The following is a 57671-nucleotide window of genomic DNA, read 5'->3' as shown; positions in this document are numbered from 1 at the left end:
CGCGCTCCTTGCGGATGGATTCGACGATGAAGCGGCCGGAGAGGACGTCGAGGGCATTCGTGGGCTCGTCGAGGATGAGGACGGAGGGCTCGTGGAGGAAGGCGCGCGCGATGTTGGCGCGCTGCTTTTGCCCGGCGGAGAGGGTGGCCGAGGGACGGTCGGCGAACGAGGCCATTTCGAGGTCCCGCACGAGGTCGTCGATCCGCGCGGCGAGGCGCGTCTCGGAGAGGCCGTGGAGGCGGCCGAAATACTGCAAGGTCTCGCGCGGAGAGAGTCGCTGGTAGAGCTGCGTGTCGCCGGAGAGGAAGCCTATCAGGGCTTTGGCTTCGAGCGGGCGCTCGGCCATGTCGATGCCGCCGATCCGGACGCGCCCCTCGGTGGGCCGGAGGATGCCGGCGAGCATGCGCAGCGCGGTCGTTTTGCCCGCCCCGTTCGGGCCGAGGAGGCCAACGACCTCGCCCGGACGAACGACGAGATCGAGGCCGGCGACGGCGATCGTGGGGCCGTAATGCTTGACGAGGCCCTCGGCGGCGAGGGCGGCGCCTTGGGCGGAGGCTTCCGGGGACATCGGGAGGACTCTGGCAGCGACCGCGCGTCGGTTCAACGGGGTCGAGGCTCGGGCCCCCTTGGAGCCAGAACGGATCTCGTGTACCAGGGCGCGATGCGTTGCCTTCCTGCCCTGGGCGCCCTCGTTCTATTCTCCCATGCGGCCTGTAGCGAGCCTGCCGCGCCGCCCGATTCCTCGGGCACGGCCGGCGGTGGCCCCGGGCCGAGCGAGCCCGTGCCCGGCGCCGATACGGTCGTCACCCCTCACGACAAGACGCACGTTTATTTCACCGGCGAGGACAACAAGCGCATCGTCGATGCGCCGGCCACGTTCCCAGCCGAGGGAGAGTATTCGCAGATCGTCCTCCACCTGTCGCTCGCGTGCCCGGACGGCGGCTGCGACGCCTGGGATCGATTCGCCTCCCTCGGCCTCGTGACGGCGAAGGGCAATACGCCCGAGGAGGATACGGTCCTTGAAATCGCCCGCTACATCACCCCGTACGCGGTGGAGGGCGCGTGGGACATCGACGTGACCGATCTGCGCCCGCTGCTCGCCGGCGAGGTGACCGTGCGCGCCTTCATCGATACGTGGGTGGGCCCCGGGAGCCCGTACGGCGCTGGATGGCTCGTCACCGCGAGCTTCGAGATGAAAGGCGGGATCCCGGCGAAATTGCCCGTCGCGGTCCTCCCCGTCTGGGATCGGCGCTCTGTCGCTTATGGCGACCCCGCGAAGCCGGTCTCCGGGAGCGCGCCGGCGCAGGAGATCACGCTACCCGAGGGCTCGACGTCCTATGCGCTGCGCACGTTCATCACCGGCCACGGTCAGGGGAATGCGGACAACTGCGCCGAGTTCTGCACGCGCAAGCATACCTTCACCGTCGGCGCGACGCCGCACGAGCTGGACATCTGGCGGAGCGATTGCGCGACCACCGCCGTGCCCGGCCAGCAGGGCACGTGGAAGTATCCCCGCGCAGGCTGGTGCCCGGGCGCCGACGTCCGCCCGTGGACGGTGGACATCACGGCCGACGTCGCGGGCGCGTCCACCGTGAAGATCGCCTATGGCGTGGAAGAATACGAGAATACGTGTCGCCCCGATGCGGCCGTTTGCGAGGGGTGCTCGCTCGGGACGGGCTGCGATTACGATGGCGGGGCTCATACGGAGCCGAATTATCAGCTCTCGACGGTGCTCATCGCGTACAGGTGAGGTGCCCGCTCACGTACGTTTGTCCGCTCCGTCCGCGGCGCATCGATTCTTGCCTCCGAGGCTCCCCGACCGGTGCGTGGGACGACAGTTCCGGGACGCACGATTTTGTCGCGGGGGACCGATGAGTTTTCCCTCGGCCCGGGGTCCAAGTACGTGAAGCACCTCCGCGGGGGGTTGCCGTACGCTCACGACGAACCCGGCCGCTCCCGTGGTTCTTCCGTCACGTTGGCGAGAACAGCGAGAAAAAGACCATGCAAAACAGGTTTCAGCGCATCACGCCGTTCCTCTGGTTCGACACGCAGGCCGAGGAGGCCGTGAAGTTCTACACGTCGGTCTTCCCGAACTCCCGGATCGTGACGACCACGCGCTACAGCAAGGAATCCGCGCAGATGTCCGGCCGGGCGGAGGGGTCCGTCATGACCATGGGCTTCCAGCTCGACGGGCAGGACTTCACCGCCATCAACGGCGGCCCCCAGTTCACGTTCAGCGGAGCGATCTCGTTCGTCGTGCATTGCGAGAGCCAGGACGAGGTGGACCACTACTGGAACCGCCTCACCGAGGGCGGCGACGAGAAAGCCCAGCAGTGTGGCTGGCTCCGCGACCGCTTCGGGGTGTCCTGGCAGGTGGTGCCCAAGCAGCTCGTCGAGCTGCTCTCCGATCCCGACCCGAACCGAGCGCGAAGGGCCACGATGGCCATGCTCGGGATGAAGAAGCTCGACATCGCGGCCCTGCAAAAAGCCGCGGCGGGCTGAAGCCCATCGACGCATCACCCCAGGGCGCACGCGGGCTCGACGAGCCGTAACGACGGCCCCGCCGGGTCGAGCTCTGCGAGCACGCCGAGAGGCATGACGAGCTGCGGGTCCGTGTGGCCGAAATCGACGTTCGTGACGATCGGGATGTCGGTTCGGCCAAACTCGCCCGCGACGATCGAGACGATTCGCTCCTCGAGCTCGCGCTTCTGCTCGGGCGTGTAGCCCCGGGCCCGCCCGAAGACGATCCCCGCCACCCGATCGAAGATGCCCTGCATTCCGTAGTTTCGCAGGAAATACCCCACGCGCGCCGGAGGCGGCACCTCCTCGGAGGTCTCGAACAGGAGGATACGCCCCGTCCAGAAGGCAGGCTCGGGCCAGAAGGACGTGCCTTTCATGAGTTCGAGGACCTCGATGCAGCCGCCGAAGAGCCGCCCCATGGCCGGGCTCGTGCCCTGGAGCCGGCGAAAGCCGCCCGGATCGTCACGGAGGGGCTCGACGAGGCCGGTATTCGCGGGGTCGTTCCAAGCGAGATAACCTTCGATGTAAGCGCCATAAGGCCGGTAGGTGTAGGTCGGGGCAGCCGAGAAGAGCATTTCACGCAAGTGCGCGGCGCAAGCGGGCGGCAGGGCGCGGAGCTGGGCAAAGCCGGCCATGACCGACGGGCCGTGGAAGGTGACGAGGCCAAGCTGGTTGGCGAATGTGAGCAGTGTGGTGGTATCGGAAAAACCCATCAGGATCTTGGGGTTCGTCCGGATGAGCTCGCGGTCGAGGTAGGGCAGGACGCGGACCGAATCCTCGCCGCCAATGGAAGCGATGATCGCGGCGATTTCCGGGTCGGCGAAGGCATGATGGAGGTCGGCCGCGCGGGCCCGAGGGTCGGCCTGGAGGGCCGCCGGGGTCATGCGGGCCGTCGGCATTTCCCGCACGCGGAGCCCGAAGTCCTCGCGCAAAACGGCGAGGCCTCGCTCGAAGACGTGGGGAAACAGAGCCGGCCCGCCCCAGGAGGGCGAAACGACGGCGACGGTATCACCGGGGCGCAGATGTCGGGGGCGAATGGGCTCCATCGGTAGGTCCTCTCCTTCGTCGATGCTTCGATGCTGACCGAGCTCCATCCTTTCCCGCAAGCCCGGGATGCTCGCGGAACGCGTCGGCCTCACCCGCGTCATCGTTTTGTCTTTCAATCTGGACACACGCGTGCGACATGGACGCCGGGTAGAAGGATCATGATCCGTTCCGAAGAACTGCTCGACGGGTCCACGGAGGACCACGCGCTGGTGCGCACGCTCGAAGAGAAGGTGCGGGCGCTCGAGGACGAGCTGCGGTTCTTCCGCGCGCTCGCCGACGAGCTGCCGCTGAGCCTTTATCACAAGGACCGCGAAGGGCGCTGCGTCTGGGCCAACGCGGCGCTGCTCGAAAGCGTCGGCTCCGGGCTCGAAGGTGCCCTCGGCAAGACGGTGTTCGATTATTATCCGCGCGAGCTCGCGGAGAAATACGACGCCGACGACCGGCACGTGGTCGAGACGGGCGAGACATGGCAAGGCGTCGAGGAGCATCAGGCGCCCACCTCCTCCGAGGGCGCGCGTTACGTGGAGGTCAAGAAGGTGCCCGTGCGGGACGCGGACGGCGCGATCTCCGGCTCGATGGGCATCTACTGGGACGTCACCGGCGTGCGCCGCGCCGAGCGCCTCGAGGAGGAACGACGCGCGCAAGCCATCACATTGCGCGAGCTCGGGGCGCCTCTCCTACCGCTCGCCGACCGGGTCCTCGCGATGCCCCTCATTGGCCGCATCGACGGCGCGCGCGCCGCCCAGGCGCTCGATTCACTCCTTCACGGCGTCTCGGAGCGCCAGGCCGCCGTGGTGCTGCTCGACGTGACGGGTGTGACCACGATCGATGATGAGGTGGTGCGCCTGCTCGTCGACGCCGCCGGGGCCGTGCGGCTGCTCGGCGCGCGGGTGGTGCTCACCGGCGTCAAGGCCGCCATGGCGCAGGCCATGATTGAAATGGATGCCCGCCTGGATGGGATCGTCACGCTGTCGACGATGCAGGCAGGCGTCGCGTGGGCGCTCGGGCGGCGGAAATAGCCCTCACCGCCCCGCGATCCACCCGTCGAACGTCCCCTCGCCGCCCGCGCTCCCGGCGTCGACCTTGATCCACAAATTGAGGAATGCCGTCCCGGCCGTCCGCTCGGGGTATTTCCGGTACGTCGCCGGCACCCGCGCCCCGAGCCCGTGGAACGTCACGATCCGCGTGCCCACGGGGGCCGCGTCGAGCGCCGCCTCCACCCGCGCCGTGTCCTCGCGAAAGCGATCCTCGGTCAGCGGAATGGCGTCGTCGAGCCGCCTGGCCTCGGGGAAGATGTTTTCCTCGAAAGGATTGCAGAAGTAATAGGCGCGATACGCATCCCAATCGATGTCGTCGAGCGTGCCTTGACGCACCTCGGCGCGGTCCACGAGCCCGAGCGCGTCGATCACCTCGTTCGCGGTCTCGACGAGGGCCACGCGGTGCTCGATGCCATGGAACACCGCGTCGGTCGTGAGGGCGCCCGTGATACAGAGCTTGCCCACGCCGGCGCCCACGTCGAGCACGGGGCCGCCTTCCTCGGCGAGGAGGTGGCTCACCTTGCGGGCGACGACGAGGGGGGTCCAGAAGCGCGACGAGACGCGCCGGATGGGCTCGGGGAAGAGCTTATCGAACGTACGATCGGAGACGGGTCGCCCCGCGCGGAGGTCGCCTATCGCCTTGTGGAGATCGGCGTCGAGTTGGGGGCGCGTCATGCGGGGATCAGTAGCCGGTGTAACGCAGGAACGTGTCCGGCTTCTTGCCGCCGTACGAGCCGTTCCAGTAGCCCTTCTTGTAGTTCGCCTCGGCCACACCCGTCGAGGTCTGCGAGCCGATGAACGTGCCCTGATCCGGATCGAGGACGATTCCGATGTGCCCGGGCCAGTGGACGAGGTCGCCGGCCTGGGGCTCGCTCACCTTTTGGAAGTAGGGTGAGCTCGAGAAGTCATTTGCCAGCATGTTCGGGAACTTCGGGTTCACCGCGGCCCGCAGCACGGCGACGACGAACTGGTTGCACTTCATCTCGGCGTAGGAAATCTCCCGGCCTTGCATCCGCTCGTAGTTCCGGGCCACCTGTGCGATTTCGTATCCCATGGAAGAGGCCTCCCGCTTTGCGAAGAATGACGAGAGTTTACACGCACATGGCGCCGATGAAAACCCCCTTTTGGTACGTCCTCAGGGCAAACGGGCGCGGAGCGCTGCGGCAAGCGCCGGCGCCGCGTCGGGCAAAGGGCCGCAACAATCTCGACGCGCAGCGTCGAACAGGGCTTCGGGTCGCGATAACGCGACGCGCGCTTCCGTCTCGTCAGTGAGCCGGACACCGAGGCCAAGCGTCTCGACGTCGTGGGCAAGGCGCACCGACTCGGGGCTCCCGAGCAGCGGGAAGACGGCGAGCGGCACGCCGGCAATGGCGGCCTCGGCGAGCGTCGAATAACCGGCCTTGGCGAGGACGAGGTCGCAAGCGCCGAAATAACTCTGCGGGTCGGGCGTGATGGAGGGGAAATGGACGAGCGGGCCGCTGCGCTGCGAATCCGGGGCGTGGGAGGGCGCGAGGAGCCGGACGCCGGAGGCAGGCGCGGAGGCGGAGAGGACGTCGTACAGGACGGCGTCGAGGCTGCCGCCGAGGCCAAGGCCGAGGAGAAGGTCGCCCTCGGAAACGCCGAGCTCACGGCGGATGTCCGCACGATCGCGGCGCGGGCGACGGGCAAGGACACCGCCCGTGTCTTCAATGGCGGAGAGGCCCGCGAGGGGCATGGCTCCGAGGCGGAGGCGATACCCGAGGCGCGCACGGGCATACGCATCGGCGAGGGTTTCGTCGACGTCGCTGCCGAATCGGCCGGCGTACATGTCGAGCCACGTGAAGTTCGAGCAAACGACGGCGGGAATGCCCGCGCGGTCGGCGGCGAGGATCGCAGCGGCGGGGGCGTCGGCGACGACGAGCGCGGCGCCGAGGGACACGAGGCGTTCGGCCTCGGTCGCGACGAGGCGAGGGAGATCGGCGCGCCACGCGGCGAGGGCCTCGCGGGAGCGGTCGAGGTCGAAGTCGAGGGCACCCGCGCGCGGGGCAAGGCCGGGATCCAGCGAGGCCGCGGCGACGTCGACATGCGCCGCGAGGAAGGGCACTGCGGCGCGGATCATGGGCGCGGCAGCGCCGGCGCAGAGCGTAACGGGGACGCCGTCGTCAGCGAGGCGCGCCGCGAGCGCGAGCATGCGGGCGGCGTGGCCGAAGCCGTGATCGGAGGCGTAGACGACGATACGCGCAGGGTGCGCCGCGGGCATGGCCCCTCTGGTAGCGCAAAAGGGTCGGGCGTGGGCGGGCTTTGTGATAAGAGCAGAGCTCATGCGCCTCTCCGACGTGCTCCCCGTGCTGGAATCGATCGCCCCCCTCCGGCTCGCCGAGGGCTGGGACAACGTGGGCCTGCTCGTGGGCGATCCGGCAGCCGAGATTCGCGCGGCGCTGCTCTGCATCGATTACACGCCCGGCGTGGCCGCCGAGGCGCGCGAGAAGGGCGTGGACCTCGTGTATTCGTACCACCCGCCGATCTTCGAGGCGATGAAGCGGGTCGTTTCGCCGGGGCCGATCTTCGAGGCGATCCGGGACGGGATCGCCATTTATTCACCGCACACGGCGCTCGACGTGGCCGAGGGCGGGACGAACGATTTCCTGGCCGACATCCTCGGCCTCGGCCGCGGCCTGCCCGCGCGCCGTCCGATGCGCGCGCCAGGCGCAAAATTCGGTCCGGCGCCAGAGGGAGAATCACTCGGGCTCGGGCGCATCGGCGCGCTGGAAGCGGAGGCGCCGCGGGAGGAGCTGCTCGAGCGAATCAAGCGAGGCCTCGGAATCGAGGCGCTGCTCGTGGCAGGTCCGACGACGGGAATGGTGCGGACGGTGGCAGCGAGCGCGGGGGCCGCGGGTGCGATGGTGGAGGACGCGCTCGGTCAGGGGGCAGAGCTCTACCTGACGGGCGAGATGAGGCACCACGACGCGCTGCGGGCAGCGAAGCTCGGCATGACGGTGGTGTGCGCGCTGCATTCGAACAGCGAGCGGGCAGTGCTGCCGCGCATCCGGGAGCGAATCGCCGGGGCGCTGCCAGGTCTCTCGGTGTTCGTGAGCGGGGCGGACCGGGATCCGTTCGTGGTGAGGTGACCCTGAGAAACGCAGCGCTCGGGTTCTCGTACTGAAGGCGGAAAGCGCCTTCCCCTCGTCGCCGAGGTGTGTTGTCCATAAGCGGAACCACTCCTCTCCGCCCAGGCTTGCCCGTGCCTCCTACCTCGTCGCCGAACTTCGCCTTCCTCGCGCATCACGATCCGCTGCTGGCCATCCTCGGCACCCAGGCCGAGCGGTACTTCGCCGACGATCCCAACACCTGCCTTCTCAAGCTCCGGCAGTTCGGCGAGCGCCTCGCGAAGCACGCGGCCGCGCGCCTCGGGCTCTACACGTCGCCGCTCGAGGACAACCAGGCCGTCCTCATCAACCGGCTCCACGATCGCGGCGCGCTCGACGTCCGCACGAAGCAGATCTTCCACGACCTCCGCCTCACGGGGAACAAGGCCGCGCACGACGCGCACGGCACGCATCACGAGGCCCTGCACCAGCTCAAGATGGCACGCGAGCTCGGCATCTGGTTCCAGCGCTCGTTCGGCAACCATCGCAAGTTCGATCCTGGCCCGTTCGTCCCCCCACCCGGGCCGAAGGACGACGAGGAGCTCGCGAAGGAGCTCGCGGCGCTGCGCGCGGAGCTCGCGAAGAGCAAGGTCGACGTCGAGGCCATGCGCGCCGCGGCCGAGGAGGAAGCCAAGAAGCGGCTCACGGCGGAGCAGCTCGCGCAGAAGGAGGCCGACGAGCGGGCCCTCTGGGAGGCGCTCGCCACCGAGGAGGCCGAGCGGCGCGCGAAGGACATCGAGGCCGTCGCGAAGCAGAAGGCCGCGATCGAGGCCGAGCTCGCCGTGCTCCAGGCCAAGGCCGCCGCCGCTCCCGCCGAGACCCAGCAGTTCGTTGCTCGTGCCGCCGAGGCGTCACGCGACGTCTACCTCGACGAGGCCGCGACGCGCCGGCTCATCGACGAGCAGCTCCGCGCGGCGGGGTGGGAGGTCGATTCCGAGCGGCTCTCCTACAAGCGCGGCGCGCGCCCCGAGAAGGGGAAGAATCGCGCCATCGCCGAGTGGCCCACGAAGAATGGCCGGGCCGATTACGTGCTGTTCGTCGGCACCGTGGCCCTCGGCGTCGTCGAGGCCAAGCGGTTCCACAAGGACGTCGCCGGCAAGCTGGATCAATCGGCGCGGTACAGCGCCGGCCTCCTCGCGAAGGACGGCGTGGAGCTCGCCGGGGGGCCGTGGGGGAAGGTGAAGCACCGGGTGCCGTTCCTCTTCGCCACGAACGGCCGGCCCTACCTCGAACAGCTCCGGGAAAAGAGCGGCATCTGGTTCCGCGATGCGCGCCGGGACGAAAACGCGGGCAAGCCGCTCCAGGGCTGGTATTCGCCGGAGGGCCTCGAAGCCCTGATGAAGCAGGACATCGGCGCGGCGCACGACAAGCTCCGCAGCGAGCCGACGGGCTACCTCGGCCTGCGCGAGTATCAGATCCGCGCCATCCAGGCCGTCGAGGCCGCGATCGAGACAGGAAAACCGAGCTGCCTCGTCGCCATGGCGACGGGGACGGGCAAGACGCGGACGGCGATCGGGCTCGTGTACCGGCTCCTCAAGGCGAAGCGCTTCCGCCGCGTGCTTTTCCTCGTCGATCGCAGCGCGCTCGGCGAGCAGGCCGGCAACGCGTTCAAGGAGACGCGGCTCGAGAACCTGCAGACGTTCGCGCAGATCTTCGACATGAAGGAGCTCGGGGACATCAAGCCCGAGGGCGATACGAAGCTCCACATCGCCACGGTGCAGAGCCTCGTGAAGCGGGTCCTCAACGCCGCGGATCCCGCGGACGTCCCGCCGGTCGATCAATACGATTGCCTCGTCGTCGACGAATGCCACCGCGGCTACACGCTCGATCGGGAGCTCTCCGAGACGGAGCTCGGCTTCCGCGATTTCGACGACTACATTTCCAAGTATCGTCGCGTCCTCGACCACTTCGACGCGGTGAAGATCGGCCTCACGGCTACGCCCGCGCTGCATACGACCCAGATCTTCGGCGCTCCCGCGTTCCGCTACTCGTACCGCGATGCCGTGATCGACGGCATGCTCATCGATCACGAGCCGCCCATTCGTATCGTGACGGAGCTCGCGCAGAAGGGGATCCAGTGGGCCAAGGGCGAGGGCGTCAAGGTCTACGATCCGGGCAAGGCGCAGCTCGATCTGATCCACCTCGAAGACGAGGTCACGATCGAGATCGACGGCTTCAACCGCGCCGTCATCACGGAGAACTTCAACCGCGCCGTTTGCGAGGCGCTCGCGAACCACATCGACCCGATGGGCGACGCGAAGACGCTGATCTTCGCGGTGAACGACGACCACGCCCAGCTCGTCGAGCGTCTGCTTCGGGAGGTCTTCACCGCGAAGTACGGCGCGATCGACAACGACGCGGTCAAGAAGATCACGGGCAGCAGCGACAAGCCTCTCCAGCGGATCCGCGAGTTCAAGAACGAGCGCCTGCCGAACGTGGCGATCACGGTCGATCTGCTCACAACGGGGATCGACGTACCGCGCATCGCGAACCTCGTCTTTCTCCGCCGCGTCAAGAGCCGCATTCTCTACGAGCAGATGCTCGGCCGCGCGACGCGGCTCTGCCCCGAGATCGGCAAGACGGTCTTCCGCATCTTCGACGCCGTGGAGCTTTACGACGCGCTCGAGCAATACACGGACATGAAGCCCGTCGCGCCCTCGCCGGCGATCACGTTCGCGCAGCTCGTCGCGGAGCTCGGGCACGGGGATCCCGAGGCGCGCAAGCTCGCGCTCGATCAGCTCGTCGCCAAGCTCCGGCGCAAGGCGCCGTCTTTGAAGGGCGACGACCTCGTGCGCTTCGAGGGCATCGCCTCGATGCCCCCGCCGTCCCTCGCGGCGATGCTTCGCCGGCAGAGCCCCGAGGAGGCTGTCGCGTGGTTCGGGCAGCACGAATATCTCGTGCCGCTGCTCGACGGGCGGTTCGGCGAATCGCGGCCACTGCTCGTCTCCGACCACGTCGATCGGGTCGTGGCCGTCGAGGTCGGTTATGGCAAGGGGACGCGCCCCGAGGACTACCTCGACAGTTTTTCCGCGTTCCTGCGGGAGAACATGAACAAGATCCCGGCGCTCGTGGTCGTCACGCAGCGCCCGCGGGACCTCACGCGCGCGGCGCTGCGCGAGCTGCTCCTCGCGCTCGACGCGAAGGGGTACACGGAGGCGGCTTTGCAGACGGCGTGGCGCCAGGCCTCGAACGCCGATTTCGCGGCGTCGATCATCGGCTACATCCGCAAGGCCGCGCTCGGGGATCCGCTCGTCCCGTACGAGGAGCGCGTCGCGCGGGCGACGGCGAAGATCCTCGCGCGGCCGGGCTGGACGTCGATCCAGCGGCAATGGCTCCAGCGCATCGGCAAGCAGCTCGAACGCGAGCGGGTCGTGGATCGCGCCACCATCGACGAGAGCGAGGCCTTCAAGTCGAACGGCGGGTTCAAGCACCTCGACAAGGTGTTTTCCGGCAAGCTCGACGAGATCCTCGGGGATCTGCGCGAGGAGGTCTGGAAGGACGCGGGGTGAGGCTTTACCTCGGCGTCGGACTCGCGTAGTTCTTCCGCCGGAACCTCCCGCCCATGTCCACGACCGACATCGTCCAGAAGCTCTGGAACCTCTGCCACGTTCTCCGGGACGACGGCATCACCTACCACCAGTACGTCACCGAGCTGACCTACCTTCTCTTTCTCAAGATGATGAAAGAGACGGACCAGGAGAAGCACCTGCCGAAGGGGTATCGGTGGGGCGATCTCGAAGCGAAGGACGGGGTCGAGCAGCTCAACTTTTATCGCGCGCTCCTTTTGCACCTCGGCACCGAGGGCTCGGGGCGCGTGCAGGCGATCTTCGCGAATGCGACGACGTCGCTCAAGGTGCCGCGGAACCTGAAGAAGCTCGTGGATGCGATCGACGGGCTCGACTGGTATTCGGCGCGGACCGAGGGGCTCGGGGATCTGTACGAAGGGCTGCTCGAAAAGAACGCGTCGGAGAAGAAGTCGGGGGCGGGGCAATACTTCACGCCGCGGCCGCTGATCGATTCGATGGTGCACCTCGTGCAGCCGCAGCCGGGGGAGAAGGTGCAGGACCCGGCGGCGGGGACGGCGGGGTTTTTGATCGCGGCCGACCGGTACATCAAGGGCAAGACGGACCAGCTCTTCACGCTCGACGCGAAGGCGCAGGCGTTCCAGAAGAAGAAGGCGTTTTACGGCGTGGAGCTCGTGCCGGACGCGCATCGGCTCGCGCTGATGAACCTGATGCTCCACGACATCGAGGGCGAGCTTTTGCTCGGGGATACGCTCTCGTCGCAGGGAACCGAGCTCGACAAGGCGGACGTGATCCTGACGAACCCGCCGTTCGGCACGAAGAAGGGCGGCGGGCTGCCGACGCGGGACGACTTTACCTTCCCGACGTCGAACAAGCAGCTCGCGTTTTTGCAGCACATTTATCGGGGCCTGCGGCCGGGCGGTCGGGCGGCGGTGGTGCTGCCGGACAACGTGCTGTTCGAGGAGAACACGGGGACGGAGATTCGGCGCGATCTGATGGAGAAGTGCGACCTGCACACGATCCTGCGGTTGCCGACGGGGATCTTCTACGCGCAGGGGGTGAAGACGAACGTCCTGTTTTTCTCGCGCGGGACGACGGACAAGGGCCACACGAAGGCGGTGTGGGTGTTCGACATGCGCGCGAACATGCCTTCGTTCGGGAAGCGGACGCCGCTCACGCGAGACCATTTTGCGGAGTTCGAGGCGGCGTTCGGGAAGGATCCGCTCGGGAAGAGCAAGCGGAAGGATCAGGGAGAGGCGGGGCGGTTCAGGAAATTTTCGCGGGAGGAGATCCGGGCGCGGGGGGATAACCTCGATATCGCTTGGCTCAAGGATGAGAATGTCCGCGGGGCGGATGATTTGCCGGAGCCGGAGGAGATTGCGGACGAGATTTTGGAGAGGTTGCGGATCGCCGTGATGGAGATTGAGGGGCTGCGGGCGGAGCTTGGGGGTGGGGCGTGAGTGACGTTCCTACTGGATGGACGACGGTACGCGTCGGCGATGCCTGTCATCTCATCAACGGCCGCGCTTTCAAGCCCACAGACTGGACGAGCGACGGCTTGCCAATCGTCCGGATACAAAACCTCAACAGCACCCAAGCCAAGTTCAATTTATTTAATGGTCATGTGGAGCATAAGCACCTGATCGATTCGGGCGAGCTGTTGTTCGCCTGGTCAGGTACGCCGGGCACATCGTTCGGCGCCCATATCTGGGATCGCGGCAAGGCGGTGTTGAATCAGCACATCTTCCGCGTGCTCTTCGATGAGCGAGAGTTCGACAAGAGGTTCCTCCGACACGCCATCAACGACCGCTTGGAACACCTAATCGGCGTTGCACACGGCGGAGCTGGTCTCGCCCACGTGACGAAGCCCGTCTTCGAGGCCACAGAGATCTTGAAGCCACCTCTGGCCGAACAACGCCGCATCGTCTCCAAAATCGAATCCCTCACCGCCCGGAGCCGCCGTGCCAAGGAAGCCCTCGACGCCGTCCCCGATCTCCTCGAACAGTTCCGCCAGTCCGTGCTCGCCGCCGCGTTCCGCGGGGATCTGACCGCCGCGTGGCGCGAGAAGAACCCCGACGTGGAGCCGGCCGAGGTGCTCCTCCAGCGCATCCGCGCCGAGCGGCGGCGGCGGTGGGAGGAGGCGGAGCTCGCGAAGATGCGGACGAAGGGGAAGATGCCGGGGGATGATCGGTGGAAGGCGAAGTACGAGGAGCCGGAGCCGGTCGATGCGAGTGAGTTGCCGGAGTTGCCGGAGGGGTGGGCGTGGGCATCCGTGGGTGAAGTTGTAGAGTCACTCAAGAACGGCATCGCCACCAAGCCCGATCAGGACGGGGGACTGGCAATTCTTCGTATCAGTGCTGTCCGCCCCATGCGAGTGAACACCAGTGACGTTCGATATCTCGCTCCATCGGACGAATTCGGAGAATACGAGCTCGTCCCGGGGGACGTCTTATTCACCCGGTACAACGGCAACGAGGAGCTCGTGGGGGTCGCCGGCATGGTTCGAGACGTTGCAAGCGCTCTCGTGTACCCTGACAAATTGATTCGGGCACGTGTTCTGCGAAGTGTCATCGCGCCAGAATTCTTCGAGGCAGCAACTAACGCGTTCGCCACGAAAGCCTTTATTGAGACTAAGCGAAAGTCGGCTGCGGGCCAGGTCGGTATATCGGGAAGCGACTTGCGCATCGCGCCGATCCCGGTTGCGCCACTTGCGGAGCAACTTGTGATGGCTCGTGCGATCACAAGAATGATCGCACTGGCGGATGCAATCGAACGAAACGTCGAGGATGTGGAAAGCCAGCGGACAGCGCTCGATCGAGCCATCCTCTCCAAAGCCTTCCGTGGCGAGCTCGTCCCCCAAGATCCCACCGACGAACCCGCCTCCCTCCTCCTCGACCGCCTCCGCGCCGAAGCCACCGATCCAACCGGCAAGAAGCCCAAACGCGGCAAGCGGCACGCCGCCGCTGCAGCGGGCACTTCCGATTGACGCCCGCACGTCCCTGGACAAACCAGCGGACGTAGGACCTCCTCGCGCCCCGTCGATCCCTCCCCTCCCCGCGGTGACCGCGTGGCTGCGCGCGCAGGGTCCTACGGACATCGAGGCGTCCGTGCACACCGAGTGGAAGACGCTGGACGGGCTCCTGAACGTGCTAGCGGAAGAAGAGGCGAGGGCCCAGCGCGCGCGGGATCCGAGGCACGACCCGTTCTTGCGTGCCTGGGGGCTGGTGAGGGACGAGGACGAGGGGTAGCGAGCGCGGCGGACCTATTCGTCGACGACCTGGATCGGGATCCAGTCGAATCCGGTGACGCCTGCGTCGCGGAAGATGCGCCAGACCTTGGGGGTGACGAGGAACAAGGGGGACGGGAAGAGGGCGTCGCTCACGTCGCCTTCAAAGTGGAAATCGCCGAACCATTCCCAGGTCACGTTGACGTCGCGAATGTCCACCAGGTCCGAGGCGCGGTAGACGAGGCGGAGAGGAACTTCCGCCTGTCCGAGGAAACCGCTCCGTCCGCAGGAGCAGAGTTCGTCACCCTCGATTCCTGTCGAACGTGGTGATAGCGGCGGCATCGTGTGCGTAGCGCAGATCTGCCGCCATGGGAGCTGAATGTGGCCTCTCTTTTCGAAGGCTGCGAAGACACCTCGGAACGAGATCCCGATCAGGCCGCTTTCCGCGAGCGTGCCGGCCAGCTTCTCGTCGACGAGCATGTCGTCGTAGCAAGTTGCTGCGGCGCGCCGGCCTTCGAGTCTATGAAGATACTCCCCGTCGATGATCATGGCGGACGTCTGCCGGGCCCCGGCGCCGCAACGATTGCACGCCTCGGACACGTCGTAGGTCGTGCCCACCCGAGGCCCTGCGAAGACCTCGGCATTGACGTCGTACCACATGACGAGCAGCCGCGTGGATTCGAGCTCCTCGTCGGTGAAGCAGTCGTAGCGCCGTTCGAGCCAGCTGATCCCGTGTGTCTTGAGGAGGTCCAAGAGCACCGACAGGCGTTTGTCGGTCTCGTCGAGCGTCAGGTTTACCCGGATCTGCCGTTTGCGTTGCAGCGTGAAGTCTTGCACTTCCGCGACATCCATCGGTATTCCCGCCGGTCCGAACACGGCCTCCAGTCCACCAGGGATGTGTTGCGCTGCGAAAAGAACCTTGACCTCGGTTTTCATATCCTCGTCTCGCGATATCTCATTTCCCGAAATAGGGCTTGATGGCCGCGAGCCAGTGCGGAACATCCTTATACACGTCCTCGTATGCCTGCCAGAGGCCTTTCTTGGTCTTCGGGAACCTCTCCCTGGCCTCGTCGAGCAACTTTGTGATCCTCTTGTGTTCTGCGCTCGTCAAGATCACCGATGGTATCTCGTCAAGCTCCTTCGTGAGTCCCCACCTGCTGGCCATCGCCTTCTCCAGGATGTGATGCGCCTGGTAGTCCCCCTCCAGGCCCCGCGTGAACTCGCGCATCGCCTTGTATGGCCCGAGCGCGCCGTTCTGCTCCAGGGCATCCGCGATCGTCCTCCCGTACTGCGTCGCCAAGAGCTCAGCCGTCTCCTTGGACACCTTCTCGGCCCCCTCCAGGATGATCGGCGCCTTCTTCGCGCAAGCCTCCTCCAGCTTCTTCGCGAACTTCTCAGCCTGCCCGACGAGCACTGCCGACGCGACCTGCGTGATCGCCGCCGCGGCCTGGACGATGGCGTTGTCGACGCCGTCCTCGTTATCGCCGCCGATGATGCCGAACCGCTTGCCGTCCTTGCGGGCGAGGTCGTGATTGAACTCGCCGTTCAGCATCGCGGAAGCGATCGTCAGCTCGCGGACCATCCGTTCGAGCGGCGTCAGGGGCTTCGCCTTGCCCTTCCCGTTCCCGTTGCACCCCTCCTTCGTCTGCTCACACGGGACCGCGCTCACGAGGGGACGCCCTTGCCGATGCTGAAGCTCCGGCAGCGCGCCGCCCCGATCCACCAGCGTGCAATGCTCGTCCACGCACTTGGGCGGGTGCACCTCGTCCTTCTTCGGCAAGGTCGACTCTGACGGCAAGAGCGGCTCGTTCGACAGCACGCCCTCGGGCGGAGGCGGCGAGGGCCGAGGCTCCTCCGGCGGGCGCTCCGGCATCATCTTCACGCCGGGCGGCACGACGTCGACTTGTTCGTCCTTCGCCGGCGGCGGCTTCGGCGTCTCCGAGGCCTCGGCAGACGTGGAAGCCCCCGCCTTGTCCTCCTCGGCCGAGGCCTTCGGCGCGTCCTTTGCCGGGGCCGGCATCGGGCGCGGCGGCGGCGTGGGGCAGGTCAGCTTGTTGTGCGGGATCGGTAGGAGTTTCGCGCTCGCGGGCGGCGCGTAGGGGTCGAATACGTAGGTTGTGAGCCCCTGGCTCTTCAGCGTGAACTTCGCGCGTCTCGTGGTCCACATAGCCTTCGCCCCCGGCGAATAGGCCCATTCGTTCACGTTCGGCGCGACGTCCGGCGGCCTGACGCAGACGCGGATCTCCGCGCGGGCGAGTGACGGCACGCACAGGACGAGAAGGACCGTGAGCAGGAAGAGGGCCGCATGGCGACGCATGCGAGTCAGGACACCGAAAACGTGTGCGCGGGGCAACTTTCCACCAAAACCACACCCCGACCCGTTTCGCGCCGATCTCGGAAGGTCGAACCGCCCGCCGACCCTTCCTCGCCGAAACAACGGTTCCGTTTTTTGTCGCCCGACCCTTCCTTTACAAAAAACGGAAGGCTCAGCGGCGCCGCGACCCTTCCTTTCCGGACCGCGCCTCTCCTCGACGCGCCGCGGACGGGTCAGAAGGAGATTTGGAAGACCATCGTTTCGCAGGCGACCCTTCCGCGGCAAATTTGGGAGAGGCCTTCCGCACAAAAGACGCGTCGCGAGGCGATTCAGGGAACCGTTTTTTCGTCGAGGAAGGGTCGAACGCCGGATCGGGAAACCGATATCGCGCGAAGACGGGTCGAAACGCTTGTTTTTAGCTGGTTGCGCCGCGCCGGGGCGCTGCCCCGGGCCCCGCGGGGGCTATCCGCCCCTCGACCCGGACCAGGGCAAGCCCTGGACTCGGGTTGGAAGAACCGCGCGATGCGCGGTTCTTCCACAGGCCGGTGGCAAGACCAGGGACGGTGTTGCCGGTCACAGCGGTCTTGGTTGGCAGGGTCTTGCCTCGATCTGTTCGATGAACTGCGCGATGCGCAGTTCATCGAACCCGGGTCCAGCGCTTGCGCTGGTCCGGGTCCAGGGGTGGACAACCCCTGGTCGGGTCCGGGGTGAAACCCCGGCGCAACGGCTGCCCGATGGGCTTCAGGGCTGCTTGGGCCAGGCGCGGACGAAGGTCGAGAAGAATGGCAAGCCATGCGCGGAGGGGTGGGGGTCGACCTGGGTGTCGACGCCGCTCCGCGTGCTGGAGAATTCTCCTTCCCACACGATGGCGCCTGAGGTCGTATCGACGATCGACACCTTCCCTGAAAGCGTGGATTCGACGGCGTTGCCGCCCATGCTCCCGGCGCCATGGACGACCTGCTCGTAATGCAGGCGTGCCAGGACGAAGTATCGCGCGTTGAGGGAGGTCTTGAGCTCGGCGAGCCGGCTCGGGTCGGTGCCTCCCTCCTCGTAGACACGCAGGTACTTGGCTTCTTCTTGGAGCGCCCCCTGAAGGGCCTGATCATGCTCGGCGTTGCTGACGATCGGGATGTCCTGCCGATTCTGCCGGGTCGCACGAATGAATTGCGCGACCACCAGCGAGCGCTCCCTGGGGCCCACGTGGGTGGTGTCGAACTTCACGGGCATGATCGCGATCCTGCCGGTGACGAGCTCCTTGGAGGTGAATGCGGGATCCACGCGGAGGTTCGTGGGCGTCCAGGCGCAGCCTGCAACGACGCCGAGCCCGAGCACGGGCATCGCGGCGATGAGCAACGTGGAGGCCGCGCGCTTGAGGCGGCCAAGGTATTTTGATGACTGCGAGGAGTGCATATCGTTCACGGAAACCCCCGCTCTGTGTGAGTCGAGACGTCCGAATCGTGTGTGTTCGTGCCAAACGACACTAACAGAAATGACAGAAGGGTGTCAAGCGGAGGTCGGAGAGGGAGGGGGCGGGCTGCGCACCAACCATTCATTTCGTCACGAACGAAAGCGTGGCGACAACCGGACGGTGATCGCTGCCGCCGTCGCCTGGGCCGATCCGCGCGTCGATCGTTTCGAGTGCGTTCGAGTGAAAGATGTAATCGATTCGCACGAGCCAGGTCGGCACGGGCACGCCGAGGAGGACCGGGCGTGAGCCGCCGCGCGCGGGCGTGGGTTCGCCCGGGAACGTGTGCCCGAAGCCCCACCCCGCCTCGCGCCAGGCATCACGCATCGCGCGGGTGACGATCGCATGTGCCGCGTTCTGATCGGTCGCGTTCAGATCACCCGCGAAGATCAAGGGGCCCGCGTGCGCGTCCGCGAAGTCGGCGAGGGCCCGCGCTTGCTCGTCGCGTACGCGCGCATTCGCAGGCCCGGCGACGGTGTGGAAATTGACGAAGGTCACGCGTTCTGTCCCGATATCGAGCTCCACGACCATCGGTGTACCTATCCACGCGATACGATCGAGGGGGCTCGCATCGACTTTGCGGAGCGGATGGCGGCTGAGAATGCCGCTGCCCGTCACGCCGGGTCTCGCATCGAGCAGGCGGTAGGGATACCTTTCGGAGAGCGCTTGCTCCAGTGCATCTGCATGCTCGGGCGTCATCTCCTGCAGCGCCACGATGTCGGCATTCACTTCGCGGATCACGCGTATCGTCGCGGCCGTGTTCGGATTGAAACCGAGCGTGTTGTAACTCATGATGCGGAGCTGGTTCTCGGTTGCCTGCGGGGTTTTACCGCACGGCACGAAAAGACCGCCCCAGAGCCACACGAAGAGGAGCGCCGAAAGGACGACGATGACAACCCCCTCACGCCGGCGACGAAGCGCTACCACGGCCAGAATCAAGGGCGCCGGCAAGAACGCGTAAAGAAGCAATGCGTTCGCCGCGAAGGACCACCATGTCCGATCCCCGAGCCCATAACGCGTGACCAGGACGGCGACGAGGACCAGGCCGTAGGACCAGACGAGGCCGTCGAGGAGCCGGTCGCGAAAGGACCGACGGTCGCTCGAACGAGGAGCTTCCTGGGTCGGTGCGTCGGCCGGGGTCATATCGAGAGGTCTAGCACTCGGAGACGCGAGGAACGAGCCGTTCGGCCGAGCGTGCGGAACCCATTGTGACGCTCTTGAGACACTTCAACGCGTGCCGCCGGTGCGGCGTGCTCGCTTTTCGGTCATCCTGACGCGCGTCATGCCCCGGAGACCACAAGACCCGGTTCCCCCGGTTCCCTACGACGAGCGCGACGTCTCCTACGAGGGAGCGTCTCCCGAAATCACACTCGCCGGCACCCTGACGCTGCCGCGGGCTGTGCCAAAGGCGCCGGCCGCGCTCTTCGTGACGGGTTCGGGACCGCAGGATCGGAATGAAGAGGTCGCGGGCCATCGCCCTTTCCTCGTCCTCGCGGATTACCTGACCCGGCGCGGATTCGCTACGCTGCGCGTGGACGATCGGGGCGTGGGCGGCTCCACGGGAGACGATACCCGGGCGACCCAGGAGGATCTCGCGCGGGACGTGGCCCGAGGCCTTGCATTCCTGCGGCAATACGAAGCGATCGATCCGAGACGGATCGGGCTCATCGGGCACAGCGAGGGCGCCCTCGTGGCGGCGATGGCGGCGGCGCAGGCCCCGGAGCTCGCGTTCCTCGTGATGCTGTCCGGCCCCGGTTTGCCAGGGATCGATGCAATTCACCTGCAAAGCGCGCTCCTCGCCCGGAGTCGCGGCGAAGACGAGGCCGCCGTCCTGCGCGAACGCCGCATGAACGAGCGAGTCTTCGCGGCCGTGCTCGCCGCGCCGAACACGGGCGCGGCTTTCGAGATGGGAAAACGTGTCCTCCTCGAAGAGCTCGCGGCGCTGCCCGAGGACGAGCGTCCGGCGGACGACGAAATCGAGCGAACCGCCGAAACCATGGCCACCATCGTGAGCGCTCCCTCGTTCACGAGTTTCCTGCGCGGAGGTCCGGCGCCCTTCCTGCGTGCCGTTCGCTGCCCCGTGCTCGCCCTCGGGGGCTCTTTGGATCTCCAGGCGCCAGCACGTGAGCACCTCGCGGGCATCGCGGCCGCGCTCGAAGCCGGGGGCAATCCACGCGCGGAGGTGATCGAGCTGCCGGGGCTCAATCATCTGTTTCAGACCGCGGTCACCGGGGCCCTCGAGGAATACGAGCAGATCGAGGAGACGTTCGCCCCGGCGGCCATGCAACGGATCGCCGCGTGGCTCTCGGCATGGGAATGAAATGTCCCGCCTCCAGGCTCGGGAGGGTCACCTCGGTCGCGCAATCCCATACCGTTCAAGCCGGCGATAAAAGGTCGCGCGTGGAATGGCGAGCGATCGCGCCGCCTGCGCCGCATTCCAGCCATTCTCGGCGAGCGCACGGAGGATGGCCTCGCGCTCGGCATCCCCGCGAGGCCGCTCGACATGCCGCGACGGCAAAGGCCGCGCGTCCCGGAGGCCGAGGTCGCCGGGTCGGATCACGTCGCCCTCGGCGAGCACGATCGCCTTCATGAGCACGTTTTCGAGCTCGCGCACGTTGCCGGGCCAGGAATGGGCGAGCAGCACGCGCATCGCCGACGGCGTGATCCGCGGCGCCGGCCTGGAAAGCTCACGGGCCGCGCGCGCGACGAGGTGCGCCGCGAGCTCTGGCAAGTCTTCGAGCCGGTCGCGGAGCGGGGGAAGCGTGACCTCCACGACGCCGACGCGGTAATAGAGATCCTCGCGAAAACGGCCGAAACGGACCTCGGTCCGGAGGGTCCGGTTCGTCGCGCAGACGAGCCGGAAATCGACGGGGACCGTGGTGTCGCTGCCGAGCGGGCGCACCACGCGCTCCTGCAGGACGCGGAGCAATTTGGCCTGGACTTCGAGCGGCATTTCGCCGAGCTCGTCGAGGAAAAGCGTGCCGCCCGACGCCGCCACCATGAGGCCCCCGCGATCACGATCCGCGCCGGTGAAGGCGCCTCGCTTGTGGCCGAAAAGTTCCGCTTCGAGGAGGCTCGCGGGCAATGCGGCGCAATTGATCCCGACGAAGGGGCCCGCCCGGCGCGGGCTCCCGTCGTGCACGGCGCGCGCGACGAGCTCCTTGCCTGTGCCGCTCTCGCCGAGGACGAGCACCGGCAGCGGCGACGCGACGACGCGGTCGAGCGTCGCGAACACGCGGCGGAGGGCGGGGCTCCGGCCGATGATGCCCCGATCGTCGTGGCGATGGTCGAGCGCCTCTTGCTTCGCGCGCACCTCGTCGCCGAGGCGTACGATTTCGGCGGCCTGGAGCCGCGCGAGCTCCTCCACTTTGCTGCGCTCGGCTTCGAGCTCCTCGGTGCGGCGCCGGAGGTCCTCGATGAGGCGCGCGCGCCGGAGGACCAGCGCGACGTGATCGGCGAACCCGAGGACCAGGTCGATGTCGGCCTCACGAAATCGCGCCTCGGTGAATCGATTGTCGAGGTAAAGCGCGCCGATCACGCCGTCGGGGGACCGGATCGGGACGGCAATGACGGACCGGAGGCGCATGGCGTGCACGGAGGCATTTTCACGGAAACGTTCGTCCTCGCGCGCGTCGGCGGTGCAGACGGGCTGGGCCGTGCGCATCGCTTGCTCGGCGATCGAGCGGCTGAATTTGAGGTGACTTTTGCCGATCTGCTCGCGATCGACGTTCCGTGCGGCCGGCACGTGCAGCGCCCCAGAGCGCGGGTCCTCGAGCACGAGGAAGCCTCGTTCGGCGCCCGTGAGCTCGATCGCGGCGTCGAGCGCCATGACGAGGATGCCATTCGCCTCGTCGGTGCCATTGAGCTTCCGGTAGAGGTCGAGCAAGCGCGAGAGTTTTTCCGTGCGTCCCTGGGGTGCGCCTCCGACGTGGGGAGGGACAGGCGCCCGCAGGCGCCGTCGTGGATGGGCGAAAAATGCGCTCCGGAGCTCGGGCGCGAGGCCCGAAACGGCTTCCTCCCAGAGCGCGTCCGCGCGGGCGCGCAGCGGAATGGCGCGCGCCCGTTCGCCTGATGGGTCTAGCGCCGCGGCGAGCCGGCTCGCGCAAACTGCAATGAGGTCAGGCTGCCCTGCACGCTCCGCAAACGTGAGCGCTTCTTCGAGTCGCGAAAGCCCGCTGGCGGGCGCACCCCGCAATCGGTCGAGCTCCGCCCGCCCGAGCGCTTCCCGCGCCGCGATGTCGGGCGCCTCGCGCGCCTCGCCGGCCACTGCATCGAGCGCTCGCGCGGCGGCCGAGAGGTCCCCGGCCGCGAGGTCGATGTCGGCCCGTTCGAGCGCGACTTCGGCCGCCTCGCGCGCCATTCCGAGCCGATCAAAGGCCCCGCGGGCCCGCTCGGCGGCGTCGCGGGCAACGGCGAGGTCGCCGAGGCCAAACGCGTTTTCCCCGACGGCGGATGCGGCCGCCGCGGCAATGGCCACGAGCCCGGCGGCCGTGGCGTCCGCCTCGGTGCGTGTCGCGGTGCGCAGGCCTCGCTCGAAGGCGCCGACATCGGCCCAGAGCTTCGCGAGGTTCGAGGCGAACAGGAGGCCGACGTCTTGCTGCCCGAGCGCGCGGCTGACCCGCGCGCCGCGCTCGTACGCCTCGAGCGCCTCGGCAAACCTGCCGAGCTGGTGGCATGCGGTGCCGAGGTTCAAGCACGTCCGCGCGATGGCGTCGCTCAAGCCGTGCTCCTCCGCGACCCAGAGCGCCTCGCGATGGCCCGCGAGCGCCGCGCGGACGTCGCCCGCGCGGTAATCGTGAATGGCGCGGTAGCTCCGCGCGCGGAGCAGGCGCCGCGGCGAGCGCGCGGTGGCGGCGGCCGAAAGCGAAAGGAACTTCCGCGCCGTGCGAAGATCGCCGAGGTGGGTCGCGGCGACGACGAGATCCTCCATGAGGTCGGCGCGCACGTCGTCGTCCGGCAGCGCGGGCGCGGCCTCGAACGCAGCCTCGGCGACCACGCGCGCCTCCGCGTGACGCCCGAGCCGCGTGAGTGCGCGTGCTTCGAGGTCCGCGCGCCGCGCCTGGCCCACCTCGTCGAGAGGCTCGCGCGCGGCCTCCGCGAGGACCGTGAGCGCTCGCTGCGCCTCTCCCTGTTGCGCGAGGCAACTCGCGAGCGTGAGGAGCGCGCCGCCGCGCTGCGGCCCCTGCGCGAGGCGTGGGAGCCTTCGTTCGATCGCCTCGCGCGCGCGCGCTGGATGGCCGCCGAGCTCGATGACACGCACGGCGAGCAGCCACGCCTCGTCGTCGGCGTGCTCGGCGTCGACCACCGCTTCGGCTGCGCCCCGGAATGCGCGTGGTTGCCTTACCGCGTCGGCCCCGTGCTCGGCGAGCCGACGTGTTGCCTCGTTCGCCCGTCCCGCGAGCGCCCAGTGCCGCACGGCCTGCCCTGCCGCCTCCAAACGTTCTTCCGGCGACGTCGCGGGATCCACGGAGCGCGCGTCGAACGACGCCGCGATCGCCGCGTGTGCCGCACGGATCGCCTCGTCGCTCACGGCGAGCGTGGCCGCCTCCCGACGCGTGATCCGCAGGGCATCGGCATCCCGCCGCGCGAGGCCACGGCCGACCAGCGTGGAGACGTTCACCTCATCGACCCCGAAGCTCGACAGCAGGCTGAGACGCGCGCGGCCGGAGAGCGCAACGAGCAGAGCCAGCGCGCGCTCCTCGGCCGGCGGAAAGGCGCTCGTGACGGCGGCTCGGTGCCTCTTCGGGACGAGCCTCCCCATCGTGACTGCACGATCGAGCTCGCCCTCCGCCGCGCTGCCGGCTTGTAGCTCCGCGACGACCTCGGCGATTGCCGCGGGGTGCCCGCCCGTGGCGGCGAAGAGCTCGGCCTCGACGCCGGAGAGGCCGACGTCCAGCATCCACCGCTTCACCGCGTGCGCCGTGAGCGGCCTGAGCCCGATCCCCGTGACCCCCGCGGATTCGCCCAGAAACACGCTCTTCGCATGGTCGCTCTCGGTGACGACGAGGAGCACGGGATCGGCTGGATCGAGCGACCGCGCGAGGGCCGAGAGCGCTTCGCGATCATCGTCGGGCAGGAGGTGGACGTCGTCCACGAGCAACGCCACCGGTGTGCCCCGACGAACCAGCCGATCCCGCGCTTCGAGCGCGGCGCGCCAATTCCCTTCGGCCAGCGGCTCGGCGGCGGCGCGCTCCACGAGCGATCCGAACGGCCTTCGTGTCGTGGCGAGGGCTTCGACGGTCGCGACCCGCGTCTGCGCGATCCACTTGAGCTCGCGAAGCAGGCGGCTCCTCCCTGCCCCTTCCGGACCGCGGACGATCGCCACCCGCGGCCCGGAGAGCCCCGCTTCGAGGCCGTCGAGCAACGCCACGAGAAGGCCGAGCTCCGCCTCCCGACCCACGAGCCGCGGCGCTTCGCGAGGCGGGACGTGTATCCACGACGCGTGCCCGCCGAGCGCCTCGATGACCTCCTCCGCGGACGCGGGACGCGCGGCGGGATCCGGATCGGCGAGCCGGCGCGCGAGGCGCTCCACCAGAGGAGGCAGCCCATGCTCGCGCGCGAGATCGAGCAGCGTCACGCCGACAGCGAAGAGATCACTGCGCGCATCCGCGCGTTCTCCCCGTAAAACCTCGGGCGCGATGAACCGCGGCGTCCCGCTCGGCACCGCCACGCTCCCGAGGAGGCCCGCGCACGACAGATCGAGCAGCACACCACGACCACGCTCATCGACCATCACGTTGGCGGGCTTGAAATCCCCGTGCCGTAGCCCGAGGCGATGCAGGAACGCGAGCGCGGACAGCGCATCGACGAGCGGCCCGCGCAGCGCCTCGAACGAAGGCGCCGCCCGATCGAGCTCGCGCCCGGCGACGACCTCGGTTGCGAGGTAGTGCAGCGCCGCGTGTTCGCCGTCCCGCGGAAGGGAGCCGAAATCGAGCACGCGGACGAGGTGCGGGTGGACGAGGCCCGCCAGGTAGCCGAGCTCCGCGCGGAGGGCCCATTCGTCCTCCGCGCGCCGTAGCACCTTCAGCGCGACGTCGGCCTCGAGGACGAGGTCCCTCGCGAGGAACGTCCGCGCGAGGCCGCCCTCGCCGAGCGTCGCGACGATCCGATACCGGTGGGCGAGGGTCTCTCCCGGGGCGACCAAGCTTGCCAAATGTCTCACATGTGTCTCACATGTCGCAACGAGACACTTCCTGCGGCTGAACCACGCGTTCCGCCGCGAGAATTTGCGCGTTCTGCCTGTGGGCGTCGCCTTGGTACGCCCCCTGCTAACGGCCCGCGCATGATTTCTGGTCGCGTGCTTCTTCGTTTGGTCGCCGCGTCGCTCGCGCTTGGGGCGTGCATCGTGAGCCCCCAGCCGACGCCCCCCGAAGAACCCACGCTCGACGCGGAGCTCATCTCGCCGGGCGGGCCCATGGACGTGTCCACCCACGTGCGTTTCCTGGGCGAGCCCGGCGCGGTCACGCCGCCCGAAGGCAACGTCGTGGTCACGAACCTGGACACGGCGGACGCGCCTCTCGCGGCGAAGGTCGCCGCGGATGGGAGCTTCGAAATCATCGTTCCCGGCATCTCGACGGACGAGTTCCGCGTCGAGATCGTGGGTCCGGGCGGGGGTCGCTCGAAGCCCGTCGATCTCGTCCTTTCCGCCGGCAGCGCCACGTTCGAGCCGGGTCCGCGGCCCCTCGCCGAGTGCCTCCTGCTCGAGCCTTCGCTCTCCGTCTCGTTCGACGGGGCGGGCGATACGAAAAACCTCGTCGTTCGAAACGAATGCCCGGACGAGCTCTCGTTCCTCGCGCCTCGCCTGCGCCGCGGAAACGCCGCATTCGGCTTCTCGAATGCGGCGCCTTTCCTCCTCGCGCCGGGCGGCGCCGCGACGATCACGGTCGACGTCGGCGCCCAGGCGGACGAGCAAGTCGACGTGCTCTTCGTCGAGACGACCGGCGCCATTCGTGATCGCCGCCCCCTGACGCTCTTCGTGATTCCCTGAAACCCAATCGATTCACCAGGAAAAAGGAGAACATCATGCTTCGATCGAACACGCTCACGCTCCTCGCGCTCGCGCTCCTCGTTTTGCCTGCTTGCGGCAGCACCGTCGACTCGGGCGGCGGCGAGCAAACGGGCTTCACCAAGGACGAGGCCCGGGCGATGAACGGTGTCACCAAGGAAGGCGCCGACGTGTGCGCCCTCGAAGGCTGGTACGACGACGGCACGTGCGACGACTTCTGTCCGGCGAGCGACGGCGATTGCTCCGTATCCTGCCCGAGCCCCGACGATTCTGCGGTCCACTACGTCTCGACGGACTTCAGCACGTGCTTGGCATCCTTCATCATGTGCCCCGAGGGGCAGGTGCTCTTTTCGAGCCCGGATTGCGGCTGCGCCTGCATCGAGAACGATGCCGGCGAGCTGTGCAGCGAGGAATCCGGCATGTTCTGCGAAGAGGGCTACTTCTGCGATGTTCCGATCGACACGATGTGCGGGGCGATCATCGATCAGGCCGGGACCTGCAAGCCCAAGCCCGAAGCGTGCGACCAGAACTACGACCCGGTCTGTGGATGCGACGGCCAGACGCACGCGAACGCGTGCACCGCCAACGCGGCCGGCACGGCCGTCGCGACGGCGGGAGCCTGCCCCTGATCACGCAGGGTCATTTGCGAAACTCGTCCGCCGAAAGCCCCGCGCGCCGGAGCAGCCTGTAAAAACTCTCCCGCTCGATCCCCGCGTGCTCCGCCGCGGCCGTCACGTCCCCGAAAAACCTCTTCAAGACCGCCTCCAGGTATCGGCGGCTCGCCTCGGCGCGTGATGCATCGACGGCCTCGCGATACGTGAGCTTCGCGAGCTCGGTATCACGCGCGCCCGTGGCCCCTGCCGCGCTCCCGCCCTGGATCTCCGGCGGCAATGAGCCCAGCGTGATCTCCCGCGTCGTCTCGATGATCGCCGCCCGCTCGACCGCGCTCCGGAGCTCCCGCACGTTCCCCGGCCAGCGATAAGCGTTGAGCGCAGAAAGCGCTGCATCGGAAAACCGCGTCGCGCTCGATCCCGCGTGCGGCGCTCGTTCCGCGAGGAAACGTTGCGCGAGCAGGGGAATGTCCTCCGCACGCTCGCGCAGCGGCGGAAGCTCGAGCACGCATACGTTGAGGCGGAACCAAAGATCCTCGCGGAACGATCCAGCCTTCACCATTCCGCGGACGTCCCGGTGTGTCGCAGCGATCACCCGGACATCCACCTTCCGCTCGCGCGGCTCGCCGATACGTCGAACGGAGCGCTCCTCGAGCACGCGCGTGAGCTTCGCCTGGATCGTCGGGCGGAGCTCGCCGATTTCGTCGAGGAACAACGTGCTCTCGTGGGCCTCCTCGAAGAGGCCGGCGCGGTCGGACGTCGCGCCCGTGAAGGAGCCGCGCGCGTGGCCGAAAAGCTCGCTCTCGATCAAGGACCGCGGAATGGCGGCGCAGTTGACGGCAACCAGGCGCGAGGGCGCCCGCGACGAGCGCTCGTGAATCGCGCGGGCCACGAGCTCCTTGCCGGTCCCCGTCTCGCCGAGGATCAAGACCGTCGCGTCGGTGGGCGCGACGCGCTCGATGAGCTGATAGACCCGGCGCATCGCGGGCGAACGCCCGATCATCGCGCCAAACCCGTCCACGTCACGCGGCTCGTGGCTCTCGTGGAGCACCGCCGCCTGCGCGAGCGCGCGCTCGACGAGGGCCTTGAGCGCGTCGGTCTCGAAGGGTTTCGTGACGTAATCGTACGCACCTTCGCGCATGGCCTGCACCGCCGTCGGGACCGTCGCATACGCCGTCATCAAAATGAACGGCACCCCCGGCCAGCGAGCGCGCACCGCGCGGAGCACCTCGAGCCCGTCGCCGTCGCTCATGCGCAGATCGCAGAGCACCACGGTGATCGGCTCTCTCTCCAGCGCCTCCAGCGCCGATCGCACGCCACGCGCGGTAACGACACGCCCGAGCTTGCCGAGCACCTTGGCGAGCATGGCGGTCATGTTCGGCTTGTCGTCGACCACCAGGATCGTCGGCTTCACGCGGCTTCTTCCTTTCCGGCGTCCACGATCACGCCCGGCAAATCCACGACGAACCGCGCGCCCCCGCCGGCCCGCGCTTCCGCCCGGATGCGCCCGCCATGCGCGGTGACGAGGCCATAACAGACCGCGAGGCCGAGGCCCGTTCCATCCCGCCGTGTCGTGAAAAAAGGCTCGAAGACGTGGTCGATCACGTCGGATGACAAACCCTCGCCGCGGTCGAGCACCTCGAAACGATACCCGTCACCCTCGCGATGCCCCTCGACGAGGACCGGCTCGTCGCTCGACATCGCCTCGCGCGCATTCGAGACGAGGTTCACGATCACCTGCCGGATCCGCAAGGAATCGACCCGGATCATCGCAGGCTCCGCGTCCACCACGACGGTCGGCGAGCCCGATGAAATGGGCCTTCGCGAGGGCACGCTTTCGGCGCGATCCGCCGCATCGCGCAGCAGATCGGCCGCGTCCACGGGGCGCGGCACGAGCGCGGGCGTACGTGCGTACACGAGCAGCTCCTCCGCGATGCGCTGGCAAAGCGCCGCCTCCTCGTCGAGGATCCGGAGCTCGTCGCGCATCGAATCGTTTTCGACCTCCTCGCGCATCGTGCTCAGGTAACCGCGGATGACGGTGACGGGATTGTTGATCTCGTGCGCCACGCCCGCCGCGACCCGCCCGATCGCCGCCAATCGCTCGGCGGCCACGAGATCCGCCTCCGCGCGCTTCAGCGTGTCGAGCATACGATTGATCGCGTCCGCCACGACCGCGAGCTCGACCGCGGGGACGGGCTCGACACGCGCCGTCCGATCCCCCTCGGCGACGCGCCGCGCGACACGCTCGAGCGAGCCGAGCGGCGTCGCGAACGACCTCCACAAATTGCGCCCGGCGACGAGGGCCACCGCGGCCGCGAGCAGGCCCGTGCCCACGGCGATCACGAGCGCGAGCCGCACGGCGCTCGCAGCCTCGCCTTCGGCTTTCAGGGCCTCGCCGTCGAAGTAGCCGGCGACCGCGTCGGCGTGCTCCGTCATCCTGTCGACCAGAGCGTTCGCCCGCTCGTGCGAGCGATGCACCTCCGCCCAGTCTTTGCGATCGATCGCCGGCAGGATCTCCTCCGTGAAGACGCAGCTCAAGTCGCAGCTCGCGTCGGCGATCGCGTCGAGGCGGCCTTCGCCCGCGTCGTCGACCATCGGCCGGAGCGCGCGGAGCTCGTCGTTCAGCTTGTCGACCCACTTGTCGTGATGCGCGATGTGGGAGGGGTCGCGCAGGATGATCGTGTGCGCCTCGTGGATGTATTGCTCGCGCGCCACCACGCTGAGCAGCGCCGCGCGGCGCGAGGCCACCTCCAGGTCGTGCGCCTTCAGGATGGCTCGACGCGACGCGAGCGCCGAAACCACGGCGCTCGCGCCGCTCGCGAGCACGAGGGCAACGAGAAGACTCACGGTCAGGAGCAGACGGCCGCGGAGGCGATACGCCTGCGGCGACGACGACACCGCCATGCCCCGCCTTTAGCAATGGGCATGACCCGAAGCCAGCGCGACGCGAGGCCGCTCGTGTCCGCGCGGGTCACGTGTTGTAACCGGCTCGGTCACTCCCCGTGCCCTACCCGCGCGTGATGCTCCGGGAAAACCGAGGGCTCTGCCCTGGCACGAAGCGTGCTGCGCCGCGCGGCGGCGTGGCGACGAGAGCCTCGGCGAACGACTGTAATCAACGGCTCCGTCCTGCGTCGGCAAGGGCGAGGGTTGCGCAGACGCGGATGCCGCGCGATGAACCGGAGCCGCCTGCCCGAATCCACCCCCCTCCCCGATCGTGATGCCGAATTCAGAAGGAACTTGGAGTCGACGCATGAAGACCACGCTGGGCCTGCTCGCCCTGCTCTTCGCATCCGCCTGCAGCGGGCCGGAGGTCCCTTCGGCCTTCCAGCCGGATTCTCCCGCATCTCCCGCGGCGTCCCCGGCGCCCCGTCCCCCCGTCGCGGCGGTGCTCGCGGCGTCGGATCCGCGGGATGCCAGCGTCTGCGTGCCCGAAAAGCCGTGCGTCCTTCCCGCCTCCGAGGACGAGGGCGGCTCCGGGCATCCACACGGCGGCCACGATCACGGAAACCACGGCGGCCACGGAATGAACCACGGAGATCACGGCGGCATGAACCACGGCGGCCACGATCACGGAAGCCACGGCGGAAAAACCCCCGCGCCGCCCGCCACGGGCCACGAAGGCCATCGCGGCCACAAACATTGACCGGATGGAATTTGCCATGACGACGAGGTCTCTCTTTTCATTCGGTGCGCTTTTGCTCGCCCTGGGCCTGTCCGCCGGCTGCGCGAGCGGGACGCTTCCCCAGCACGTGGGCGAGGTGAACGACATTTTCGCGGCGCGAAACCGGCCCGATCTCGCCGTGTCCGTGCCCGGAGAGGACGAAGATTGGGAGAAAACCGCGGCGGAGGTGCCGAAGCTCCTCTCGAAGCCACTCGACGCCGACGGGGCCGTACGCATCGCGCTCGCGCAGAACCGCGAATTGCGCGCGGCCTTTTACGAGATCGGCATCGCCCGCGGTCGGTTCGTCCAGGCGGGCCTGCCGCCGAACCCCGAGATCGATCTCGGCGTCCGGCGCCCGAACGATCCGGCGCAGCCGCTCCAGCTCGACATCGGGATCGAATACAACCTCACCGGGCTCCTGATGCTCCCGCTGCGCAAGGGCGTCGCCGAGGCCGAGCTCGCGGCGGAGCGGCTGCGCGTCGCGGGGCAGGTGCTCGACATGGCCTACGCCACGCGGACGGCGTTTTACGCGGTCCAGGCGCGGCAGCAGGAGCTCGACCTCCGCGTCCGCGCGCTGAAAGCGTTCCAGGCCGGCTTTTCCGCGGCCGAGGAGCTCCACCGGGTCGGCAATCTCCCCGAGATGGATCTCGCCACCCAAAGGGCCGCGGTGGAGTCGGCGCGCGTGGATGTCGCGGAGGCGGAAAACCGCCTGCTCGACGCACGCGAAAACCTGAACGTCGCGCTGGGTTTGTCCGGCGGACAGACGGACTGGACCGTCGAGGCAAAGCTCCCGGATCCGCCGGCCGAAGCACTCCCCACCGAGCGAATCGAGCAACGCGCCGTCGCGGCGAGCTTCGAGCTCCAGGAGCTCGAGGCGCGCATGCGTGTCGCCTCGAAACGCGCCGGGCTCGCGCAAACCGAGGGCACCCTCCCCCACATCTCCGGCGGGTTCCACGGCGAGCGGGATGAGCTTGCGTGGGAGATCGGCGGCCACGTCACGGTAGGTTTGCCCATCTTCGATCGCAACCAGGGCACGGTTTTGAGCGCTCGTTCCGAATTCGGCGCGCAGCGCGAGCGGTATCTGGCGACCGCCACGTCGCTCCGCGCGACAACACGCTCCGCGCTGAATCGCGTCGAATCCGCGGGCCGACGCGCGCGCCATTACCGCGAGGCCGTCCTGCCGGCGCGCGAAAAGGCCCTCGCGGAGACGCTGCTCCAGTACAACGCCATGCAGGTCAGCGTCTTTCAGGTCCTCGAGAGCCAGCGCCAGGTCACGCAGTCGGGCCTCACCTACGTCGAGACGCTGCTCGATTACTGGAATGCGCGCGCGGCCCTCGATCAAATCCTCGCCGGCCGCCACCGCGGCCTCGCGCTTGGCCCCGCCGGCGCGTCGCGAACGAACCTCCCCTCCGGAAGCGACAGCGCTGCCGCCGGACACTGATTGCAAGGAAGAAACACCATGGATCGCCGCAAATTCGTCCAGTTCGGGGTCGCCGCCGGCAGCGCCTTGCTCGCCTCCCAAGCGTTTGGGCAGGACAAACCCGGCGCCGCGCCTCCGCGTCCCGCGCCGAAACGCGCCGTCTTCCCCGGCGGACAGGTCGCCGTCACCACGCCGAACGGCGTGACGTTGCCCCTCAAGGAAAAGGACGGCGTGAAGATCGGCCACCTCGTCGCCATGCCCGTGAAGCACACGTTCGCGCCGGGGCTCGAGGGCGATTGCTGGGGCTACAACGGCCGGACGATCGGTCCCACGATCGAGGTCGTCGAGGGCGATCGGGTGCGGTTTTACGTGACGAACAAGCTGCCCGAGCCGACCACGGTGCACTGGCACGGCGTGATCCTGCCGAACGGGATGGACGGCGTGTCGGGCTTGAACCAGCGCCCCATCAAGCCCGGGGAGACGTTCGTCTACGAGTTCACGTTCCGGCACGCCGGGACGTACATGTATCACCCCCATTACGACGAGATGACCCAGATGGCGCTCGGGATGATGGGGATGATCGTGGTGCACCCGAAGCGGCCGAAAGGCCCGCCGGTCGATCGGGATTTCGTGCTCATGACGCACGAGTGGAAGATCACGCCGGGCTCGCGCCGGCCGGATCCCAACGAGATGAATGATTTCAACGTGCTCACGTTCAATTCGAAAGCCTTCCCCGGGACCGAGCCGCTGCTCGTGGGCCGCGGCGAGCGCGTGCGCATCCGGTTCGGCAATCTCTCGGCGATGGATCACCACCCGATCCATTTCCACGGCCTGACCTTCGAGACCACCTGGACCGACGGCGGCGAAATCCCGGCCGCCGCGCGTCATCCAGAGACGACCGTGCTCGTGCCCGTCGGCAGCACGCGCGTCATCGAGTTCGTTCCCAACGAGCTCGGCGACTGGGCCTTCCATTGCCACATGACCCACCACGTGATGAACCAGATGGGCCACGGGATGCCCGTCATGGTCGGGGCCGACGCGCGGAAGATCGACCCCAAGGTGCAGAGCCTTTTGCCCGGTTACATGACGATGGGACAAACCGGCATGGGCGAAATGGCCGAGATGGGCATGCCCGTGCCGAAAAACTCGATCCCCATGGGCGGCGGGCCCGGTCCGTTCAGCTCGATCGACATGGGCGGCATGTTCACGATCCTGAAGGTCCGCGACAACCCCGAGACGGCCGATCCGAAAGGCTGGTACCAGCACCCCAAGGGCACCGTGGCCGATCGCGCGGAGGATGCGCAGTTGAAGGCGGATGGGATCGATCCGGATGTGAAGTTCGGCTGACCGCGCGAAGCCGCGCCCCCTTGCCGCTCCCGTCCCCTCGCGTGCGCCTCCCGCCGTCCGCGCTACGCTCGCCCCGCGATGATTGGCTCTGCGGTCACGGCCGTGCTCGGCCCGACGAACACCGGCAAGACGCACCGGGCCGTCGAGCGCATGCTGGAGCACGAGTCCGGGATGATCGGGCTGCCGCTCCGGCTGCTCGCGCGCGAGGTCTACGACCGCATCACGGCGCGCCTCGGGGAGGAGCGCGTCGCGCTCGTGACGGGCGAGGAAAAACGCATCCCGCGCCGGCCGCAATACTGGGTCTGCACGGTCGAGGCGATGCCGCGGAACCTCGAGGTCGAGTTCGTCGCGGTCGACGAGATCCAGCTCGCCTCGCATCCGCAGCGCGGGCACGTGTTCACCGAACGCCTGCTCGATGCCCGCGGCACGAAGGAGACCTGGTTCATGGGGGCCGCGTCGATGCAGCCGATCATCGCCGAGCTCCTGCCCGCGGCGCGGATCCAATCGTTCCCGCGCCTCAGCCGGCTCGCCTTCGCCGGGGCCGAGAAGCTCGCGCGGCTGCCGCAAAGGAGCGCGATCGTCGCGTTTTCCATGCAGGAGGTCTACGAGGTCGCCGAGCGGCTGCGGGCCACGCGCGGGGGCGCGGCCGTGGTGCTCGGGGCGCTCTCGCCGCGCACGCGCAATGCGCAGGTCGCGATGTTCCAGTCGGGCGAGGTCGAGTACATCGTCGCGACCGACGCCATCGGGATGGGGCTGAACCTCGACGTGAAACACGTGGCGTTCGCGGCGCTGCGCAAGTTCGACGGCCGCGACGTGCGCGACCTCGAAGCCGCGGAGATCGGGCAGATCGCCGGGCGCGCCGGGCGCTACACGAGTGATGGATCGTTCGGCACGCTCGCGCCGCTGACGCTGCCGCAGGGCCTCGCGAACGCCGTGGAGGCGCACAGGTTCCCTGCGGTGCGGCGGCTCGTCTGGCGAAACGCGGATCTCGACACGGGCTCGATCGATGGCCTGCTCGCCTCGCTCAAGCGCTCGCCGGGGCGACGCTCGCTCGTGCTGCAGGAGAGCGCCGAGGACGCGGCGGCGCTCGCGCGGCTGGCCCAGGATCCAGCGATCCGGGCGCGGGCGCAGGGCCCTGAGGCAGTGGAGCTGCTCTGGGAGGTTTGTCGGATCCCCGATTATCGCAAGCTGCTCTTCGAATCCCACGTCGCGCTGCTCGCCGAGATTTTCGCCCACCTCGCGGGGCCACGGGCGTGGATCGACGAGACGTGGATGGATGAGCGCGTGCGGGAGATCGATGATCCGGCCGGGGACATCGATACGCTCATCGCGCGGATCTCGGCGATCCGGACGTGGACGTACGTGTCGCATCAAGGCCGCTGGGTGAAGGATCCGGCGGCGTGGCAGGAGCGAACCGCGGCGATCGAGGATCGGCTGAGCGACGCGCTGCACGAGCGGCTGGTGCAGCGGTTCGTCGAGAAAAGCGGCGGCGGGAACAAGGCGCGAGCGGTACAGAGCCCCACGCGAAAAGCGGCGCCCACGCGGGCAGAGCTGCGGGCGATGGACAAGGCGAATCCGTTCGGCAAGCTCGCGGCGCTCAAAGCGCCGCAGGCGCGCGAGGCGGGCGGGGCTTCGACCGATGAGGCGCGCTGGGTGGAGTCCGTCGTCGCGGCGCGGCATGCGGCGATCGCGGTGGATGAATCGGGGCGGGTCACGTTCGAGGATGGGCGCGAGCTCGGGCGGCTCGTGCGGGGATCGAGCTTGCTCCTGCCGGACGTGAAGCTCGCGGCGTTGCCGGAGCTCGGCGCGGGGGCGCGGGCGCGGATCACGCGGCGGCTCGTGGCGTTCGCGCGCGACCTCGTGGAGGAGCTCTGCGCGCCCTTGCGAGCGCACGCGCCGCGCGGGCTCGGGGCCGCGGCGCGCGGGATCCTTTATCAGCTCGAACAGGGGCTCGGGACGGCGAGGGCCGAGGATGCGGCCGCGCAGATCGCCGAACTCGCGCTGGAAGACCGGGACAAACTCGCCGCGGCGGGCATCGTGGTGGGCGCGCGGGTGCTCTACGTGCCGGCGATGCTCAAGGGGCCAGCCCTGTCGCGGCGGAGCGCGCTCGTCTGCGCGTTCGCGGGGGCGAAGGCGCCGCGGGCGCCGGGGCCGAGCGTGGTGTCGATGCCGATCACGCGGCTCGCGGAGATGTCGCTCCACACGGCCGTGGGATATCCGGTCTTCGGGCCTCGCGCGGTGCGCGCGGACGTGGTCGAGAAAGTATTCGCGGCGATCGAGGCGGACGGGGGCCTGCCTCCGGCGGGAAAGCTCGCGGGATGGCTCGGGTGTCCGGCGAAAGAAGCGGCGAAGGTCGGCGCGGCGATCCTGGGCGAGGCGCGCGGTGAGGCGGAATCCCCGGAGCCCGACCGCGCCGCGAAAGCGTAAGATTTGCTCGAAAACGTGCGTTGGATCCGCGAGCCGCCTTGTGGCGCGGGGCGCCGGCATTTATAGTCAGGTGCCTACTTTTTTTCCTTAGCGGAGGTCCGTCTCATGCGTGACGCGTGGATGCGTGCGGGTTTGCTTTTGTGTGGCGTCGTGGGGATGACTGCGGGCTGTTTCCAGGTCCCGGCGGACGCGAGCGCGCCCGACAGGAACGAGTCCAGCGGCACCGGGGGCACGGGCGGCAGCGGCGGCGGGGGCGGCGATGGAACCTTCAGCTCCGGCGGCGCAGGCGGCTCGATGAGCGGCGGCGGCGACGACGACTGCGCGATCGGGCAATACCCCACGGTCGGCGAGATCCCCGCGGGCGCCACGGTGCGGTACGTGTCGTCGATCTGCACCGCGAAGCCCGGAGAGGGTGACGGCACGCGGGACAAACCCTTCGCGAGCCTGCAGGAGGCGGTGAAGGGCAGCGCGCCGGGTGACTACCTCGTGCTGATGAACAAGTCGATCTTCCCCGAAAACGTGGTGATCGACAAGCCGCTGACCATCCTCGGCACCGATCCCGAGACGCCCGCCGAGGAGGCCTCGATCATCGTGCAGGCGCCCGCCCCGAACGCGATCATCGTGCAATCGAAAGACGTCACGCTGCGCGGGCTCATCGTGCAGAACCCCCAGGGCGCCGGGATCTGGGTGCAAGGCGGCGCCGCGACGATCGACGCGTCGAAGGTGACGAAGGCCGAGAAGAGCGGCGGAACCGAGCTCGAGCGGGGGAACGGGATCCTCGCGACCGACGACGCGAGCATCATCGTGCAGCGCACGATCATCGTGCAATCGGACAACACGGGCGTGCTCATGCAGGGCTCGCGCGGCACGATCACGGGCAGCACGATCTCGGAGAACAAGGGCGTCGCCGGGATCTGGGTGCAGCGTTCGAGCGGGTTCGTGACGCTCTCGGGCAACATGATCGCGGCGAACGCGGGGACCGGCGTCTCGGTGCTGAGCTCGCGGGCGATCATCGTGCAGAACACGATCGGAGAGACCGCCGTCGGCGGAAACGGCGACGACCGCGCCGACGGGATCGTCGTGGCCGAGCATTTCGTGAATGGCGTGTCGGAGGGCTTCGCCGAGGCTTCGCTGCAAGGCAACGAGATCAGTGGCAATGCGCGGCTCGGCGTCCTGTTCTCGGGCGACGCGCGGGGCATCATCGTGCAGAACACCGTGAAGGGCAACGGCGCCGCGGACACGGCGAAGCGCGGCGCGGGCATCTGGGTGCAATCGGGCGCCGGCGCGCTCGCGCCGATCACGATCGAGCAGAACGTCGCCTCGGGCAATGGCTTCGCGAACATCGGCGTGGGCGGCAATTCTCGGGCGATCATCGTGCAGAACCCGTCGATCGGGAGCGCCATCGCAAAACCGTGGACGGCGAACGGCGTGACGGCGAACGCGGGCGAGGGCATCGTGGTGTTCGGCGGCGGTCACGCGTCGATCAAGAACAACGTGCTCGCGGCGAACGGGCGTTCGGCCGTTTTGCTAGAGGGCTCGGCGAGCGGCACGACGGTCCAGGGGAACACCATTTCGGGCAGTGAATACGCGATCATCGTGCAAAACACGCCCGAGATGCCCTTCCTCGAAATGAATACCCTCCTCGACAACGGGAAGATCGACATCGTCGCGGCCGGACAGGCCGGTCACCCCGTGCCCCACGAAACCTTCGATACGCCGTGAAAGGAAGGACGACCATGACGAACCGATTGCATTTCGTACGTCTGGCTGCACTGCTCGCCGCGCTGCCGATCGGGGGCTGCGGGGCTGACAATTCGCTGGCGACGCCCGCCTGCGGCACGTACGCCGACGCGCCCAAGAACGCGAGCAGCGTGGTGTACGTGTCCGCGACCTGCGGCGCGCGGGACGGAGACGGCTCGGAGGAGCGGCCATTCGCGAGCATTCAGCAGGGGATTGACGCGTCGGCCCAAGGCGGCGCGGTGCTCGTCGACGCCGGGACGTATGCCGAGAACCTGAGCATCACGAAGACCGTGGAGGTGCTCGGCGCGAACACGCGCGGCGAGCCGGAGAATGCGAGCATCATCGTGCAAGCGCCCTCGCCGTACGCGATCACGGTGGAGGGCTCGACCGTGGTCCTGCGCGGGATCATCGTGCAAAAGCCCCAGGGCGCCGGGATCTGGGTGCAGAAGAACGGCAACGCAGTGCTCCAGGACTCACGAATCGAGGGCACGGTCGCGGTGAACGAGGACGGCCACGGCGTGATGGCCACGGACAGCGGCAGCATCATCGTAGAGCGGTCGATCATCGTGCAATCCGAGGGCGCGGGCGTGTACGCCAACGCTGCCGCGGCGGCGAAGGTCGAGCGCAGCATCATCGTGCAAAACGGCGGCTTCGCGGGGATCTGGGTGCAGAGCACGCTCGGCGAGGTTTCGCTCGTGGGGAACGAGATTACCGAGAATGCCGAGGGCGGCATCACGATCCTCGGCACGCGCGCGATCATCGTGCAGAACCAGGTGAAGAACACGAAGAGCCGCATGTCCGGAGAGCTGGCGGACGGCATCCGGGTGATCGGCGACAGCTTGGTCGGCGAGGCCTACGTGGAGATCGGCGGCGAGAAGCCCGAGAGCAAGAACGTGATCGAGGGCAACGACCGCGTCGGGATTCTCTTCTCGGGCGAGAAGGCGCGCGGGATCATCGTGCAAAACGAGGTGGTCGCCAACGCCGACGACACCAAGCGCGGCGCCGGGATCTGGGTGCAATCGAGCGCCGGCACCGCCCCGAACGAGGACCAGAGCGTGGGCATTCGAATCGCGCAGAACCGCGTCGAGGGGAACCATTACGTCGGGATCGGCGTGACCAACAATGCCCGGGCGATCATCGTGCAGAATCCCAGCATCAGCGGGACGATCGCAGGGGAAATCATGGCGAACGGGATTCCCACGAAGATCGGCGACGGGCTCGGCGTGTACGCGGGCGCAAGCGCGCACGTCGACAAGAACACGATCAGCTCGAACGCGCGCGTGGGCGCATTGTTCTTCGGGGCGGCGAATATGTGCGTCATGACGAACAACACGTTCGAGAAGAACAACGAGGGGTCGATCATCGTCCAGAACACGGACGGTCTCGCCCTCGATACGAACGAGACCGACGTCCCGCCGGTCGCGCCCGCCTTCCCGGTCGGCGTCGACACGTCCGATCTGTGATCCCACCCCGGCGGGCGCCGCCCTCGGCGCGCGCCCGCCTCCCCTTCTCTCAGCCCGATAACGACGCCGCGAGCGCCCTCGTCTCCTCGGCGAGCTTGCCCATGTTCGCCGATTCGAAGATCGAAATGCTCTCGTCGAGGAAACGGCTCGCCTCGGCGAGCGCCGATCCGTCGCCCTTCGCGCGCGCGTGGAGCACGCGCGCCATGGTGCGGCGCGCCGTGCCCCGCATGTAAGGTGAGCTCACGCGGTCCGCGAGCTCGATACAGCGCTCGGCATGCCCCTTCGCCGCGTCGAGCTCACCCGTGACGAGGTGGCATTCGGCGAGCGCGCGTTGCGCCTCGGCGAGGCCACGCAAAGAGCCGAGCCGCTGGTGCAGGACCTCGGCCCGCGAGAGCGTGCGAATGGCCGCGCGGGCGTCGCCGCGGGCGAGCTCGAGCTCGCCGACGTTGCTCAGGATGACCGAGCGGTGCTGGACGAGGTCCCAGCGCTCGGTCTGTTCGAGCGCCGCCCGCCAGGTGGATTCGGCCAGATCGAGGCGGCCGCGGAAGTAATGGAGCGCGGCGAGCCCGTTGTAAGCGTCGACGGCCTCGACGGGCGCGTTCGCCGCGATGGCGCGATCGATGGCCCGCTGGTAGGTCGGCTCGCCCTCGTCGTACCGGCCGGTGTGCAGATAGCCGTTCCCGAGGACGCGGTAGGCCGACGAGAGCGCCCGCTCCCACTCCTGTGTGCGCGCGGCGGCGTCGCCTTTTTCGTGCGATTCGAGGACGCGGCGAAGGCGCTCGGCGCAATCGCGGTGATCCCCGAGGTGCACGCTCGCCCCCATCGCGCCCGTGAGCGCTCTGAGCGCGAGCAGGCTCTCGTCCTCGCCGAGCCATTGTTCTGCTCGGACAAACGATTCTCGTGCATCCGCATAACGCCCGCGGTGTTCGAGCGCCCAGCCTTTTTCGATGGCCACGCGAGCCTTTTCGTCGGCGAAATCGTCGCGGTCACCGGCGCGGGCGAGCGCGTCGTCGGCGACCTCGATGGCGCGCGCGAGGCTGCCCGCGAGCACGAGCTCGTGCGCGAGGCTGCCCGCGAGCGAGAGGAGCTCGCCGAGCCGCGTGGCCTCGTCCATGGCCGAGGCGGGCATTTCGAGGAGGATCTCGCGCGCCGCTTCGAGCATCCTGACGGCCTCCTCGATGGCGTGGGTGCGAATGGCGCGCTCCGCGGCGCGGCGCTTGTACGGCAAGGCGAGGGCGAGCTCGCCGGCCTCGCGGAAATGGTGGCCGATGAGGTCGTCGTGCGGGCCGGGAGAGCCGCCCGTGGCGCGCTCGAGCCAGAGCGCCGCGGCCCGGTGGAGCGCGCGCCTTCGCGCCTTGGGCACGCGCCGCTGCGCGACCTCCTGCAAGGCCGCCTGCGTGAACGCATAATCGAGCTCGCCGGCCAGCATCGCGTCGCGTCGCTGTGCGAAGATGCCGCGGCGCACGAGCTCGGCGAGCGAGCGCGGCTCGAAGCGCCCTTCCAGGAGCTCGCCGAGCAGCGACGGCCAGAACCTCCGGCCCGCCACGGCCGCGGCCTCCACGGCCTCGCTGAGGCGCGGTTCGAGCCGATCGAGACGGCCAAGGAGGAGCTGCTCCAGCGTCTCGGGCAGGCGCACGCTCGCCGCCCGCGACGAGGAGAGCCGCCACGTGCCCTCGCCGACGACGAGCACGCCCTCGTCGACGAGCTGGTGCACGGTCTCCTCGACGATCAGCGGCACGCCGCCCGCGAGCGCCGCGATCTGCCGCACGAGCCCCGCGGGGACGTCGATGAGCGCGCGGAGGACGTGCCGGATGAGCGCCTCGCACGCGTCGTCTTCGAGCGGCTCGACCGGGATCGTGACGGTGCCCGCGGCATCGCGGAGGAACGAGAGATCCGGCGCGGCGGCGCCCTCGGCGCGGCTCACCAGGACAAACAGCGCGGGGCAACCCGCGAGGCGCTCGATCACGTGGCCGAGCAGCGCCTTCGTGGTCGCCGTGGCCCACGCGAAGTCTTCGAGCAAAAAGAGCAGCGGCGTGCGGGTCGCGAGCCTGCGGTAGGCCTCGGCCACGGCGTCGAAGAGGACCTTTTTCTGCGCCTCGTCGCCGGCCACGACATCGCGATCGGCGGTCGCGTCGCCGCTCGTGCCCACGCCGAGCAGCGCGCCGATCCTCCGGCCGAGCTCGACCTCGGCCTCGCCGAGCGTCGTGGGATCGACGGCGCAGTAGCGGCGAATGTAGTGATCGAGCTTGGCGCGGACCTGCTCGGGGCCGTCGTCGTCGACGACCCGCGCGCGGTGGCGGATGGCCTGGAGAAACGGCTCGTACGGGACGCCTTGCCCCGCCGGGGTCGAGCGGCCCATCTCGAAGTAGTAACTCTCGCCCTCGCGCTCTTCGAGCTCCTCGACGAGCGCCATGCCGAGCCGGCTCTTGCCGACGCCCGCGGGCCCGGTGACGACGACGACCTCGGGCTTCTGCTCCATGCGGGCCCGCGCGAGGACGGCGCGCAGGACGGAGAGCTCTTCGTCGCGCCCGATGAGCGAGATGCGGACGCCGTGGATCTCGTTCGTCCCGAGGTACGCGGTGGATTTTTTCGACACGACGCGGCGGCCGGGGACGTCGGCGCCCGCGCTCGTGGTCTCGTAGAGGCCGCGGACGCGGCGGAGGACGGCGTGCGTCGCGACAATCTCGCCGGAGGAAGCCGCGCGCGCAAGACCGCGGGCCTCGAAGACGGGCGCGCCCGAGACGAAGGGGACGCCGCCGCCACGCGGCTGGGTGGAGACGACGCGGCCGGCATCGATGCCGAGGCGCACGCCAAGCTTGAACGAGGGCGGGAACGTGGGGTCGGAGGAGAGCGCGCCGAGCGCGGCGCGGAGCGAGAGGGCGGCGTCGAGGGCGCGCTCGGCGTCGTTCTCGGCAGCGCCCTCGGGCCCGAAGAGGCAAAGCGCACGATCGGTGAAGGGCCCGATGGTCTCGCCGCCATGACGCGCGAGGACCTGCTCGAGGCGCGCGCCGACGACGGCGAGGCAGTCGAGGTGCTCTTCCAGATCGACCGAAGCGTCGAGCGCGGCGAGCGTGAGGTCGACGTAGAGGACCGTGGCGCTGCGGACCGAGCGCGCGTCCTTGGCCTCCCGGGGCGCCCACGCGCCCGAGCCGACGGCCGTGGGGAAAGGTCGCGACGCGCCTTCGAGGAGCGAGGTCACGCCGGGCAAAGGCCCGAGGGTGCCGTCGGCGCCCACGACGATGGTCTCGGAGAGCTCGATCGGCGCGGGAGAAGACGGGCTCGGGGGGCGATCGGCGACGGCGCCCGCGGCCGCGTCGAGGGATCGGAGCTCGCGCAAAAGCTCGTGCGTGAAGTGCTCGACGGTCTGGTAGCGGTCACCGGGGTTTGTCCGGAGCGCTCGGCCGATGACGGCGTCGATGCCCGCGGAGATGCCGAGGTCCGGGCGGAGGCGCGAGGGCAAGGTCAGGGTGCCTTCGAGGCGCACGGCGAAGAGGCGCGCGAGGCCGCCGGACTCGTCGAAAGGCCGCGCCCCCGTGAGGAGTTCGCAGGCCATAATCCCGAGCGCGTAGATGTCCGCACGCCCGTCGACGTCGTTCGCCTCGATCTGCTCGGGCGCCATGTACGCGGGTGTGCCGCTCACCTGGCCGTCGACGGCGAGCTCGGGGCCGCCGCCATCGAGGCCAAACGCCTTGGCCACGCCGAAGTCGACGACCTTCACGAAACACGCGTCGCCCGCGAGGGTCGTGAGCAGCACGTTGCCGGGCTTCAGGTCGCGATGGACGATCCCGCTCCGGTGGGCCTCTGCGACGGCGCTGCCGACCTGGGCCATCACGTGGCCGACGAGCGCGGGCTCGAGCCGGCCCACGCGGCGCAGGCGTTCGTCGAGCGACTCGCCGCGCACGTACTCCATCACGATGTAGTGCAGCTCGGTCGAGGCGCTGCCGAAGGCGTGGACGACGACCACGTTCGGGTGGCTTAGGCGGGCGAGCAGGCGCGCTTCGCGGCGGAAACGCGCGTCGGTCTCGAGGAGCGTGGACAGCTCGGGGCGCAGGATCTTGATCGCGACGAATCGATCGAGGGCGAGATCACTCGCGAGCAGCACCTCGCCCATCCCACCGGCGCCGAGGCGCTTGATGATCTGGTACTTCTGCCCGAGGACCGTTCCGGGGGTGAGTTTTGCCGTGTCGATGACGCCCCTCGTGGGCCCCGAAAGACCTCCCCCGATCCCCGTGGGCCGTGTTCGCCCGTCGTACCATACCGGCGAGCACCGCGTCACGAGGGTCGCGCGGGGCTACTGAAACAGGAACGAATGCCAGTACGCGAGGACCTCGCGGACGATGAACCACGGCTCCTTCAAGAGCCGCCGGCTCATGCGCGCGGGCACCGTGTACACGGCCACGCCGGCGCGCTCGAAGAGCATCTTCACCCGCGGCTCGTGATAATAATGCGTCACCGCGATCGCTCGCGAAAACCCGTGGCGACGCATCAAGAGCGCGCCGTTGCGCGCCGTCCACGAGGACGTGATGCCCGCCTCGTCGAGGATCACCGCGTCCTTGGGCACACCCGCCGCGACCGCGCGCGCCCGCATCACCTCGGGCTCCGAAAAACCATTGTGGTCGTCGACGGCGCCGCTCATCACGAGCGCCCCGACGAGCCCCTGCTGGTAGAGGCGAATCGCCTCGTCCACGCGATCCGAGAGCGCGAGCGAGGGCGTGCCGTCGTCCCAGACACGCGCCCCGAACACAATCGCGCAGTCCGCACGGCGCTCGTACCGCGTCGGGCCGAGCGTGACCATGAGGAGAAGCGGCATGGCCACGAAGCTCGCCGCCGTCACGGCCCCGCACGCGGCCGCTCGCGCGAGCGTCCATCGAGGGCGATCCGCGCGATCCGTCGCGATGCTCGCCGCGAGCGCGGAGAGACAAACCAGGACGACCAGGGAAGCCGGTACAAACGCCGGGCCGTGGATCGCCCCGCTCGCGAGGACGCCGTAAAACGTGGCGACGTCGCGCACGGCGAGCGCGGCCCCGATCCCGACCACGATCGCCCCGCCAAGGCGCGCCCACGCCGGGCGGAGCGGCCGCACTGCGTGCCACAGAAGGACAACGGCGGAGGCGAGCTCGAGGGCGCGGAAGATCGGCCGCGGCAGATCCGCGTCGCCGAGCCAGGTGTGTGTCGAATCGAAGGGAGGCCGCACGACCTCGCCCGCGAGGTTCACGAGGGCGAGCAGGCCGACCGCGAGGCCCACGCCGCGCAAGGCGAAGGCGGCGTGGGAGCGAAGACGAGAGGCGCGCGAGATCAGGTGATCGTCGGCGGGTTCGAGATGCGGGGCAGGCGCGTGCTCGGCGACGCGCCGCTCTTCGAAGACGGCGCCGCCTGCGAGTTCGCGCCGCCGTAGAGGGCCTGGATCGAGGCCGGCATGCGCGAGCCGGGCGGCATCGACGGGCGGCCCATCGGCGGGCGGTACGAGGGACGCTTGACCGCGGGCATGCGATGCGCGCTGCCGCGGCGCGAGAGCGGCGTGCGGAGCGAGAGCGGCGCGACCTCGTTCGCCGCGTCCTTCATGACCTTCGCGAGCACGCCGTACACCGTGGCCCACGCTTCGTGGACCTCGGGCGTGAACGCCTCGCCGAGGCCCTTTTCCAGCGTCCAGAGGAGCGCCGCGCCGACCGTATCGTAGTGATCGTCGCGCACACCGTAGGCCAGGTGGCGGCGACCGAGCGCCTGGACGGTCGGGATCAGCGCATCGAGGCGATCGAGCGCCTGGACCGCCACCTTCAGCGTGGACATGAGCTTCTTGCCCTGGTCCTTCATGTCGCCCCGGAAGAGGGGCTTGAGAGACGGATCGACCTCGAAGAGCCGGCCGTAAAATAGTCCGGCGGCCACGTCCGCAATCGGCGCGACCATCTCGAAGGTCTTCTGGACCAGAAGCTTCTGCTCGTTGTTCATCGTTTCCTCGCGGTCAGCCCTGTTGTCCGGGCGGAGAGATGCTTCGGCGACCACCAGCGCAAAGACCTCTATCCAAGATCTGCGCCGACGTTTCACCCTAGCATGGGTCGGGCAGGCACCGACAGTATTTGTTGCGAGGACGCCAAGCACATCGTGTCCACCGCGCATCCTCCGCGCCCCGACGGGAAGCCCGCAACCTTTGCGTCCCAACGACATGGATGTCGCGCCGAACGGCAAAACGTGCGGGCTCGCGGGGCACGAAGGTCAGACGGGAATGATGCCGCGCTTCTTGAAGGGCCGCTCGATGCGCTTGTGCCGCGCGAGCTCGAGGCCCCAGGCCACGGCGCGCCGCGTGTCACGCGGATCGATGACGTCGTCGATGAGGCCCCAGCCGGCGACCTTCATGATGTCGATGTTCTTCTGGAGCATGTCGACCATCTGCTGCTTGACCTCCGGCGGCGGCGGGGCGTCGCCGAAGAGCTTGCGCGCGGCGATGCCAAGCATGCCCTCGGGGCCCATGACGCTGATCTCGCCGGTCGGCCACCCGACGATGAGGTCCGGCTCGTAGGCACGGCCGCACATCACGTAATAGCCGGCGCCATAAGCCTTGCGCACGACGACCGTGACCTTGGGGACGGTCGCGGCGCTCATGACGTGCAGCATCTTGGCCCCGTGCCGGATGATGCCCTCGTGCTCGACCTTCGAGCCGATCATGAACCCAGGTACGTCCTGGAGGAACACGAGCGGGATGTTGAAGGCGTCGCAGATCTGCATGAACCGCGCGGCCTTGTCGGACGAGTCGACGTCGAGCACGCCGCCCATGTGGTTCGGCTGGTTCGCCACGATGCCGACACTCTGGCCGCCGATGCGCGCGAGACACGTGATGATCTGGCGCGCGAAGCGGGGCTTGATGTCGAAATACTCGCCGTGATCCACGATCGCCGCGATGAGCTTGTACATGTCGTACGCTTTGCGCGGGTTCTCGGGGAGCAGGTCGAGCAGCGACTCCTCGCGGCGATCCGTGGGGTCGGTCGCGGCGAGGCGCGGCGGCTCCTCCTCGCAATGCGACGGGAAAAACGAGAGGTATTTCTTGATCGCCGCGATGCATTCGGCGTCGTTCTTGAATTCGCCGTCGCCGACGCCGCTCTTCGTGGAATGGACCTTCGAGCCGCCGAGGTCCTGCTCGGAGATGTCCTCGCCGGTCATGGCCTTGACGAGCGGCGGGCCGCCGAGGGCCATCGAGCCGATGTCCTTCACCATCGGAACGAAATCGGCGAGGCCCGGAATGTAGGCCGTGCCCGCGGCGCCGGGGCCGACCATCGCCGCGACCTGCGGGACGACGCCGCTCATCACGACCTGCTCGCGGAAGAGGTGGCCGCTGCCCGCGAAGAGCGAGATCGTGTCGGGGTGGCTCGATCCCGGGTCGATACGCGCGCCGGCCGAATCGATGAACCACACCATGGGCCAGCGGCCGCGCAGGGCCATCTGGCGCAGGCGCGTGACCTTTTCCTCGCCGGTATGGCCGATGCTGCCGCCCTTGACCGTGAAATCATAGGCGGCGGCGCAGACCATACGGCCGTCGACCTTGCCGAAGGCGCAGACGACGGCGTCGGCCGGCGTGCGATCCTTGCCGTCGCCCGCGGCGAGGCCCATCTGCGTGCCATGCATGCCGACCTCGAAATGGACGCCGTCGTCGAAGAACGCGGCGAGCCTCTCGCGGGCGGTCATCTTGCCGCGCGAATGTTGCTTCGCGACCTTGTCCTCGCCGCCCATCTTGCGCACCTCGGCGCGCCGGGCCTCGAGGTCCTTCAAGAGCTCACGCATGTCCATGGGTCATTTACCCGTCCATTTGGGGGTGCGTTTTTCCAGGAACGCCATCAGGCCTTCCCGCGCGTCGTCCGTCGAGAGCACGGCCCCGAGGCGCTCGCGCAAGAGAGGCAATGCGTTTTCGAGTGCAAGATCGGCCTGCGCGGCGAAGGCCTCGAGGCCGAGTTTGACCGTGATCGGGCTCTTGCTCGCGATCTGGGCCGTGATCCGCGCGACTTCGACGTCGAGCCCATCCGCGTCGACGGCCTTTCCGACGAGCCCGATCGCCGCCGCCTCGTCGGCCTCGAGTTTGTCGCCGAAGAGCATCATCTCCAGCAAGCGCCGCTGCGGTACGACGCGCGCGAGCACGGCCATGATCATCATCGGGAAGAGGCCCCGGTTGATCTCGGGCGTGCCGAGCTTGATCCCGCGCGCGGCGACCGCGAAATGGCAAGCCGCCACGAGCCCGACCCCGCCGCCCATCGCGACCCCGTTCACCCGCGCGACGAGCGGCTTCGGCGAACGCGTGAGCGCGAGCAGGAGATCGGCGTAATCCCCCTTCGGTGGCAATTCCGCCGAGGGACCGGACGAGCTCATCTGCGTGAAATCACCACCGGCGCAAAACGCGTCGCCCGCGCCCGTCAGGACGATCGAACGCACGGAATCGTCGTTCGCCGCATCTTCGAGCGCCCAAAGCAGCTCGTTCACCATCGCGGGGCCGATGGCGTTTTTCTTGGGCGGGTTTTTCAGGGTGATCCAGAGGGCGCCGTTCTCCTTCGCGGCGACCTCCAAAAACCCATAAGCGCGCGCCGTCGTCATCGCGGCGCTCCGAGCGAGAGGATCTCCCGCGCCTCCTCGACCGTCGCCGGCCGCCGGCCCACGTCGCGCACGAGCCGCACCGCGGTCTCCACGAGCTCGCCGTTCGATTTCGCCATCTCGCCGTTCGGCAGATAGAAGTGGTCTTCGAGTCCACAGCGGACGTTGCCGCCGAGCACGAGCGCCGTGGCGATCATGCGCCAGGCGCCGTGGCTGATCCCGATGACCTCCCACTCCGATCCGGCGGGCATGATCTTCGTCTGGAGCTGGAGCGACTCGACATGCGCCGGAATGCCGCCGAGCACGTTCACGATGAACGAGAACTGGAGCGGCGGCCGGAGCACGCCCATGTCGAGCAGCGGCGCCACCCCGTGCGTGTGCCCCGTGTCGAAGCACTCGAGCTCGGGCTTCACGCCCGCCTCGTTCATCACCTCGAGCAGCTTGATGATCTTCGAATAGGTGTTCGGAAACACCATATCGAAATCGAATTGCTTGCGCTTGGGCGAATACTTTGCGTAGTTCATCGTGCCCATGTTGAGGGCAGCGATTTCCGGTTTGCTCTCGCGCACGTACGTGCATTGATCGGACACGTCTTCGAGGATCGTGCCCGTCGAGAAATTGAGGATGATCGGACAGCGGGCGCGGACCTCCTCCTTGATGCGGGCGAAGACGGCCGGCGAGAAGGTCGGGCCGCCGTCGTCGTTTCGGGCGTGGATGTGCACGACCGAGGCGCCGGCGTCATAGGCGCGCTTGCATTCGTCGGCGATCTCCGCCGGCGTGTACGGAATGCCCGGGTTTTGCCTGCGATTGGCGAGGACGCCCGTGACGGCGCAGGTGACGACGCAGATATCGGGATCACGCACGCCGGGCTTCTTGGCTTCGCCCGTGAACGACGGCTTCTCCTTCATGGCTTCTCCTCTTCTTCCCCTGCGCGGGGTGCGCCCTCGACCTCGGATACGCGGCCCTCGACGTGCGAGACGACGCGCTTTTGCAGCTTGGTCAAGACCCGGAGCAAATGTTCGAGATCACTCTGCGACAAATCCGTGAGCGCGCTCCGGAAGATCTCCATGGGCTCGACCTGGATCTCCCGCGCGAGCTTCTGGCCCTTTTCGCTGAGCCGGATGTAAACGACACGCCGATCCGTGGTCGAGCGCTCACGCTTGACGAGCCCCTCGCGCTCCATGCGGTCGATGATCCCGGTCACCGTGCTGTTCTGGGCGCGGATGCGCTCGGACAGCGACGAGAGCGACAGGTCCCCGAGCTCCTGCAAGAGCTTGATGACGGTGAGCTGCGGGCCCGTGAGCCCGAACTGCGCCGCCAGGCCCTTCGTCAGGCGACGCGACTCGGTATAGAGGTAGATCATCGTCTCGACGATCGCATCCACCTCGGGCTTGGTATCGGGAGGGAGAGAGGCTGCCACGGATGTTTCGTGTACGAAATATCCGGGCCGGAACCAAATGTCAAGGAGGGAGTTTAAGCAAGCAAGCTCACGGCCTGAACGGCCGGAACCCCATCGCCCGCGTCCGGGCGAGCCGTTCGAGGAACTGCTTGCGGGTGAGGACGATGGCGCCGAGCGCCTTCATGTGCGGCGTCATCACCTGGATGTCGATCCAATCGCAGCCCGCCTTGCCGAGGTGATCCACGAGATACAAAAGCGCGATCTTCGACGCATTCGGCTCGAGGTGGAACATGCTCTCCGCCGAGAAATAGCCCTCGACGCAGACGCCATAAATGCCGCCCACGAGCGCGCCCGCCTCGTCCCATACCTCGACGCTGTGCGCGAAGCCGAGCCGGTGCATCTCCTTGTAGGCGTCCATCAGCTCCGGCGTGATCCACGTGCCGTCCTGCCCGGGCCGCGGGACCTCGGCGCAGCGCTCGATGACCGCGTCAAAGCCTTGGTCCACCGTGCAGCGGAGCGGGGTCTTCCGGAGCTCGCGGCGGAGGCTGCGCGAGAGATGGATCCGCGAGAAATCGAGGATCGCCCGTTCTTTCGGGCAAAACCAGGGCAGGACATCGAGCCCGTCGATCGGCCAGGGAAAAACCCCGCGCCGGTACGCCTCGACGAGGACACGCGGCTCCAGGCTGCCGCCCACGGCCACGATGTCGTCGGCGTCGATGCTCATGCTGGGTCTTCCGGAACGCCGGCCATACAAGCGCCAAACCCCCCCCAGGTCAAGCCTTGGAGCACGGCCGAATCCGGCTTATAGGCCAGGAGCGTGCCCGTCTTCGAGAAACGTACCCGGATCCAAGCCCCGCCCGAGGTGGTCTTCGCCTTCCACGAGCGTCCGGACGCGCTGAACCTGCTGCTGCCGCCGTGGGAACATGCCCGCGTCCTCGAACGCAGCGGTGGCCTGGAGAAGGGCGCGCGGACCGTGATCGAGACGTACATCGGTCCGGTGAAACAACGCCTCGTGGCCGTGCACACGGCATACGAAAAAGGGCGGATGTTCCAGGATACGGTGATCGAAGGGCCGTTCGCCCGATGGGTCCACACGCACACGATGGAGCCGGACGGCGAAGGCGGGACCTTCCTCGTCGACCACATCGATTACGCGCTGCCGCTCGGCCCGCTCGGCGCGCTGTTCGGGGGAGCGTTCGCGCGGCGGAAGCTCGAAAAAATGTTCGCGTTCCGGCACACGGTGACGAAAAAAGCGTGCGAGGGCTAAGGCTGTTGACGTTGGGGGCTCCGCTCCGCAAGCGGAGCTGTGCCCCCAAACCCCCCGTCAGCGTTTGTCCGGCGAACCTGTCCCGCTGCCTTTCTCGATCGCCGAGAGCTCGAGGAGCACGGCCTTGACGCGCGGATCCTCGGGATCGAGGGCCTGCGCTTTCTCGTACGCCTCGCGCGCTTCCTGCAACTTGCGCTGCTTGGCGAGGGCGTTGCCGAGGTTCACCCACGCGCTCACGAGCGCCGGATCGAGCGCGAGCGCCTCGCGGTAGACGACCTTCGCGCGTTCGAGGTCGCCCTTCTGCGCGATCGCATAACCGAGGTTCGAGCGGTACGTGGCGCGGCGTGGATCCCGCGCGACGGCGGTCTCCAGGCATCGAATCGCGCGATCCGTGTCGTTCAGCGTGAGCAGCGCGGTGCCGAGGTCGTTCTGGACGCGGGCGTCGTTCGGGGCGAGGCGCGCGGCACGCTCGTAGGCGCGGACGGCCTGCTCCCGCCGGCCGAGCGCGAGCAGCGCCGTGCCGAGGTTCGTCTGCCGCTCGGCCACGCCGGGCTCGATCTCGGCGGCGCGTTCGAGCTCGCGGACCGCCGGTTCGAGTTGCCCCGTGGCGACGAGCCCGACCCCGAGCGCGGAGTGCGCCTCGGCGTCGTTCGGCGAAAGCTCGGTGGCCTTGCGCAAGGCGGCGAGCGCGGCGTCGGCGCGGCCGAGGACGAGGAGCGCGCGGCCGAGCTCGAGGTGCGCCGGCGCATAGGCAGGCTCTTTTTGCAGGATCGCTTCGAGATCCTTCACCGCCTGGAGCAGCCCGGGGTGCGTGGGCGCGGCGCCGTAATCGACGGGCGCATCCTCGGCGGACAGGCGCGTCCGCACGAGGCCCACGACCGGCGCGGGATCCTTCGGCGCGAGCGTCTTCGCCTTCTTGTACGCCTTCTCTGCCGCCGGAAAATCCCCCTTCGCGAGCGCCTCGTCCCCGTCGGCGAGCGCCTTGTCCGCGGGCGTCCCCGTGCCGCGGGCGAGCTTCGACGGCGGCGGCTGCGCGGCCTCCTCGGTGGACACGGGCGCGTCGAGCGGGACCCCGGAGCCCGGGGGCGGCGCCGCGGGCGCGGGCGCGGAAGCGGAGGCCGGCGCGGGCGCAGGTGCGGAAGTCGTTGCGGAAGCGGTTACGGAACCACTTCCGTAAGTGGTAGGCGGCAGCGGTTGGGGAGGCGAAGGCGGGGGCTGCGTGGCGGGGCCGCAGGCGGCGAGGATCACGAGCGTGATCACGCCGCCGCGGCTTCGTCGGTTCTTCATCACAGCTTGTACGGGGTCATCGAATGCTCTTTGCCGTCGTAACGCAGGAGCACGGGCTTGTTGTCGAGCCGCGTCGCCACGGCCACGGGCCGTTTCCAGCAGCGGACGAGCGAGACGAGCGTCTCGCGCGCGTAATCGGCCCGAAGGTCCACGCCGCCGTGCTGGTGCTCGAGCAAGAGCTCGCCGCGATTCTGATGATTCGCGTCGACCACGCGGATGTACGGATCGCCGAAGTTCGTGAGCGAGAAGAGCAGCTTCTCCTTCACGTCGCGGAACTGACGGCTCTCGATCTCGAAACGATCGTTTCGCCCCGAAAAACCGAACGTGTAGAGCTTCTGCTCCAGCACGAATTCGGGGGTCAAGAACTCGTCGATGAACGTGACGTCGTTGTAGAGCGCGCGGACCTGGAAGATCTTCTGCCGGCCGAGCCCGAGGCGCATGTCCCAGCTCCGCTTCGCGTCGAGGTCGTTGCACTCCTCCCATTCGCGGCCGAAGCGCCCCTTGTTCCAGCGCTCTTCGATGTACCGGAAGAGCTCGACGCCGAGCTTGTACGGGTTCAGCCGACCCGGCGCCGTGGCCATGACGCCCGCGTTGTTGTCGGCGTAATCGATGATCTCCGAGGCATCGAGGATCTTCTCCGTGAGAATCTTCGAATGCCAGTACGCCGCCCAGCCCTCGTTCATGATCTTGGTCTGGCGCTGCGGCACGAAATAGAGGGCCTCGTCGCGGATGACCTCCAGAATGTCGCGCTCCCAGCGCTCGAGCGGCGCATGCGCGAGCAAGAAGCCGAGCACGTCGCGCTCGGGCCGCTCGGGGACTTTGCGCTCGGGTTTGTCCTTCGCGAGCTGCTTCTTCTTGGCCTCGATGTACTCCTCCGGGTTGATGAAGGATTCCATGTACTCCTTCGCCCGGAGCCGCGGCACCTCGATCGGCGTCTCGTCCTCCTCCTCGTCGCTCTTCTTCGCGGCGCCGCGGCCCGAGAACGGCTGCCAGGGATCGATGAGGTTTTCGAGGGACAGGCATCGATCGATGAAATCCTCGACCTTGTTGATGCCGTGCCGCTCGATGTGCCGCGCGACGCGCGAGCCGTGGTTCGCCATCTTGTCGATCCAGCGCCGATCGGGGTCATACGGCGTCGTCTTGCGGACCGGATCGATGATGTTCCCCTTCTGATCGAGGTCGGTCGAGCGGAAGCAGAAGTTGTTCTTGAAGAAGTCCACGTGCGCATACACGTGGGCCATCACGAGCTTCTGATCCGTGAGCGAGTTCCCTTCGAGCAAATAAGCGTACGAGGGGTTGTTGTTGATGACCATCTCGTAGATCTTCGAGAGGCCATATTCGTAGCTCTTTGAGAGCTGCTCGTACTCCATGCCGTACCGCCAGTGCGGATATCGGCTCGGGAAACCGCCGTACGCAGCGATCTCGTTCATCTGGTCGTACGTCAGGATCTCGAAGATCACGGGGAAGAAGTCGAGGCCATAGTCGCGCGCCACGGCCTCGACGCGCTCCTGCGTCGCCCGCAAGTAGCGGGGGAGCGCGGTGTTCAGGGCAAACTTGCTCATCTCGCCTCTATGCCCCCTCTCTCACTTCCCCTTGCCCAGGAAATCCTTGATGCTCCCCACGATCCCGTCCTTGTCGCGGATCTCGCTCGTCACGACGCGCTCGTCGCGGCCGAAATGCTCGCGCAGGTCCTTGATGAACTGGCCCGAGCCGTACGGGCTCTCGACCTGGCCGTACGCGAACATGTTCGCCCGCGGCAAGACCCGGTGTTTCAGGACGTCCACGCACGAGAGCGTGTCGTCCATCGACCAGTTGTCCCCGTCCGAGAAATGGAACGGGTAGATGTTCCACTCGTCCGCCGGATAATCGGCGTCCATGATCTGCGCGCAGAGCTTGTACGCGCTCGAAATCATCGTGCCGCCCGACTCGCGCGTGTGGAAAAACGTCTCCCGATCGACCTCGCGCGCCACCGCGTCGTGAATGATGAACCGCGATTCGAGGCCCTTGTATTGCTTCGTCAGCCAGGCGTCGATCCAGAAAGACTCGATTCGAACGATCTCCTTCTGCTCGTCGCCCATCGAGCCCGAGACGTCCATCATGTAAATGATCACGGCGTTCGCGACGGGCTCGGTGACCGTCTTCCACGATCGATATCGCTTGTCGTCCGGGACGGGCACCACGACGGGCTTGTCGTGCTGGAACGTGCCGCTCGCGATCATGCGCTTCAGCGCCTCGCGGTACGTGCGCTTGAAATGGCGCAAGGACTCGGGGCCGACGCGCCGGATCCCCGAATACCGATCGTGCGCATTCGAGATCTTGTTCTTGCCCTTGTCCTGGATGTCCGGCAGCTCGAGCTCTTCGCCCAGGATGGCCGCCAGTTCGTCGAGCGTGACGTCGACCTCGAGGATGTGATCACCCGCGTCGCTGCCGGCCTGCCCTTGCCCGGGCTGCTTCTCGTCCCCGCCGTGGATCGGGTCGCCAGGGTTGCCATCCCCCTGCCCCACGCCCCCACGCTGCTTGTCCCCGTATCGGAACCGCGGGATGTCGATATGCGGGATGGGGATCGATACGAGATCCTTTCCCTTCCGCCCGACGAGCTCGCCTTGCGAAATGTACTTGCGCAGGTTCTGCCGGATCCTCCCGCGGACGATCTGGCGAAAACGGCCGTGGTCCTGGTCGATCTTCAGCGACACCTCTGAAGTGTAGCAGATCCGATCCAAGGGAGGCTCTTTCTGCCCGACGAACTGCGCGGCCGCCAAGCACGTTCCCCGCACGTCCAGCCTGGTCCACGCACGCGTCGCGTGCCCCGTCGCCCGCGCTCTCGATCGTCGGGTCGCTCACGCGGGCGCGGCCGTTCAGCGCGCGGAGCAGGCGTTCCGTGATCCGCGCGATCGCACGGTGAATTGGGCGTCCAGGACAGGGCCTGTGATACGCTCCCAGGTGATGTCGCGGGGCACTTATTCCATAAGGATGCTTTGGTTCTTGCTGTCCTTCGTGGCCCTCGGATGCGGGGGTCGGGCGGAGCTGCTCGGGCCAGGACAAGGCGAAGGCGGCCAGGGCGGCCAGGGCGGCCAGGGAGGCCAGGGAGGCCAGGGCGGAGGCAATCCCTGCCAAGAGGACGGCACCCCCTGCCAGGACGGGAGCGCCTGTTGCAGTGGCACCTGCGAAAACGGGGCGTGTGGCCCAACCGCGTGTCTTCCCGACCAGGCGCCTTGCACGGACGCAAGCGAGTGCTGCGCGAAGATCTGCCAGAACGACCGCTGCGGCTTCAACCAGTGTACCCCCGACGGGTTCGGCTGCGAGACGAACGCCGATTGCTGTAGCTCGAACTGCATCGACAACACCTGCGGGGGTGGCGAGTGCGTCCCCGACGGCTTTTCCTGCGGCGAGCTCCTCAAGTGCTGTAACGGCCCCTGCCAGAACAACATCTGCGGGTTCAGCCAGTGCCAGCCCGACGGCGCCGCGTGCATGGTGGGCGCCGACTGCTGCTCGGGCTCCTGCCTCAACGGGAAATGCGCCATCGGGCAGTGCACCGCGAACGGCCTCATGTGCAGCTCGCCCGACGAGTGCTGCTCGGGCCTCTGCTCGAACGGCGTTTGCCTCGGCAAGCCGTGCACGCACGACGTCTGCGTGGTCGGCCCCGCGCTCGATCCTGGCTGCGGACCGTGCATCGAGTCGATCTGCAAGCTCGACGCGTTCTGCTGCACCACGAACTGGGACGGGCTCTGCGTGAACGCCGTGGACTCGGTCTGCGGGCTGAATTGCGGCGAGTGCACGGAGGATGGTCTGCCGTGCATGTCGGGGGATCAGTGCTGCTCGCAGCTCTGCAACGCGAACGGGACGTGCGGCCCGCTCGTCTGCGCGCCCGACGGCAAGCTCTGCCAGACCGCCTCCGATTGCTGCTCGAAGCAGTGCTCGAACGGCGTCTGCGGTCCGCCGCAGTGCAAGGCCGACGGCGCGATGTGCGCGAGCGCCGGCGAGTGCTGCACGGGACAGTGCTCGGACGGCGTTTGCGGTCCGCCCAAGTGCAAGGCCGACGGCGCGATGTGCGCGAGCGCCGGCGAGTGCTGCACGGGGCAGTGCTCGAACGGCGTCTGCGGCCCGCCGCAGTGCCAGCCCGACGGCAAGGCGTGCATGACGGCCGGCGATTGCTGCATGGGCGCGTGCACGAACGGCGTCTGCGGCAAACCCGTCTGCCAGCCCGACGGCGTTCTCTGCAACGTGTCGAGCGAGTGCTGCTCCGGGGTCTGCTCGGGCAACGTCTGCGGTCCGCCGCAGTGCCAGCCCGACGGCGAGATGTGCGCGAGCGCCGCCGACTGCTGCAACGGGCAGTGCACGAACGGGATCTGCGGCGCCTCGGCGTGCCCCTCGGACGGCAGCGTGTGCGGCGACTGCGTGGCCCAGAGCTGCTGCAACCAGTTCCAGAACTGCCTGAACAGCCCGACCTGCCAGAACAACGTGCAGTGCTTCCTCACGTGCGTGGCCGGCGGCTCGAGCCCGGGCCCGTGCTTCTTCCAGTGCGTGAACAGCCCGCAGGCCGTGCAGCTCCTCGTCTGCCTCGGGTCGAACTGCGGCCAGGGCGTCTGCTTCTAGTCGTGCCCGTCTCGCCCCTCCGGATCGCCACGGCGTTTTCCCTGCTCGTCTCGCTCCTCATCCCGGAAAACGCCGCGGCCGAGCCGCCCACACCCGCCGAGTCCGCGCTCCTCCACGACCTCGAGAAGATCGTCGAATCGAAGGCGAACTCAGGCTGGAAGATCGATCGGTACGAGCTCGAAACGATGATGCCGGACGCGCTGCAGAGCCTCTGCAACACGCCGGAGACGGCGCGGCTCGACGCGCTCACGAGGCAAGCGCGCGAGGTGGAGTCGCTCGGCGGGCCTGTCGCCGAGGCCTATCGCAAGAACGGCGGGAAGCTCAGCGGGCTCTCGGATCTGCTCGCCGCGACGCGGGTGCACGATCTGCTCACCGAAGCCTTGAAGCGCGCGCCCGCCGAGTGTCCGTTCTGGATCACGCCGAGCCCCGCGTTCCGTGGCCTGCAGACGGACGCGCATCGCTTCACGCTGAACCTGGAGACCGACGGGCTCTTTCTGCTGCGACGAAGGGAGGGGACGTTCCTTCCAGGCGCGGGCGGGCTCGGTCGGCTGCTCCTCGGGCGCGGGCTGTCGGAGCGGTGGACGATGCTGTTCGGCCTGGAGTTCGGCGGCTGGGCGCTGATCGAGCAGAACGAGGGCGAGACGAACTTCCCGCTGGAGTTCATCGGCGCCACGCCGTTCGTGGTGCGTCACGTGCGAACGACGTGGCAGTTCGATCTCGAGCTCGCGCCCGTCGTGTTCCTGACGCAGTCAGATCTAAGGCCGAGCGCAGGCGGCCGCGTGGGCGTGGCGGTAGGCGTATCGACGCTGCGAATCCGCGGCATCATGCCGTGGGCCGGCGTGCAGCTCTCGACCGAGTTTTTCCCAGAAAACGGAGTGCGCGGCTCCGTGATGGTCCTGAAGGGCGGGGCGCGCGTAGGCTTCGACTGGGACTTTTAACCCCCGCCAAACGAACGGGAGAACGCGAGGCCCCACCAGGCAATGACGCGCGGCGAGCCGCCCTGATCAAAGATCACAGGGCCGATGCCGATGCCAGGCGCGACAGAGCGGAGCTCGTCGCGGAGCGCTCGCACGGGCCAGCCATGTCCCTGCGCAGGATCGTCGTACCGGAACACGAGCGTGGGCCCGCCATCGAGCGACGAGTCCGCGCGCTCGATACGGAACGGCGCGACGCGGCGGCCCCCCTTGAGGAGGTTCCACCCGATCTCGCCCTCGATGGCCTTGCCCTCCCAGGGCAAGAGGTCCGTCGCAAGGAGGCGAACGAGGCTCCGAACCGCGAGGAACGCGCCAGGCGCAGCAACGAGCGCAAGGACGCGCCCCCGGCCTTCACCGATCGAAGAGGGATCGAGGGAGCTCCCAGCCGCATAGATGCGGCGGAGCGACTCAGGATGCCCGCCAACGAGCTCGTCGAGCGACCGAACCTGCGAGACGACACGACCGGGCTGCACTGCCTGCATGAGCCGGCAAGTCGCACGGTTTGGGACGCGCAGCAACGCGGAAGCTCTCTTGGCGACGCCGCGCCGGGGCGCTGCCCCGGGCCCCGCGGGGGCTATTCGCCCCTCGACCCGAACCAGGGCAAGCCCTGGACTCGAGTTGGAAGAACTGCGCGATGCGCAGTTCTTCCAC

Annotated in this window: 44 protein-coding genes (1 of these 44 running past the window's edge); 20 read left to right on the top strand and 24 right to left on the bottom strand. The window is 68.2% G+C overall.

Annotated elements, in window-relative coordinates; translation table 11 throughout:
* Nucleotides 1-568 carry the 5' portion of an ABC transporter ATP-binding protein gene (locus KEG38_RS26550; RefSeq protein WP_272422709.1) on the bottom strand. The gene continues 224 nt to the left of window position 1, outside the view, so the window shows 568 of its 792 coding nt (coding positions 1-568); its start codon is at nucleotides 566-568; its stop codon lies beyond the left edge, outside the window.
* A gap of 93 nt (nucleotides 569-661) precedes the next feature.
* Here KEG38_RS26550 and KEG38_RS26545 point away from each other — a divergent pair, with 93 nt between their 5' ends.
* Both KEG38_RS26545 and KEG38_RS26540 read left to right on the top strand, forming a co-directional pair.
* Nucleotides 662-1750 carry a peptide-N-glycosidase F-related protein gene (locus KEG38_RS26545; RefSeq protein ID WP_272422708.1) on the top strand — a complete coding sequence of 363 codons (1089 nt, stop codon included), beginning with the start codon at nucleotides 662-664 and terminating at the stop codon, nucleotides 1748-1750.
* A 251-nt stretch (nucleotides 1751-2001) separates the two neighbouring features.
* Nucleotides 2002-2502: a VOC family protein gene (locus KEG38_RS26540; RefSeq protein WP_272422707.1), complete on the top strand. Its 501-nt coding sequence runs from the start codon at nucleotides 2002-2004 to the stop codon at nucleotides 2500-2502.
* Between the two features lie 14 nt (nucleotides 2503-2516).
* Here KEG38_RS26540 and KEG38_RS26535 read toward each other — a convergent pair whose 3' ends face one another.
* Nucleotides 2517-3566, bottom strand: a complete 1050-nt coding sequence (locus tag KEG38_RS26535) for a S66 family peptidase (protein WP_272422706.1) — start codon at nucleotides 3564-3566, stop codon at nucleotides 2517-2519.
* Between the two features lie 159 nt (nucleotides 3567-3725).
* Here KEG38_RS26535 and KEG38_RS26530 point away from each other — a divergent pair, with 159 nt between their 5' ends.
* Entirely contained in the window at nucleotides 3726-4586 is an 861-nt protein-coding gene (locus tag KEG38_RS26530; RefSeq protein ID WP_272422705.1) for a PAS domain-containing protein, read from the top strand.
* A 3-nt stretch (nucleotides 4587-4589) separates the two neighbouring features.
* Here the strand turns inward: KEG38_RS26530 and KEG38_RS26525 are convergent, their stop codons facing one another.
* The 3 genes from KEG38_RS26525 to KEG38_RS26515 all read right to left on the bottom strand — a co-directional run bounded on the left by KEG38_RS26525 (nucleotide 4590) and on the right by KEG38_RS26515 (nucleotide 6843).
* Nucleotides 4590-5279, bottom strand: a complete 690-nt coding sequence (locus tag KEG38_RS26525; RefSeq protein WP_272422704.1) for a class I SAM-dependent methyltransferase — start codon at nucleotides 5277-5279, stop codon at nucleotides 4590-4592.
* Between the two features lie 7 nt (nucleotides 5280-5286).
* Complete coding sequence (locus KEG38_RS26520; RefSeq protein ID WP_272422703.1) at nucleotides 5287-5658, bottom strand: NlpC/P60 family protein; 372 nt, start codon at nucleotides 5656-5658, stop codon at nucleotides 5287-5289.
* Nucleotides 5659-5739: 81 nt separating this feature from the next.
* Nucleotides 5740-6843, bottom strand: coding sequence for a glycosyltransferase family protein (locus tag KEG38_RS26515; RefSeq protein ID WP_272422702.1), 1104 nt, complete (start codon nucleotides 6841-6843; stop codon nucleotides 5740-5742).
* A 61-nt stretch (nucleotides 6844-6904) separates the two neighbouring features.
* Between KEG38_RS26515 and KEG38_RS26510 the strand changes: the two genes are divergently transcribed.
* The 5 genes from KEG38_RS26510 to KEG38_RS26490 all read left to right on the top strand — a co-directional run bounded on the left by KEG38_RS26510 (nucleotide 6905) and on the right by KEG38_RS26490 (nucleotide 14501).
* A complete protein-coding gene (locus KEG38_RS26510) occupies nucleotides 6905-7711 on the top strand; it encodes a Nif3-like dinuclear metal center hexameric protein (protein ID WP_272422701.1) in 807 nt (268 codons plus the stop codon).
* A 113-nt stretch (nucleotides 7712-7824) separates the two neighbouring features.
* On the top strand, nucleotides 7825-11238 hold the full coding sequence (gene hsdR / locus KEG38_RS26505) for a type I restriction-modification system endonuclease (protein WP_272422700.1): 3414 nt from the start codon (nucleotides 7825-7827) through the stop codon (nucleotides 11236-11238).
* Nucleotides 11239-11291: 53 nt separating this feature from the next.
* Complete coding sequence (locus KEG38_RS26500; RefSeq protein WP_272422699.1) at nucleotides 11292-12713, top strand: class I SAM-dependent DNA methyltransferase; 1422 nt, start codon at nucleotides 11292-11294, stop codon at nucleotides 12711-12713.
* On the top strand, nucleotides 12710-14239 hold the full coding sequence (locus tag KEG38_RS26495) for a restriction endonuclease subunit S (RefSeq protein ID WP_272422698.1): 1530 nt from the start codon (nucleotides 12710-12712) through the stop codon (nucleotides 14237-14239). The genes KEG38_RS26500 and KEG38_RS26495 overlap by 4 nt, the downstream gene beginning before the upstream one ends.
* 73 nt (nucleotides 14240-14312) lie before the next feature.
* On the top strand, nucleotides 14313-14501 hold the full coding sequence (locus KEG38_RS26490; RefSeq protein ID WP_272422696.1) for a hypothetical protein: 189 nt from the start codon (nucleotides 14313-14315) through the stop codon (nucleotides 14499-14501).
* A 14-nt stretch (nucleotides 14502-14515) separates the two neighbouring features.
* On the opposite strand, the gene KEG38_RS26485 is transcribed toward KEG38_RS26490, so the two are convergent.
* From KEG38_RS26485 to KEG38_RS26470, 4 genes are all read right to left on the bottom strand, one after another.
* A complete protein-coding gene (locus tag KEG38_RS26485) occupies nucleotides 14516-15415 on the bottom strand; it encodes a hypothetical protein (protein WP_272422695.1) in 900 nt (299 codons plus the stop codon).
* A gap of 19 nt (nucleotides 15416-15434) precedes the next feature.
* Nucleotides 15435-16796 (bottom strand): hypothetical protein, encoded by a 1362-nt coding sequence (locus KEG38_RS26480; RefSeq protein WP_272422694.1) that lies wholly within the window; start codon nucleotides 16794-16796, stop codon nucleotides 15435-15437.
* Nucleotides 16797-17534: 738 nt separating this feature from the next.
* Complete coding sequence (locus KEG38_RS26475; protein ID WP_272422693.1) at nucleotides 17535-18212, bottom strand: hypothetical protein; 678 nt, start codon at nucleotides 18210-18212, stop codon at nucleotides 17535-17537.
* A gap of 130 nt (nucleotides 18213-18342) precedes the next feature.
* Nucleotides 18343-19401, bottom strand: a complete 1059-nt coding sequence (locus KEG38_RS26470) for an endonuclease/exonuclease/phosphatase family protein (protein ID WP_272422692.1) — start codon at nucleotides 19399-19401, stop codon at nucleotides 18343-18345.
* Nucleotides 19402-19540: 139 nt separating this feature from the next.
* On the opposite strand from KEG38_RS26470, the gene KEG38_RS26465 reads away from it, so the two are divergent.
* The gene (locus KEG38_RS26465) at nucleotides 19541-20578 is read left to right on the top strand and encodes an alpha/beta hydrolase family protein (protein ID WP_272422690.1); all 1038 of its coding nucleotides are present in this window, start codon (nucleotides 19541-19543) and stop codon (nucleotides 20576-20578) included.
* Between the two features lie 27 nt (nucleotides 20579-20605).
* On the opposite strand, the gene KEG38_RS26460 is transcribed toward KEG38_RS26465, so the two are convergent.
* Entirely contained in the window at nucleotides 20606-25402 is a 4797-nt protein-coding gene (locus tag KEG38_RS26460) for a sigma 54-interacting transcriptional regulator (protein WP_272422689.1), read from the bottom strand.
* Nucleotides 25403-25540: 138 nt separating this feature from the next.
* On the opposite strand from KEG38_RS26460, the gene KEG38_RS26455 reads away from it, so the two are divergent.
* Together KEG38_RS26455 and KEG38_RS26450 are read left to right on the top strand one after the other, a co-directional pair.
* The gene (locus KEG38_RS26455; protein WP_272422688.1) at nucleotides 25541-26245 is read left to right on the top strand and encodes a hypothetical protein; all 705 of its coding nucleotides are present in this window, start codon (nucleotides 25541-25543) and stop codon (nucleotides 26243-26245) included.
* 35 nt (nucleotides 26246-26280) lie between these two features.
* Entirely contained in the window at nucleotides 26281-26892 is a 612-nt protein-coding gene (locus tag KEG38_RS26450; RefSeq protein WP_272422687.1) for a Kazal-type serine protease inhibitor family protein, read from the top strand.
* Nucleotides 26893-26902: 10 nt separating this feature from the next.
* Here the strand turns inward: KEG38_RS26450 and KEG38_RS26445 are convergent, their stop codons facing one another.
* Together KEG38_RS26445 and KEG38_RS26440 are read right to left on the bottom strand one after the other, a co-directional pair.
* Nucleotides 26903-28288 (bottom strand): sigma-54-dependent transcriptional regulator, encoded by a 1386-nt coding sequence (locus tag KEG38_RS26445; protein WP_272422686.1) that lies wholly within the window; start codon nucleotides 28286-28288, stop codon nucleotides 26903-26905.
* On the bottom strand, nucleotides 28285-29778 hold the full coding sequence (locus KEG38_RS26440) for a sensor histidine kinase (protein ID WP_272422685.1): 1494 nt from the start codon (nucleotides 29776-29778) through the stop codon (nucleotides 28285-28287). Before KEG38_RS26440 ends, KEG38_RS26445 begins: the two co-directional genes overlap by 4 nt.
* 346 nt (nucleotides 29779-30124) lie before the next feature.
* On the opposite strand from KEG38_RS26440, the gene KEG38_RS26435 reads away from it, so the two are divergent.
* From KEG38_RS26435 to KEG38_RS26410, 6 genes are all read left to right on the top strand, one after another.
* Nucleotides 30125-30517 (top strand): hypothetical protein, encoded by a 393-nt coding sequence (locus tag KEG38_RS26435; protein ID WP_272422684.1) that lies wholly within the window; start codon nucleotides 30125-30127, stop codon nucleotides 30515-30517.
* Between the two features lie 16 nt (nucleotides 30518-30533).
* Nucleotides 30534-31976 (top strand): TolC family protein, encoded by a 1443-nt coding sequence (locus tag KEG38_RS26430; RefSeq protein ID WP_272422683.1) that lies wholly within the window; start codon nucleotides 30534-30536, stop codon nucleotides 31974-31976.
* An 18-nt stretch (nucleotides 31977-31994) separates the two neighbouring features.
* A complete protein-coding gene (locus tag KEG38_RS26425; RefSeq protein ID WP_272422682.1) occupies nucleotides 31995-33302 on the top strand; it encodes a multicopper oxidase family protein in 1308 nt (435 codons plus the stop codon).
* A 78-nt stretch (nucleotides 33303-33380) separates the two neighbouring features.
* Entirely contained in the window at nucleotides 33381-35729 is a 2349-nt protein-coding gene (locus tag KEG38_RS26420) for a helicase-related protein (RefSeq protein WP_272422681.1), read from the top strand.
* A 105-nt stretch (nucleotides 35730-35834) separates the two neighbouring features.
* Nucleotides 35835-37451: a right-handed parallel beta-helix repeat-containing protein gene (locus tag KEG38_RS26415; RefSeq protein WP_272422680.1), complete on the top strand. Its 1617-nt coding sequence runs from the start codon at nucleotides 35835-35837 to the stop codon at nucleotides 37449-37451.
* Nucleotides 37452-37465: 14 nt separating this feature from the next.
* Entirely contained in the window at nucleotides 37466-38932 is a 1467-nt protein-coding gene (locus KEG38_RS26410) for a right-handed parallel beta-helix repeat-containing protein (protein WP_272422679.1), read from the top strand.
* 49 nt (nucleotides 38933-38981) lie between these two features.
* On the opposite strand, the gene KEG38_RS55635 is transcribed toward KEG38_RS26410, so the two are convergent.
* The 8 genes from KEG38_RS55635 to aat all read right to left on the bottom strand — a co-directional run bounded on the left by KEG38_RS55635 (nucleotide 38982) and on the right by aat (nucleotide 49623).
* The gene (locus KEG38_RS55635; protein ID WP_272422678.1) at nucleotides 38982-43208 is read right to left on the bottom strand and encodes a serine/threonine-protein kinase; all 4227 of its coding nucleotides are present in this window, start codon (nucleotides 43206-43208) and stop codon (nucleotides 38982-38984) included.
* A gap of 15 nt (nucleotides 43209-43223) precedes the next feature.
* The gene (locus tag KEG38_RS26400; protein ID WP_272422843.1) at nucleotides 43224-44177 is read right to left on the bottom strand and encodes a YdcF family protein; all 954 of its coding nucleotides are present in this window, start codon (nucleotides 44175-44177) and stop codon (nucleotides 43224-43226) included.
* 50 nt (nucleotides 44178-44227) lie between these two features.
* Nucleotides 44228-44878, bottom strand: coding sequence for a globin family protein (locus KEG38_RS26395; RefSeq protein WP_272422677.1), 651 nt, complete (start codon nucleotides 44876-44878; stop codon nucleotides 44228-44230).
* Nucleotides 44879-45142: 264 nt separating this feature from the next.
* Complete coding sequence (locus KEG38_RS26390) at nucleotides 45143-46708, bottom strand: acyl-CoA carboxylase subunit beta (protein ID WP_272422676.1); 1566 nt, start codon at nucleotides 46706-46708, stop codon at nucleotides 45143-45145.
* Between the two features lie 3 nt (nucleotides 46709-46711).
* Nucleotides 46712-47503, bottom strand: coding sequence for an enoyl-CoA hydratase/isomerase family protein (locus KEG38_RS26385; RefSeq protein WP_272422675.1), 792 nt, complete (start codon nucleotides 47501-47503; stop codon nucleotides 46712-46714).
* On the bottom strand, nucleotides 47500-48408 hold the full coding sequence (locus KEG38_RS26380) for a beta-keto acid cleavage family enzyme (protein WP_272422674.1): 909 nt from the start codon (nucleotides 48406-48408) through the stop codon (nucleotides 47500-47502). The genes KEG38_RS26385 and KEG38_RS26380 overlap by 4 nt, the downstream gene beginning before the upstream one ends.
* Nucleotides 48405-48920 (bottom strand): MarR family winged helix-turn-helix transcriptional regulator, encoded by a 516-nt coding sequence (locus KEG38_RS26375; protein ID WP_272422673.1) that lies wholly within the window; start codon nucleotides 48918-48920, stop codon nucleotides 48405-48407. The genes KEG38_RS26380 and KEG38_RS26375 overlap by 4 nt, the downstream gene beginning before the upstream one ends.
* Nucleotides 48921-48987: 67 nt before the next feature.
* On the bottom strand, nucleotides 48988-49623 hold the full coding sequence (gene aat / locus KEG38_RS26370) for a leucyl/phenylalanyl-tRNA--protein transferase (protein ID WP_272422672.1): 636 nt from the start codon (nucleotides 49621-49623) through the stop codon (nucleotides 48988-48990).
* A 93-nt stretch (nucleotides 49624-49716) separates the two neighbouring features.
* On the opposite strand from aat, the gene KEG38_RS26365 reads away from it, so the two are divergent.
* Complete coding sequence (locus KEG38_RS26365; protein WP_272422671.1) at nucleotides 49717-50166, top strand: SRPBCC family protein; 450 nt, start codon at nucleotides 49717-49719, stop codon at nucleotides 50164-50166.
* 57 nt (nucleotides 50167-50223) lie between these two features.
* On the opposite strand, the gene KEG38_RS26360 is transcribed toward KEG38_RS26365, so the two are convergent.
* Genes KEG38_RS26360 through KEG38_RS26350 form a run of 3 tightly spaced genes read right to left on the bottom strand, consistent with a single transcriptional unit; the run spans nucleotide 50224 to nucleotide 54146 of the window.
* Complete coding sequence (locus KEG38_RS26360; RefSeq protein ID WP_272422670.1) at nucleotides 50224-51453, bottom strand: tetratricopeptide repeat protein; 1230 nt, start codon at nucleotides 51451-51453, stop codon at nucleotides 50224-50226.
* A complete protein-coding gene (locus KEG38_RS26355; RefSeq protein WP_272422669.1) occupies nucleotides 51453-53015 on the bottom strand; it encodes a SpoVR family protein in 1563 nt (520 codons plus the stop codon). Before KEG38_RS26355 ends, KEG38_RS26360 begins: the two co-directional genes overlap by 1 nt.
* A gap of 21 nt (nucleotides 53016-53036) precedes the next feature.
* The gene (locus KEG38_RS26350; protein WP_272422668.1) at nucleotides 53037-54146 is read right to left on the bottom strand and encodes a DUF444 family protein; all 1110 of its coding nucleotides are present in this window, start codon (nucleotides 54144-54146) and stop codon (nucleotides 53037-53039) included.
* Nucleotides 54147-54435: 289 nt separating this feature from the next.
* On the opposite strand from KEG38_RS26350, the gene KEG38_RS26345 reads away from it, so the two are divergent.
* Together KEG38_RS26345 and KEG38_RS26340 are read left to right on the top strand one after the other, a co-directional pair.
* Nucleotides 54436-56046, top strand: a complete 1611-nt coding sequence (locus KEG38_RS26345) for a hypothetical protein (protein ID WP_272422667.1) — start codon at nucleotides 54436-54438, stop codon at nucleotides 56044-56046.
* 2 nt (nucleotides 56047-56048) lie between these two features.
* A complete protein-coding gene (locus KEG38_RS26340) occupies nucleotides 56049-56984 on the top strand; it encodes a hypothetical protein (protein WP_272422666.1) in 936 nt (311 codons plus the stop codon).
* Here KEG38_RS26340 and KEG38_RS26335 read toward each other — a convergent pair.
* Nucleotides 56981-57502, bottom strand: a complete 522-nt coding sequence (locus KEG38_RS26335; protein WP_272422665.1) for a hypothetical protein — start codon at nucleotides 57500-57502, stop codon at nucleotides 56981-56983. The two genes, KEG38_RS26340 and KEG38_RS26335, sit on opposite strands and share 4 nt — an antisense overlap.
* Between the last annotated feature and the right edge of the window lie 169 nt (nucleotides 57503-57671).

Source organism: Polyangium jinanense (genome assembly GCF_028435265.1).
Taxonomy (GTDB): Bacteria; Myxococcota_A; Polyangia; order Polyangiales; family Polyangiaceae; genus Polyangium; species Polyangium jinanense.
The sequence above is the reverse complement of the archived record's forward strand: the minus strand, read 5'-3'. Positions and strand labels throughout refer to the sequence as shown.

Bases quoted from the DNA above. Each gene is read 5' to 3' on its own strand.
- KEG38_RS26545 (WP_272422708.1), top strand. From the start codon at position 662: ATGCGTTGCCTTCCTGCCCTGGGCGCCCTCGTTCTATTCTCCCATGCG.
- KEG38_RS26540 (WP_272422707.1), top strand. From the start codon at position 2,002: ATGCAAAACAGGTTTCAGCGCATCACGCCGTTCCTCTGGTTCGACACG.
- KEG38_RS26535 (WP_272422706.1), bottom strand. From the start codon at position 3,566: ATGGAGCCCATTCGCCCCCGACATCTGCGCCCCGGTGATACCGTCGCC.
- KEG38_RS26530 (WP_272422705.1), top strand. From the start codon at position 3,726: ATGATCCGTTCCGAAGAACTGCTCGACGGGTCCACGGAGGACCACGCG.
- KEG38_RS26525 (WP_272422704.1), bottom strand. From the start codon at position 5,279: ATGACGCGCCCCCAACTCGACGCCGATCTCCACAAGGCGATAGGCGAC.
- KEG38_RS26520 (WP_272422703.1), bottom strand. From the start codon at position 5,658: ATGGGATACGAAATCGCACAGGTGGCCCGGAACTACGAGCGGATGCAA.
- KEG38_RS26515 (WP_272422702.1), bottom strand. From the start codon at position 6,843: ATGCCCGCGGCGCACCCTGCGCGTATCGTCGTCTACGCCTCCGATCAC.
- KEG38_RS26510 (WP_272422701.1), top strand. From the start codon at position 6,905: ATGCGCCTCTCCGACGTGCTCCCCGTGCTGGAATCGATCGCCCCCCTC.
- KEG38_RS26500 (WP_272422699.1), top strand. From the start codon at position 11,292: ATGTCCACGACCGACATCGTCCAGAAGCTCTGGAACCTCTGCCACGTT.
- KEG38_RS26485 (WP_272422695.1), bottom strand. From the start codon at position 15,415: ATGAAAACCGAGGTCAAGGTTCTTTTCGCAGCGCAACACATCCCTGGT.
- KEG38_RS26480 (WP_272422694.1), bottom strand. From the start codon at position 16,796: ATGCGTCGCCATGCGGCCCTCTTCCTGCTCACGGTCCTTCTCGTCCTG.
- KEG38_RS26470 (WP_272422692.1), bottom strand. From the start codon at position 19,401: ATGACCCCGGCCGACGCACCGACCCAGGAAGCTCCTCGTTCGAGCGAC.
- KEG38_RS26465 (WP_272422690.1), top strand. From the start codon at position 19,541: ATGCCCCGGAGACCACAAGACCCGGTTCCCCCGGTTCCCTACGACGAG.
- KEG38_RS26455 (WP_272422688.1), top strand. From the start codon at position 25,541: ATGATTTCTGGTCGCGTGCTTCTTCGTTTGGTCGCCGCGTCGCTCGCG.
- KEG38_RS26450 (WP_272422687.1), top strand. From the start codon at position 26,281: ATGCTTCGATCGAACACGCTCACGCTCCTCGCGCTCGCGCTCCTCGTT.
- KEG38_RS26440 (WP_272422685.1), bottom strand. From the start codon at position 29,778: ATGGCGGTGTCGTCGTCGCCGCAGGCGTATCGCCTCCGCGGCCGTCTG.
- KEG38_RS26435 (WP_272422684.1), top strand. From the start codon at position 30,125: ATGAAGACCACGCTGGGCCTGCTCGCCCTGCTCTTCGCATCCGCCTGC.
- KEG38_RS26430 (WP_272422683.1), top strand. From the start codon at position 30,534: ATGACGACGAGGTCTCTCTTTTCATTCGGTGCGCTTTTGCTCGCCCTG.
- KEG38_RS26425 (WP_272422682.1), top strand. From the start codon at position 31,995: ATGGATCGCCGCAAATTCGTCCAGTTCGGGGTCGCCGCCGGCAGCGCC.
- KEG38_RS26420 (WP_272422681.1), top strand. From the start codon at position 33,381: ATGATTGGCTCTGCGGTCACGGCCGTGCTCGGCCCGACGAACACCGGC.
- KEG38_RS26415 (WP_272422680.1), top strand. From the start codon at position 35,835: ATGCGTGACGCGTGGATGCGTGCGGGTTTGCTTTTGTGTGGCGTCGTG.
- KEG38_RS26410 (WP_272422679.1), top strand. From the start codon at position 37,466: ATGACGAACCGATTGCATTTCGTACGTCTGGCTGCACTGCTCGCCGCG.
- KEG38_RS26395 (WP_272422677.1), bottom strand. From the start codon at position 44,878: ATGAACAACGAGCAGAAGCTTCTGGTCCAGAAGACCTTCGAGATGGTC.
- KEG38_RS26390 (WP_272422676.1), bottom strand. From the start codon at position 46,708: ATGGACATGCGTGAGCTCTTGAAGGACCTCGAGGCCCGGCGCGCCGAG.
- KEG38_RS26385 (WP_272422675.1), bottom strand. From the start codon at position 47,503: ATGACGACGGCGCGCGCTTATGGGTTTTTGGAGGTCGCCGCGAAGGAG.
- KEG38_RS26380 (WP_272422674.1), bottom strand. From the start codon at position 48,408: ATGAAGGAGAAGCCGTCGTTCACGGGCGAAGCCAAGAAGCCCGGCGTG.
- aat (WP_272422672.1), bottom strand. From the start codon at position 49,623: ATGAGCATCGACGCCGACGACATCGTGGCCGTGGGCGGCAGCCTGGAG.
- KEG38_RS26360 (WP_272422670.1), bottom strand. From the start codon at position 51,453: ATGAAGAACCGACGAAGCCGCGGCGGCGTGATCACGCTCGTGATCCTC.
- KEG38_RS26355 (WP_272422669.1), bottom strand. From the start codon at position 53,015: ATGAGCAAGTTTGCCCTGAACACCGCGCTCCCCCGCTACTTGCGGGCG.
- KEG38_RS26335 (WP_272422665.1), bottom strand. From the start codon at position 57,502: ATGCAGGCAGTGCAGCCCGGTCGTGTCGTCTCGCAGGTTCGGTCGCTC.